Source organism: Streptomyces sp. NPDC017448, assembly GCF_044330565.1.
In the GTDB taxonomy this organism is placed as follows: domain Bacteria; phylum Actinomycetota; class Actinomycetes; order Streptomycetales; family Streptomycetaceae; genus Streptomyces.
In genome coordinates, this window is record NZ_JBIRLM010000001.1 from 340,307 (window position 1) to 395,749 (window position 55,443).

The window sequence follows — 55,443 nt, forward strand, 5'->3', positions numbered from 1 at the left end:
CCCCGAGCGGCAAGGGGAGCGTACCCCGCTTGGTCTAGACCAAGCTAGGGTGCGCGAGGGAAGTGGGAGCGGGGAGCGGGGAGCGGCGGCGGCTCAGCCGAACAGCCGCTCCAGGACCACCGCCACCCCGTCCTCCGCGTTCGACAGGGTCACCTCGTCGGCCGCCGCGCGCAGCTCCGGATGGCCGTTGCCCATGGCGACCCGGAGACCCGAACCGGCGAACATCGGCAGGTCGTTGGGCATGTCCCCGAAGGCCACCGTCCGCTCGCCCCCGATGGCCAGCAGGGCGTGGGCCGCCGCCAGCCCCGTGCCCTTGTCCACCCCGTACGGGGCCAGTTCCACCGTGCCGGGCCCCGCCATCGTGACCGACGCCAGATCGCCCACGGCCCCGCGCGCGACGGCGGCCAACGCGTCGTCGCCCAGCTCCGGGTGGCGCACCAGGACCTTGATCACGGGCCGCGCCCACAACGCGTCGCGGGAGTCCACGCGGTGGGCGGGGAGCGTCGGGTTCGGCATGCGGTAGCCGGCCTCGATCAGGGTCACCCCGTCCACGCCGTCCTGGTCCACGGCGGCGAACACGGCCCCGACCTCCGCCTCGATCTTGCCGAGCGCGGTGTCGGCGGCCTCGCGGTCCAGGGTGACGGAGTGCAGCAGCCGGCCCGCGTCGGCGTCGTAGAGCTGGGCCCCCTGGCCGCAGACGACGGGCCCGGTGTACGCCAGGTCGGCGAGCAGCGCCCGCACCCCGGGGACCGGCCGCCCGGTCACGATCAGATGCCGGGCTCCGGCGGCGGCGGCGCGTCCGAGCGCCGCACGGGACCGGGCGCTGACGGTGTCGTCGGGGCGCAGCAGGGTGCCGTCCAGATCCGTGGCGACGAGGGCATATGCGGGGGGCGTGGGCATGGACCCCACCCTAGAAGGCCCCGGACGGCCGCTTGCCCGGCAGAGCGGAATCGGCTATAGGCAGGGGCGGGCGATGGACGGGGCCGACTGGGCGACGGTGGCGGACGCGTGCGGCGGCGTTGTGCGCGGCGGAAATGCGAGCGGCGGGGCCTCGTGCGCAAGCGGACCCGAGCTTCTGCGGATGCTGCTGGTCGCCCCGCAGTGGCCCCGGATTCCTCGGGGCTGTCCCGCAATGACGCGGAGCCCGAGTCGAGGCTCGAAAAGAGGTGATGCCGTGCACGCGGCGTGTGTACGGTGCCGGAGTGATCGACTTCGATGGTGCTCGGTTGGGTGCGGAGGCCGCGCGGCGGTTGGTGGAGGCGGACTGCTGTGAGATAGCTCCAGGGCTCACGGAGGAAGAGTTCAGCCGGATCGAGGCGACCTATGAGTTCGAGTTCTCCCCGGAGCATCGTGCCTTCCTGGCGGCGGGGCTGCCGGTCGCTTCGCCCCCCGAGGAAGGCGCGACGTGGCAGCAGGCATGGCCCGACCGGCGTCACGCTGATGAGGACGACCTGCGCTATCGGCTGGAGTGGCCGGTACGAGAAGTGCTGGGTCGCGTAGCTCAGGGCAGCTGGCATCCGGCCCTGGGAGCGCGTCCCCTCTCCGAGGAAGAAGCTCGGGAGGTGGCCCGAGCGGTACTCGCACGAGCGCCACGGCTCGTTCCCGTCTACGCGCACCGCTTCCTGCCCGCAGGTCATGACAGTCCGGGGCATCCGGTCCTGTCGGTGTGGGGGACCGACATCATCTGCTACGGCTGCGATCTGGCCGACTACATCGACCGCGAGTTCGGCGAGATTGACGAGGACACGCCCTGGAACCCGCAGGCATCCGTCCCGCTCTGGAAGGACTTCCTCGGCTGAGACAGCCCCGGCTGACTCGTTGTGACTGACTTTGGGCAACTTGAGCAAGGGCGGAGGGCACATGGCCGGATTGAACAGGCTCGACGGCAAACGGATTCTGGTGATCGGGGGTGGCGGGGCCGGGATCGGCCGAACCATCGTCCGGTCCTGTGCGGCGGCGGGGGCGGCGGTGGCGGTGGCCGACGTGGACCCTGCGCGGGCGACCGAGGCGGCGGACGAGTTGCGTGCGGCCGGGCACGTCTCCTGTGCGCTGAGCGGCGACGTCCGCTCCGGCGAGCAGCTCGAAAGCGTGATCGTCGGCGCGGCCGATCAACTCGGTGGACTGGACACCCTGATCACCGTGGTCGGCGGGCAAGTCGCATTCGTACCCGCGGTCAGGCTGCATGAGATGACCGACGACGACTGGGACACCGTCTACGACGTGAACCTGCGCTACGTGGCTCGCGCGGTGCGGCGCGTGCTGCGGCTGTTCCTGGAACAGGGCACCGGTGGGAACATCGTCAGCATCGGCTCTGTCACCGGGTTCATGGCCGCTCCGAAGCAGGCCGGTTACGGCGCTGCCAAGGCCGGCCTGTACAGCCTGGCCCGGACCGTCGCCGCCGAGTACGCGGCCGACGGCATCCGGATGAACGTCGTCGCAGGCGGGGCGATCAGTACTGCTGTCAACACCGGCCCTTCCGACACCTGGGTTCCAGAGATCCCGGCAGGCCGCTACGGCACGTCGGAGGAGATGGCTGCTGCGGCCGTCTACCTGTCCTCGGACGAGGCCCGCTACATCACGGGCCAGCAGATCGTGCTGGACGGCGGAGTCTCGGTCCGCGGCCCCTTCCCCGAATAGCCGGGCACGAAGACGACCCGGGCCTCACCCACCCGGCTCTTCCGCGCTTCCGGCCGGGGGCCCCTGCACCGACACCCCTGCCGCCCCTGGTGCCCAGGGCGCCCGGGGCACCCCCGCCACCCCTGCCGCCCCTCCTTCCGCACGGCGAAGCCCCACCGCGTGGGTCGGAGGCGGTGGGGCTTCGCCGGTGTACGCGTGCGGCGTACGGGGTGGACCGTACGGAGGACGGTCGGCGGCTCAGACGGCGCCGAGGTCTCCGGCCCGGACGCCCGCCACGAAGGTGCTGAACGCGGCGGCGGCCACGGTGAGGACCGGCCCGGCCACGTCCTTGGAGTCGCGGACGGGGACGATGCCGTGCGGGGCGGCGAGGTTGGTGGCGACCTCGACGCACGCACCGCCGTTGTCGCTGTAGGAGGACGTGAACCAACGGGGGGTCTCGGTTGTCACTGGAAGCCCTTTCGCAACTGCCTGAACATGTCAACGGACGCCGCCTGCGAGGGCGCTTCCGCCTGCATCTGATGGTAGGCCGTCAGATGCGTTACCACCGAGCCGCTTTCACGCTCCAGGTACCCCTGCTGTGCGGACTCCGCGTACGACATGAGCGAGCGGTCGGGCATGGTCAGGATGTAGATCGGCAGGTTGAACGGGCGGAGTTCACCCATGTCGAAGGTCGCCACCTGGATCACCGTGTTGGGCTGCTCGGCGAACTCGATCAGGCGGTCCATCTGCGCCCGCATGACCGCCGGCCCGCCGACCGGCCTGCGGATGCAGCTCTCGTCCAGCATCGCGAAGACGAGCGGGGGGTTGTCCCGGGCCAGTGCCGCCTGGCGTTCCGCGACCAGCGCGACGCGCTCCTCCGCCTGGGCGGGCGTGATGGCCTTCCGCTTGACCGCGCTGTCGGCCAGGACCCCGGCGTACTCCGGGGTCTGGAGCAGGCCCGGCATCACGCCGACCTCGTACAGCCGGATCTCCGCCGCCCGAGCCTCGTAGATGAGGAACTCCGGGAAGCCCTCCAGCAGGCTGCCGTGTTTGATCCGGCTCAGCTCGCGCTCGAACGACGCCTCGGTCCCGACCAGCCCGAGCGCGCGGTCCGTACTGCGCGAAAAGCGCAAGGTAGCAAGTTTGCGTCCGGTTTCCACGGACGAGATGTGCGTGCTGGAGTAGCCGATCTCGATGCCCAGCCCCTCCTGCGTCCAGCCCCGCTCGATGCGGAGGCCGCGCAGACGTGCGCCGTAGGCGGCCTTCGCGGAACTCTCCGGATTTAACTGCTTGATGTTCATGGGCCCGAACCCGATCTTCCGTGCCGAACAGGCAAGTTGAATGCCCTCTCACGGTAGGTCACGCTGAATCGCCCCGGTAGTCGTTCGGCTACAGAGAGGAGCGATAGGTGTACGGCGAGAACGTTTGCCCGAACGCGCAGGAACCTTCCGGCCCCCCGGCCCCGACCTCGGCCGGCCCCCTGTCCCCGCCGCCGACCCCGTCCCCGCCACCGACCCCGTCCCCGCCACCGGCCCCCCTTTCGTCGGCGCCTCCCGCCCTGCCGCCCCTCGGTGCGCTCGTGGTGGACACGGGCCGGGGGGACCGTGTGGGGGAGTTCCGGGGGGCCGCCGGCCCCTACTGGTCGCTGCGGCCCGTGGGCGGCGGGATCGAGTGGGAGGCCGAGCCGCACCGGGTCCGCCCCGCGCTCCTCATAGAGCAACTGCGGGCCCGGACCGCCCGCCTCAACGCCCGCAGCCGGGGCGAGGTCCTGTGAACGCGGCCCCCGGACGGGCGCGGCGGTACGTCGCCCGCCGGCCGTTCCCCGCACGTGCCCACCCGTAACCGGCACGTGCCCACCCGTAACCGGCAAGGATGAGAGCCATGTTGCAGTGCACCGCCTTCAGTGAACTCCCTGAGATGGGCGCGCGCGTCGCGCTGATGGGGCTTGAGGACCTGCCCGGCCAGGAGGTGGAAGCGCCGGACCTGGACACCTTCCTGCTCTGTGAACTCGGTGAGCACGACGAGGCGACCGAGCACGCCGCCCAGCTCTGGTCGGCGGCGCCCCGGGCGGGCCGGGACCTGTGGATGTTCTGGCTCGACGGCGACGGGCGCCGGACGTTCCGGTTCGCCGAACTGCTGCCGTGCCCGGCCGTCGTCCACCGGCTGTCCGTCGAGGACGGCGAAGCGTGCGTGCTGTACGACCGGCACCCGGGCGCACACTCCTGGGACGTCAAGGACCCGCTCGCCGACCTGATGGCCGAGCGCATCCGGGACGAGGTGCGGCATGACCGGGAGGGCGGTGACGGTGGCAGGGCCGGGGGCGACCGGGGCGGGAGCGGTGGGGCCGGGGGCGACCGGGGCGGGCGTGAGCGCGGCAGGAACGGCGAAGAGGGCGTCCAAGGGGAGGAATCGTAGGGTGGTTCGGGGCCCGGCCGGAGAGTCGGCGGAGCCGCGGAAATGCCGTGACCTCCTCAGCCGTACGGATTACAGTGGCGGCACGACTTCTTGCACCTCCCGGTGCGCAGGGCAACCTCGGCTACTTCTTCTCATGAATCACGCCGAACCGCCCACCTTGATCTCGGGAGGCACAGCATCGAGGGCGCCCGGTGCCCGGTGCGCAGGCGATCCTTGCTTCTTCTGTGAAGGGAGAGGCGGGTTCGGACCCCGTCCAGCCTGTTCGGGCCGGTGGCTCAGCGATCCAGAGCGCCCTGGCGGGATCACCGCTTCGATCCCGGGCTCCCCCTTGCTGGACCTCCCCTCCACGTGAGGGGTTTTCCATGTCCCGCTTCAACCGGCGCGGTGCGCGGCCTGCCACCGGCTCGCCCGTGGCCACGACCGGGGAGCGCGCCACCACCCACGAGGGCGGCGCCGGCCACCTCCGCGACACCCGGTCCGAACTCTTCCTGCTCGCCGTCGGCAACTTCGTCGGCACCGACGCCTTTTACGAGCGGGGCGAGCAGCGCGACGACCGTTACGCCCAGCTCATCCGCAGGCTCGCCGTCACCGACCCCGACTGGTGCACCGGCTTCCTGCGGTGGCTCCGTACCGGCGCCCACATGCGTACCGCGTCCCTGGTCGGCGCGGCCGAGTTCACGAAGGCCCGCCTCGAAGCCGGTGCGGCCGGCCACTCCCGGCAGGTCGTCGACTCCGTCCTCCAGCGGGCCGACGAGCCGGGCGAGTTCCTCGGCTACTGGATGTCGACCTACGGGCGGAAGCTGCCGAAGCCGGTGAAGCGCGGTGTCGCCGACGCCGTACAGCGCCTCTACGACGAGCGGTCGCTCCTCAGGTACGACACCGACTCCAAGGGCTACCGGTTCGGCGACGTCCTCAACCTCGTCCACCCCAGCCCCGCCGCCGACAAGCCGTGGCAGGGCGACCTGTTCCAGCACGCCCTCGACCGCAGGATGAAGCGCGACGAATCCATCCCCGCCACCCTTCCGGTTCTCCGGGCGAGCCGCATGCTCACCTCTCTGCCCGTCCAGGAGCGACGCGCCTACGTGCGGGACCCCACGCTGGTCACCTCGCCCGGCGGGCTCGCGGGCGCCGGTTTCACGTGGGAGCGGCTGGCCGGCTGGCTCCAGGGGCCGATGGACGCGGCGGCGTGGGAGGCCGTCATCCCCTCCATGGGCCTGATGGCACTGGCCCGGAACCTGCGGAACTTCGACGAAGCCGGTGTCTCCGACGCGGTCGCCGCCCGTATCTGCGCCCGGTTCGCCGACCCCGAGCAGGTCGCCCGGTCCCGCATGTTCCCGTTCCGCTGGTGGGCGGCGTACAAGCACGCCCCGTCGCTGCGCTGGGGCCACGCACTGGAGCAGGCCCTCGGCCACTCCCTGGCCAACGTGCCGCGGCTCACGGGCAGCACCCTCATCCTCGTGGACCGGTCGCCGTCGATGTTCCCCGGTTTCGGCTTCTCGACCCCGAACCGGTCGGACATCACCCTGGCCGAGCAGGCCGCCGTCTTCGGGTCCGCGCTCGCGCTGCGGGCCGAGAAGCCGACGCTGGTCGAGTTCGGCGGCGACTCCAGGGAGATCGACGTCCCCCGGGGCGGAAGCGTCCTCCGGCTCATCGAGCGGTACGGGCAGATCGGCGGCACCGACATCCCCACCGCCGTCAAGAAGCACGGGGCCGCCCACGACCGCATCGTCATCGTCACCGACGAACAGAGCCGTCCCGGCTGGCTGCCCTCCAACATGTCGGGCCACGGCGGGATGCGCGAGACGGAGATCGACGCCCTCGTCCCGAAGGACGTTCCCGTCTACCTGTGGAACATGGCCGGCTACAAGGCCGGCGCGATGCCCAGCGGAACCGGCAACCGGCACGCCATGGGCGGCCTGACCGACCAGGCGTTCCGCGCGGTCCCCCTCCTGGAGGCGGGCCGCGACGCGACCTGGCCGTGGGAGGACCGGCGCGCCTGAACGAACGCGACCGCACTCCGAGCCCATCGGCGCATTCCGGGGGTGCCTTTCACGGAAGCCGGCCCCTGGGCCTCGTCCCGCCGAGCGGGGGGGCCTGGTCCCGTGAGACCTGGAACCGGCTGACCGCCCTCCTCACCCGGTACAGCCCTGCGGGTCCCGACACCCGCTGCCCGGCCTACTACAGCCCGCTGACGCTCGGAGCCGCCGACTTCGACAGCCTTCACGTGCGTGAGGGCCGGCTCGGCGATGCCGGGGTCCTGTACGACCAGTCCGAGGCAGACTTCAGTCCGGCCAACTTCTGGGCCGGCGATCACTCGTGGGTCCTCTGTACTGACTGCGGCCTCTGGGCCACCAAGGTCGCCGGTTCACCGGCCCTCATCGAGGCATTGCCGAACGACTCGGACATCGAGGCGGTTCGGCTGCCCTGGGCGCACTGAGTGGACGTCAAGTCCGTTTCCGATAGCGGCCCACCACGCCACGAACTCGTACAACCATTCGGCCACTGCTCTTGTCTGTATGGAGATGAGTGAAGAAGCTTCCCTCTCCGAGAGGGTCGTCAGCAGCGGTTCCGTATGTGTCGTGTACCGATCCGGCGCGGGGCACATTCACTGGGCCGACGGCGAGAAGACGCTCCGCGTCCCGGTGGCCTCTGTCGAGGAGGTCCGTGCTTTGGGAAACCGTCTCGAAGTCGTGGTGACTCCCCACCTCATGCGCCCCCCGTCCCTGGTGTATGCGGTGGACGGCGCCGATGCGGAGAGCGTGAAGTCGTTCGTCGAAGCCGTCCGGCGGGATGTGGGCCGGCTCAGCTTTCGTCGCTCGACTGGGGTATGGCGGCGGAGGCCCCCCTGGGCAGTGTTCGCTGCTGTCATGTCGGTCGTCTTGGTGGCTGTCGACGTGACCGTGGCGGTGCGGGGCACAGAGCTGCCCTTACCGCTGCCCTGGGCGCAGATCTTCGGCAGTCTGGGCGCACCACTGCTGATAGCCCTTGGAATCGTGTACCGGGATGAGTGGGTGCTGCGAAGGAGAGGTGTCACCACGACCGCGGTGCTCGTCGGCTACACCCATCAGGTCGCTCTGTACCGGTACACCGACAGTCAGGGACAATCCCACCAGTATCGGTCCCATGACAGGGGGGGACGGGTCGAGCTGCGCTACGACCCGCGCCGTCCGAGCCGGGCGAGCGCCGGAATGCGACCGTTGGAGCGGTACGGCCTGCTGATCCCCCTGCTCGCCGGGGCAGGCATGGTGGGCGCAACGCTGGCGTACACCGCATACGGGTTGCTCATCTCCCTGACCAGCGGCTGAGTAGGCGCTGAGAGGGTGTCTCCCGTGGCAAGTTTCGCGAGCTTTTTGTAGCAGGTCAGGGCGGCGGCCAGGCCGAGGAAGGCGAGGAAGTGCGAGCCTTTTCGCTCGTATCGGACGGTGGGGCGGCGGTAGCCGAACAGCCAGGCGATCGTCCTCTTGATCTTCCGGCGGTGCCGGCCGAACCGTTCGCTCGGCTCGATGCCCGGGCGGGCGATACGCGGGATGATTCCGCGTTCACGCAGCCAGGCGAGGTGGTCGGCGGAGAAGTACGCCTTGTCGGCGCGGAGCTTGACCGGTCGGCCCCGGCGGGGTCCGCGGCGGGATCGGATGGCGGTTATGCCGCGGATCAGCGGCTTGAGGGGCTGGCTGTCGTGGGTGTTCGCGACGGACACGGCGACGGCCAGGGGGATGCCTCGCACCTCGGACAGTACGTGCAGTTTGCTGCCCTTCTTACCGCGATCGACCGGGTTCGGCCCGGTCAGCGCACCCCCCTTTCGCCCGCACCGAGGCGGTGTCGACGATCGCGGAGGTCCAGTCGAGCTCGCCCCGGGCGCTGAGCCCGTCCAGGACCGCCCGGTGCAGACGACGCCACAGCCCCGCTTTCGTCCACGCGGTGAACCTGCGGTGCGCGGTGGCGGGTGAGACACCGAACGTCCCCGGCAGGTGCCACCATGCGCACCCGCTGGTCAGGACGTACACCACTGCCGTGAACACGGCCCGCTCGTCGCGCGGAGCGGTCCCACCGCCCTGCGGACGGGACTTGAACGACGGCGGCAACGGGGCGACCAGCTCCCACAGATCATCGGGAACCAACCGCTGCGACAGATCAGCACCCACGACCAGCGACATGCCGCACCGGCGTCACACCGCGTCAGACACCCTCTCGATCGGCAGCCTTCCTGTCACCTGTCGAGCGATGCTCAGTCGGTCGGCTACAGAGCTGCCTTGCGGAAGAGGGACAGCAGGGTCCGGGCCGGCAGGGTGCCCGGGTCGAAGAACTGCTTGGCCAGAGCGGGCGGCACCGCCGTTCCCTGCATGCGGGCCTCGTGGCAGGTAAAGCAGAACGCCGCCTCGAACAGCGCCAGATCGAGGGAGTCCTCGTATGCCCGGATGCTCCAGCCCGGTGAGAAGCCGCAGCGTTGTTGTTCACTGCCGGACAGGCTGTCGATCAGGGCCAGGGCGGCGGCGGCCTCGCTCCCGGCCCAGTGGGCAACTGCAGTGCCGGGGTACGGGGCGTTCCGCGTGGCGGGAAGGGCGGAGATCCGTACGACCTCGATCAGCGCCGTGGCGGTGAAGGTTTCGGTGGGGAGCTGCATGAACGCAGTCTGCCCGCCCGGTCAGCGGCCCGGGCGAAGGGTACGGACGCCTTCGGCAGGCACAGGCAGGTGTCATTCGATCGACCCGATGCCACCCACCGCGGAAGTCGCACCGAAGCAGCCACGGACGCGAAGTGACACCCCGCCTGCCTTGGTGACAACCATCGTGCTTCGGCTCGTCCTTCCGGTTGCGGCTGCCGGTGGGAGGTCCTTTGCAGTGAGCTTTTTCAGAGTGGCCACTGATCGAGTGACCCTGGCCGAGTCAGGATGAGGACCGCAACGCACAGAGCTCCCGTGCCGCTGAGGGAGGTGTTCCAAGTATCAACCCATCGGCACAGGAGACATGTTGGTTCCCTAACCTGCCGCACTCAACCTGCCTCACGCCCTGGTCGAGTGGGTGTCCATGCTCATCGTCACCCGTGAGGGTGACCGCCGCTGCAAGCTCCCGCCCCACCAAAGGGCCCTCGTCGACCTGGTCCACCTCCGCCGGCACGACACGCTCGCGCAGATCGCGGTCGGCTTCGGCATATCCGTCGGTACTGCCCGCGCCTACGTCACGGCCGGCGTCGAGCATCTGTCCCAGAAGGCACCCGGCCTGCTGCGGGCCCTGCGCGAGACGGACCCTGGCCCCGTCCTGCTCGACAGGACGCTCGCCGAGTGCGACCGTGTCGGCGACAGCCGGGCCGACTTCTCGCAGAAGCATCGCCGTCACGGCGTGAACGTGCCAGGTCATCGCCGATCCCGCGGGCAAGCTGAGGGGCCGATCCCGACCCACCCGAGGTGAGCACGGCCTACCAGACCATCGTGAACGTCTTCAACCAGCCTCCCGACCAGGAATTTCGAGCCCGTGACCTGCGCGAACTCCTCGGCATGCCCACCGACGAGGAATGCGTCAACATCACCCGCAGCCGACTGGGCCGCCTCACCCGACAAGGCTTCCTCATCCAGCCCGGACGGGGCCGCTATCGGAAACGGACTTAACGTCCACTGAGGACGGGCCGTCTCACCTCCTGCCCGGCTCTGCAACGCGAGCGCGTTCCCCGCTCCGGCCCGCTGGGACCGGGCGGCAGGCGTGCGCAGCGCGGGCGCAGGGCGGCAGGACGGGCGCAGGTCGGGCAGGACGGGTGCCGGGCTGCGCCGGGTTGTCCGGCTCACCCGACGCACCGCTCGCCGGGGGCGGGGGCGGGGGCGGGGAGGCCGGGCTAATGCCTCCTTTGACATACGTATTTCTGGATAGCTAAAGTCCGGTTATGCCCCCGTCCAGCGCGTCCCCCCAGGACATCGACCGCCTGGCCCTCGGCCTCGTGGCGTGCCTGCCCGCGCTGACCAGGGCCTTCGAGCGGCATGTCGACCAGCACTACCCGCACCCCAAGCCCTCCGACGCCCAGCTCACGCTGCTGCGGTACGTCGAGACCCACGGCGGAACCACGGTCCGCGAGGCCGCCGACGCGGTGCGGATGAAGCCGAACAACGTCAGCGCGCTGGTCACCCAGCTCACCGAGCAGGGGCTCCTCGAACGCCGCCAGGACGGCGCCGACAAGCGGATCGCCCACCTGCACCTCACCCCGGCCGCGCAGCAGCGGCTCGTCGAGGTCACGCGGCTCATGGGAGACCGTGCCGCGCAGGTCCTGCGGGCGATGACCGACGGCGAACTCGACGCCCTCGGCTCCGCCCTGGGCTCTCTCCAGTCGCTCAGCGAGCACCTGCACACCGCGCGCTGAACCTTTCCGGCGCGCGGTGTGCTCGCGGGGCCGCCGTGGTGCGCCCTGTCAACACGCCGTGGGCCGACGCGCCCCTCTTCCCCTCTCCTCTCTCCCCCCTCGCCCGTCGCAGCCGGCCGCCCCCATGGCGCCGTGCGCCGACTCGGCGTTCCGTCCCGACGAAAGAACACCTCTCCATGGCCTCCGCCGGCACCCTGGCCGAACCGTCCCACTCCCCGCCCGCCGCAACGGCGCACGGACGGCGCTCCAACCCGTGGCTGACCTTGATCGCCGTCGCCTTCGGCCTGTTCATGGTCGGCCTCGACGGATCCGTCGTCTCGATCGCCAACCCCGAGATCGGCCGCGACCTCGACGCCTCCACCTCCGACCTGCAGTGGGTCACCAACTCCTACCTGCTCGCCCTCGCCGGAGCCCTCATCCTCGGCGGCAAACTCGGCGACCGCTTCGGCGGCCGCACCTTCTACCTGGTGGGAGTCGTCGGCTTCACCCTCGCCTCCGTCGCCATCGGCCTGGCCGGCTCCATCGAGGGCGTCATCGCCTTCCGGTCCCTCCAGGGCCTCTTCGGGGCCCTGCTGATGCCCAACACCCTCGGCCTCCTCCGCGCCGTCTTCCCCCCGAAGAAGTTCGGCATGGCCGTCGGCATCTGGGCCATGGTCTCCTCGGTCTCCACCGCCCTCGGCCCCATCGTCGGCGGCTTCCTCGTCCAGCACGTCAGCTGGGAGTCCGTCTTCTACATCAACGCCCCGATCGGCGTCGCCGCCCTCGCCTTCAGCGCGGCCGTCCTGCCGCAGAGCCGGAACGAGCACGCCGCGCAGGAGAAGTTCGACGTCCTCGGCGTCGTCCTGCTCGCCGTCGGACTCCTCGCGCTCGTCTTCGGCGTGGTGAAGGGGGAGACCTGGGGCTGGACCTCCGGCGGAACCCTCGGCGCCATCGCAGCCGGACTCCTGGTCCTGGCGGTCTTCGGGTGGTGGCAGACACGGGTCGCCTCACCGCTGCTGCCGATGCGTCTGTTCCGCAACCCGGCGCTGACCATCGGCACGATCATCACCGCCCTGAACTTCTTCGTCCTGCTCGGCGTGATCTTCTTCGTCATGATCTACCTCCAGAACGTCCGGGGCTTCACCCCTGTGGAGGCGGGTGTCCGGACCCTCCCCCTCAGCCTCGCCTCCGTCGTCGCCTCCCCGCTCGGCGCCGCGCTCACGGACCGGTTCGGGCCGCGCCTCACCATGCCCCTCGGCATGGTCCTCCAGGCCGTCGCCTGCTTCGCCATGCTCACCTGGGACGCCCACAGCGCCTACAGCCTCATGTGGCCGCCGTTCATCGCGCTCGGCCTCGGCGTCGGCATGGTGATGGCCTCCTCGTCCGACGCCATCGTCGGCAACGCCCCCGTCCGGGACGCCGGTGTCGCCGGGGGACTCCAGGCCACGGCCCTCCAGGTCGGAGGCGCCCTGGGCACCTCCGTCCTGGTCTCCCTCATCGCCGGCCGCGTCGGCGCCACCCTCACCGGCGAACTCACCTCGGCAGGCGTCCCCGCTCCCGCCGCCACCGCGCTCCTGGAGGCGAAGGACGCGGTGTCCATGGGCGTCGCCCCCGTCGCCCCCGGCACGCCCGCGCAGCTCGGGGCGGCCATCGTCGAGGGCAGCCACCACGCCTTCATGAACGGCGTCCACACGGCCGTCCTGACCGCCGGAGTCCTCTGCGTGGCCGGCGCCGTCCTGGCCGTCGTGGGCGTCCGGCGAGCCCCTGGCCACGCCCACCAGCACTGACGACGGGAGTCGGGGACGCGTCGCCACGGACGGGTTCTGTCCCTCGCGCTTGCCGGTGGGGATGATCAGGTCGGGCTGGATCTGCTCGACGGACTCGCCGCCCGCGCGGCCGCGGGAGCGGCAGGGTGAGCCGGGCTGTGCGTCGCACTTCGGACAGGTGTGCCGTTCGACGTCGTCCGCGTCCTGCCGGTCGGCCGAGGAAGGGCGCTGAGTTTCCGTCATGGGCCCGGGTTTTCGCACCATGCAAGTCTCAGAACGGGGTGGCTCCCACCGTTGAGTGAGAACGGGTTCTGAGAACGAATCCGGGATCCGCGTGGGTCCGGCGGCTCGTCATCGATCTTGCTCGCGCAAAGGACCGTTTCTGAGAAACGATCACCGCCGCACACGCGGACGGGGCCCGCTCGCCCAGCCCAAGAACAGCCCGGGAATGTCGAAACTTCTGACGGCAGGACCGGGACTTTCCTTTGCCCGGTTGGGGTTACCCCTTCGGTAGGATACCCAAGGGGGTATACGTGAGGAGTGTGGGTTGTGGAACTGGCGATGGCGGCTGAGGAACTGAAGACGGTGGTCAACCGGCTGCGCCGGGCGCAGGGCCAGATCGCCGGTGTGATCAAGATGATTGAGGAGGGGCGGGACTGCGAGGACGTGGTCACCCAGCTCGCCGCGGCGTCCAGGGCTCTGGACAAGGCCGGTTTCGCGATCATCGCCACCGGTTTGCAGCACTGCCTGACCGATGCGGACATGGCTGCTTCAGGTGACCGGGAGCAGATGCGTACCCGGCTGGAGAAGCTGTTCCTTTCGCTTGCCTGAGCTGTGGTGCCGCGACGCCGGACCACCCGCCCGGTTCGGGCGGTTGGCCCCATGGTCTGGCACACGACGAAGGGGAGGGATCCGGCTCCGGATCCCTCCCCTTCGTCGTGTGGTTCACCGGTTGCGCAGTGCGGCCAGCGTGTTGTCGAGGTCGGCGGTGCGGGGACGGTTGTGGGGGAGCTTGGCGAGGATGGCGGCCATGCCGCAGGTGTTGGTCAGGGCCGAGAAGACCAGACCGGCCGCGACGCCGGCGGAGATGAGCTGGAAGGCGGGGTGGGCGACGAGCCCGAGCAGCAGGCCGAGCAGCACGATCACTCCTGCGGTGAGCCTCACCTGCCGCTCCATGCCCCAGGTGGCGCGGGAGGCGCCCTGGGGCCGGTGGAGCTCGTGGCCGTCGGCCGCCCAGGCGCCGGTGCCTCCCGACAGGGTGGCGGCGGTGATGCCGTTCTCCGCGAGGATCTTGCAGGCGTTCTCGGAGCGTGCGCCGGAGGCGCAGACGACCAGGACGTCGCCGCGGTCGGTGGCGTGACGGATGTCGGGCAGCGCGCGCTGGAGCTGGTCGAGGGGGACGTTGAGCGCGCCGGGGAGGTGGCCGCCGGCGTACTCGCCCGGGGTGCGCACGTCGATGACGGTCAGTTCGTGCAGGCGGGTGCGCGCCTCGTCGGTGGCAAGGGCCGCGGGGGTGGTCATGGCAATGTCCTTACGGTTCGGAAGTGGTGGGGAGCTTGATCTGACGAAAGCGGGCTGGAGGCGGTCCTGGGATGCGCGGTGGGCTGGAGGAGTTCTCCTGGTCCCTGGTCCCTGGCCTGAGCCGGTGGCGGCCGTCGTGTTCAGGCGATCACGTCGACGAGCATGAAGGCCGCCACCGCCAACAGGACACCGGCGAAGATTTTCTGAAGGGTGGTGCCGGAGATCTTCGTCGCGAGGCGTTTGCCATCCCAGGCGCCGAGGATCGCGGCTCCGGTGAAGGGGCCGATGACCTCCCAGTGGAGCCCGCCGGTGGTGCCGGTGCGAGCGGCGAGCGCGGCGAGGGAGTTCACCGTGATGACGAGCAGGCTGGTGCCCACCGCCCGCCGCATGGTCAGTCCCAGGACGCTCACCAGAGCGGGCACGGCGAGGAATCCCCCGCCGACCCCGAGAAAGCCCGTCACGGCGCCGAGTCCGGCACCGGCGCCGGCCGCCTTGCCGGGACGGATCCGGTCCGGCGGCTCGGACGCGGACGGCCGCAGCATACGCAGGGCCGCCAGCGCGGCGATGAGCGCAAACGCCGCCGTCAGTACCGCTTCGGGCAGACGTCCGGCGACAGCGCCGGCGAGGAAGGCGGGGACGATGCCCGCCGCGGCGAACAGGACCCCTGTCTTCCCTGCCACGTTCCCGTCGCGGGTGTGGGCGTACAGGGCGGTGGCGGAGGTGGCGGTGACGATGATCAGGCTTGCGGTGGTGGCGGCGGCCGGAGTGAAGCCGAGCAGGTAGATCAGTGCCGGCACGGCCAGGACGCTGCCACCGCCGCCGAGGGCTCCCAGGGCGAGACCGATGACGGCCCCGGCGATGAGGGCGAGAACGAGTGCGGTCACGCTATCTGACCGCTGTTCCCACGTTCGTCGACGACCGGGTGCCCGGCGGCGGCCCACGCGTTCATGCCGCCCTCGACGTCCACCGCCTGCGCTCCGCGCTGGGTGAGGAGCTTCGCGGCCTGCTGGGAGCGGTGACCGCTGCGGCAGATCACCACCAGCGGACGGCCCTCAGTTTCGGCGGGCAGGGCGGCGCCGGTCACCAGTTTCGTCAGCGGTACGTGGACGGCGCCCGGGGCGTGGCCCGAGTTCCATTCAGGCGTTTCACGGACGTCCAGCAGGACCGCGTCGGGCCGGTCGCCGCTGGTACGGCTGCGTGCCTCGTCGACCGTGACACGGGGCCCGTTTCGGCGAAAGAGGAACATCACACGTTTCCTTCCTTGCGAGAGGGGACGGCCGGAATTCAGCCGGAGGTCTGGGACAGCCCGGCCTCCGCCGCGGCGTCGAAGCCGTCGTCGACGGCGACCACGTCGCGGCCGGCGGCATCGAGCAGGGAGGCGGCGATCGCCGCGCGCATCCCGCCGGCGCAGTGCACCCACACCGTGCCGTGCGGCACCTCGCCGATACGGCCGTGCAGTTCGTGGATCGGGATGTGGACCGAGCCGTCGATGTAGCCGCCCGCCCGCTCGGAGTCCCGGCGCACGTCCAGGACGACCACGTCATCGCCGCGCTCGCGCGCCTGGGCGAGGTCGGCGAAGCGGGCCCGCGGGAACGAAGCGAGCTGCTCCCCCTCACCGACCCAGGAGGCCGGGTCGCCGGTGGCGGCGGCGGCCGGGCGGTCGATGCCGACCCGGGCCAGCTCCCGCTGCGCGTCGGCGATCTGCGCGGGGGTGTCGGCGAGCAGGGTGACGGGCTTCCCCCACGGGATCAGCCAGGCCAGGTAGGTGGCGAGTTTGCCTTCGCCCTCGAAGTTGAACGACCCGGCCACATGCCCCTCGGCGAAGGCCATGCGGCTGCGCAGGTCCACCACCCACTCACCCGCCGCCAGCCGGGAGGCGATCTCGTCTGCGTCCGCACGCCTCGGCGGGGTCAGGTCGACGGGGGCAGGGCCGGCGGCGTTGGCCGGGCCCATGTGCGCGTAGTAGGCGGGCACGTCCTCCAACCCGTCAAGCATCCGCTGAACGAAGGTGTCCACGTCCAGGGTGAGCGCGTCGTTGCTGGTGCGTTCCTTGCCGATCGTGGTCGCGTCCCCCTCGGACTGGGCGGAGGAGCAGAAGCTGCCGAACCCGTGGGTGGGCAGTACCGGCACCTCGTCGTCCAGCTGGGCGGCCAAGCGGTGGGCGGAGGCGTGCTGGGCCCGTGCCAGCTGCTCGGTCAGCCGCGGCTCGACCAGGTCGGGGCGGCCCACCGTGCCGATCAGCAGCGATCCGCCGGTGAACGCCGCCACGTCACGCCCGTCCTCTTCCAGGACGTAGGAGGTGTGGTGCGGGGTGTGCCCGGGGGTCGCAATCGCCCGCAGCACCAGATTCTCGTCCACGTCCACGGTGTCGCCGTCGGCGACCGGGGTGCGGACGAAGGAGACGTGCGCCGCGGCCGGGACCAGGTAGGAGGCGCCGGTGACGCGGGCCAGCTCCAGGCCGCCGGTGACGTAGTCGTTGTGCACGTGGGTCTCCGCCACGTACGCGATGCGGACCCCGCGCCGGGCGGCGGCGGAGATCACCTGGTCGATGTCGCGCGGCGGGTCTACGACCACCGCGGCCGCGGCCCCGCCGGCCAGGTAGCTGCGATTGCCAAGCCCCTCGAACTCCAGGGTGTCAACGAAGAACACGACTACGACTCCTCTCTAACGATGTACCCCGGGGGGTATCTGGTACTTACCCTAACAGGGGTACCCCCGGGGGTATTCCTGTGGTTCTGGGCGCCCCCGAAATCTGTTCGCCGGGGTGTCAGGGAATCCGGCTTTCCGCCTCACCGAAGGAGCAGCGCACTGTGTCCTACGACCGCACCGTCTCCTACGACCGCACCGTCCGCCTGGCCGGCACCGACTTCGACGCCGCCACCACCGCAGTCCGCCAGGCCCTGGCCGATCAGGGGTTCGGCATCCTCACCGAGATCGACGTCAAGGCCACGCTGAAGGCCGAGCACGGCCACGACCTATGAGGACTACCTGCTCCTGGGCGCCTGCAACCCGCCGCTCGCCCACCGGGCGCTGGAGGCCGACCGCTCCATCGGCCTGCTGCTTCCCTGCAACGTCGTCGTGCGCCGCGACGGCGGCCACACGCTCGTCCACGCCCTCGACCCGGGCGCCATGGCCACCCTCACCGGCCTGAACGCCCTCAACCCCGTCGCCGACGAAGCCGCCGCCCGGCTCGACGCCGCGCTGACCGCCCTGGCCGCCACCCGACCTTCCCCGGTCCGGCGTCCGCTGGCCGTTGCACGCGGTGCGGCATCCACCAGCCGACCGTGACCCGTGCGGTGCCCACCGAGCCAGGAGCCGATCGGGAGCGTCAGCGTCGGGCAGGCACCCGGACAACGCCACGCCGCCCTCCGCCCCGGCCGCCACGCCTACGTCGGCCCCCTGCCCCGCAAGGACGCCTACGGCAGGTGAGCCGGCTGAACACGATGAGGTCCGTCAACCGGCAACGCCGCGGCGAGGCCGGGCTGCCTCCGTCTCGGGCGCGGTGCGAGGGCTGGGTGCCATGGCCACTGGCCCGGCGAGGTCGAGACGGGAGTTCATGTCCGGCTCGAACCGACCGTAGGGGTTCACGTGCGTCCAGAACAGCGGTGACAGGGCCTCCGGGAACCGGGCCTCCACCTCGAAGAACTTCAGCAACAGCGCGAACCCGAGCCGGGTCGCTCGGACTTGTTCCGCACCCGCTTCATGTCGTCTTCGAGCAGCGTCCAGACCTCGATCAGGTCCTCCGGCTCCCAGCCCTGCCGCACCCCGCCCCCTCCACCCCACCCCCTCCACCCCACCCCCTCCACCCGCCCGAGATCACTCGTTCAGCTCAGCGAGGCGCCCAGCCAGGAGAAACGAGGACCAGAGCAAGCACACCGCGCTCCATGTCCGTTCGCCGTAGCTATACGAGAACAGGGCCACGATGCCCGTGGGTTCAAGGAAACCGAAGGTCCTTCAGCCTGAACCCACGGGTCCACCGGTCTGCTTCAGGTCGGTAGATCCGTGGGTTCGGTTGGAACACGAGGGTGCTGTGCAAGCCGAAGAGCTTCGGCCGTGACATCGGCGTCGATCTGCGCCTGTGTTTTGTCGGCGTATTCAAGGACGTCGTAGTCGTCGTCCAGGTTGGCGAGTCGCTCGGCCAGAGGCAGCTCGTGCCCGAAACGCTGATGGATCCTGAAGGCCAGCTCGCGTGGCGTCAGTTCGCCGGCCAGCATCCGGGCGGCAAGTGCTCGCGCCGCGGCTTCCTGTCCGGCAATGCTGCCCGCTGGGTGGAAGGTGAGGCCCAGTTCGTCGAGTGCCGGGGGAAGGAGGTCGGGGACGTCGTAATCCGCCTCCGCGCGCGTGCACGCGGCCAGGATTCGCAGGGCAGGACTGTCGAGGCCGGCAACGAGTGCATCGCAGGCAGCAGTGACGACGTCGGCTGCGCGGATCTCGCCCATGCTCCAGAGAACGGCATGGTCCTGAAGCTGGCGGGCTGCTGGTTCGGTCGACGGCATCCATCCATGATCTCCTCAGTGGGATGGGCGGGTCGAGTGGGTTTCATTGCGATGTCTGCTCGGCAGCTTCTCCCAGAAGCGCGCGTGCTGAGTCCGCGTAGCGGATGGCGGTCTTCTCGTCGATGCCGAAAACGAGGGCGAGGTGGAGCGGGTCGGCGCCGTGGGTGAGCGCCTCTTCGAGCTGACGGTCGACGCGGAGCCGTTCGAGGGTCGCGGTGAGGTTGCGGGTGGCCCGGGTGGTCCAGAGCTTGCCCGCCGGCCCGAGTTCGACGGCCGTCTTCTGGGTGATCAGCAGGTGTGGGTTGGCGGTGTTCGGCCAGTGGGCTCGGCGGTGTTCGAGCCAGTTCAGGACGGCCTGGCGGGTGAGGTCGTCGAGCGGGCGGACGTGACCGGCGACGGTAATTCGCCCGTTGCCGAGATCCACGTCGTCCAACTGCATCGTTCGGATCATCTTCGGCCGTGCCGCGTGGACGGCGGCGAGGGCAGTGATCAGCTTGATGTCCGGGGTGGTCGCGCTGGCGACCGCCTGGTCGATGTCCGCTTGCTCCAAGGGCTGGGCGACGCCGCCAGCCTGCCGGTGGACACGGATTTGGTGGGTGGGGTTGCGGAAGACCTGACCGTTCCCCTTTGCGTGACGGAACAACGACCGCAGTGCGACGACCCGGTTTTCCCGCTGCTTGCCGCTGGCGGCATCCCGGGCGGCGATGATGTCCTCCCGGGTGACCTCCCGCAGATGGTCGTAGAGGCTGGACCACTCCAGCAGAACCGCTTGGATCTCGTTGAGGTAGGTCCAGGCGGTCTGCCGTGCGCGGGGCTCGGACCGCGGGCCGCCGTCGAATAGGGTCCGGGCCCAGGATTCGACCTCGCCGCGGATGCCCGGCGCGACGGCGCCGAGCTTGCGGTCCAACCACCGATCGACCGCTGGCGTGCGGTCGTCAGTGAACAGGCCCAGTTGGTCGAGAACTTCGGCGGTCCGACCCACCGGGAGTCCCCGGCCACGCAGGGCCGGGAAGATCTCGGTGTAGCGGATCGACTCGCCCTCGGCATGGCCGGACAGCACGATGACCAGGGCCCGGTCGACGTCGCTGGCGACCCAGCGGGTCCACCCGCGCGCTTCACCCAGAGCGCGCGCTGCCCGGCGGGCCCGGATCAGCCACGGGTTGGCCAGGTCGGCGTGCCGTTCACGTTCGAAGGTGCGGTAGTCCCGAGTGGTGGTGAACAGAGGCGGCTGGATCCAGCCCGTCATCACGACCGCTGGGGCTGGTCCTGGTGCGCGTTTAAGGACGCGGCGCCCCTGTTTGCCGACGGGCGGTCCGCCGTTGCGGGGCCGCTGCAGGTTCGCGAAGAAGAGCTGTTGGTACTTCACGCGCCGTAGGAAGGTCGCCAGTGCGGCGGCCTCGCCGTTGACGCCCGCTGCCTTGACGAGAATCCCGAAGTTACGTCACACGACCACAGAGCACTCGAAGGAGGAGGAACCCCCTGGCCACAGGGGCAGAGACTCAGCGAGGCTCAGAAGAACTCACGGGATGTCGCACAGTGGGACCGGGACGCGGACGCCGCCGAGGAGGCCAAGGCCGCGCTGCTGCAGGAGATCGAGGACGTCGCCGCCGGCGGGACCACACCGGGACGGATCGAGGTCGCGCCGATCTACGCGGTGCTGGACCAGGCCGACGAGCACCTGGTCGTCGCGCGCATCGAGCAGGCCCGGGAGAAGGCGGCCGCCGAAGCCGCCGCGACCGCCGACGAGCACCTGCGCCACCAGGCCCTGTCCGACGACAAGGGCCGCCTGGCCCTGCGGATGGCGGGCGCCTTCCGCAAGGAGCACCGCGAGCTGAAGAAACAGGCCGAGGCGGACCGGGCCGCCGGGTACCGCGAGGCCGCCGACGCACAGATGGCCGCCCGGCGGGCAGCGGCGGACGCCTGGAAGACCGTACGGGACAGCCCGTACGCCTCCGTCCTCGGCGCCACCGAGCACCGGGTCCCGGACATCGACACCCTCGCGGCCCAGCTCACCGAGATGCGCCAGACCAAGGTGCCCGCCCGCGCCCAGCAGAAGGACGCCGGCGACCAGAAGCGCATCGCCCGCTTCAACGCCACGGCGTCCAAGGCGAGGGAGAACGCCTCGATGTATCGGGCCGTCGCCGACGACGCCCGCGCCGAGATGCAACTGCGCGAGCGGATCGCCCAGCAGCACCCGGACCTCCACCGCGCAGAGACCCGGGCGCGGGCAGAGGTCCAGCAAGCGCAGCAGGTGCAGGCCGCCCGCATCGAGCAGCAGTCCCGGCGGTACCAGCTGCCCGCCCCGAGCCGTTCCAGACCCAAGCTCGGGCGTTGGTGAGGAGCCCCTGGTACAGCACCGGGGCTCCGGCCGTGGCAGGAGCCAACAAAGCGCTCGGTCGTGGGATTCTCACAGCCGAGCACTCGTGTTTGATTCCATCTGGCCGAGAGAGAATTCGGCGGAGGATTCTGCATTTCAGCGCACGGGCCGGTCCCGACCATGCCGGAAATAAACCTGCGCGACGGTGAATTAGGCGTACCAGTTGCTCGTGCCGTTGACGCTCAGCCGCACGTTGATGGTTCCACCGCCCGACGAGGGGACGTTGACCGTCGGTGCATAGCAGCCGCGGGTGAATCCCGGGTTGAGGGTCGAGCTGTTGCACAACGTGTTGCTGCCAAAACTCGATACGACCTCACCAGCGATGACGGCAGCGGCAGTCCCTGAGTGCTGGACGACAAGAACGACCTGCGTGTCGTTGTTAGCGTTGGTGACAACACACGGCTTGAACTTGATGTTCGCGGAGATGGAGTGTGTCTTGTAAGGGAGGCAGTCCCAGTTGCTGTTCGTGTTCACTTGCTGCCAGTTCGCCGCAGCGCTGGCAGGGGAGGCGGCGAACGCGAGGGCTGCCGCTGCTGCGGCAGCAACTGTCAGAGCTTTGAAGCGCACAGAAAATCCATCTCCTCGATCGATCTCCCACTGCATGATTGCGAAGCGGGGTGCCTATCTCCGGACTAATTCCATTTCTCCGGAGTGAGCTCGTTGATCTTATAAACGCCCGACTTGGCGCGAGAAGAAACAAATCAGCCAGGAAATATTCACACATGGCTGAGAGTTGAGGTCAACAGCTCCCCGAACCCCGCCACGACGTTGCGCATCTACGCCCCTCTCGTACTGAGCAGTCAGGAACGGGGGTTGAGGAACATCGACGTCAGATGATCAGGGGGACCATCCGCTCGCGCGGGCCCGAGCCCCGGGCTCCCTTGCCGTGGCGGACGTGGAGCTTGCCGAAGCGGCCCAGATTCCACTTGATGTCCGCCAGGTCGAGCTTGCACGCCTCGCTGACCCGCAGCCCGACCTGGAACATCAGCTTGGAGGCGGTGTAGTTCCGGGCGGTCGGGGTGAACTTCCGGCAGGTCGCCAGCTCGCCGCCCCACCCGGCGAACAGCGTCTTGACCTCCGGCCCGGACGGTGGAATCCGCAGCGCCGCATCCTTCGACCCGCGCGGCCGGTTCATCTCGTCGATCGGGCACTCGATCACCCGACCGGTCATCCGGTGGATCTCGACCTTGTGCCGCAGCTCCAGGAACAGGAAGTACGTGGTCAGCGCCTGAGAGCGCCCCAGCCGGGTGCCGCTCGGCGAAGCCCGCAGCACCTTCCCGAAGTGCGCGTCGGCGTCCGGCGGCTCCATCTCCCACAGCGGCCGCCCGAACCAGGACCGCATCTGCTCCAGGTGCCCGACGTCCCCGCAGATCGTGCCGTCCGCCAGCCTCGCCGAGGCCCGCGCCAGCACGAACCCCGCCAGCACATCGGTCTCGAACTGCTCCAGTTCGTCCGCCGTGGCTGGCGGCCGGACATCGCGCGGGTCCCGTACGACAGCCAGTGCCAGCCCGAGCCCCCTCACCTTCAGCCAGATCGCGAACCGATCGGACACGGTGAGAACGCTTCAGGAATCCCGAAGTTACGTCAGCCCGCGAACAACTGCCAGGGAGAAGACGAACCCGCTGGCCACGAGGTCGTGGACTCAGCAGCCTTCAGAGCAACCCACGGGATGTCGCACAAGAAACAGCGCCGGGCCGAGAGCGGCGCGCGGCCTTCAGTCGAAGACCGTGAGCAGGAGTACGGCGACGGCGACCAGGACCGCCGGCGCCGCCTGGAAGGCGTAGCCGAACTGTGTCTGGCGGGAGGCCATGTACGGGGCGGAGGCCGCTTCCTTCGGCCGCTGCGGATCGAAGACGACTCTGAAGGACTCGCCCACCTGAGGGACCGGACGGGGGCTGTTGATCCGCGTGACCATGGGCCGTCCGTCCGTCTGCTGGTAAGAGCACCGGATGAAGTGGACGAGAACTCCGTTGCGCCTGATGAGCTCGCGGCACACGGCTTCCGTCTCGACCCCCCGCCGTTTCAGCCGGTTGTCACGGAGCTGCGTCGGCGGGGAGAGCAGGACGAGTGCGGTGAGCGGCACGCAAACGAACCCTATCGCCGCAACGGCGACGGAAGTGCCTGACATCGCCCCGCTCATACGTCCCCCTGAAATCCCCGGCCCCCGCTGGAACAGTGAGTACTTTACGAAGCGGTCCGACGTGCCGGCGGGCACGGGCGGCGGGGGGCTCGGGTGGCGGGGGGCTCGGGCGGCGGTGGAGTCGACCGGTACCGGCCCGTCGATGCCGCCGGCCGTATCCGTCCCGACCCAGGCCGCCCCGGACGCGCCCTCGAACGCGCCGTCCGTCGCCCACCGGCGGAACCGGGCGGGGAGCCTGCTCCGCCTCCGCCCTGTGAAGACGCTGCCCGGCGCGAAGGCGCTGCCTGACATGAGAGCGCTGCCCGGCGTGAAGACGCCGTCCGGCGTGAGGACGCTGCCTAGCGGCGCTTGCGGCCGACCGAGTTCCGCACGCCGTTGGTCAGCGTGCCGACGCCGGTGCGCAGAGCGAGGTAGTCGAGGGCGCTGCCCACACCGCGAGCGGCCCACCTGAACGCCCTGACCAGCTGTTCATCCATCGCGTCGATCTCTCTCTCGGCTGTACGTCGTCTTCCTGTATGACGCACCTACCGTAAGGCAGGTTGCTCTGGCCGAGTACGGCGCGGTGGCCCGGGGTTCCATCGCACGGCAGAGGCGCGCGTCCGCCCCCGCGCGGCGGCCTGAATCACCCGAGGGGCGATGTTGTTGCGCGGACGGACGGACGTGACGTTCCCCGCGAAGTCGGGACGGTTCGCAGAGTCAGGAGGGTTTGCCGAGTCAGGAGGGTTCGCGACGTCAGGACAGGCAGAACTCGTTGCCCTCGGGGTCCGTCATGACGATCCAACTCCCGCCCTGCTCGTCGAACGTACGCCCCGCCCGCGCGCCCAGCGCCACCAGCCGCTCCGCCTCCGCCTCGCGCTGTCCGGGCGCGGAGTGCACGTCGATGTGCAGCCGGTTCTTCCCCGTCTTCGGCTCCGGCACCCGCTGGAACAGCAGCCTCCGCCCCTTCCCCGTACCGCTGACCTCGTCGTAGGGGTCGTCCGGGTGCCGGGCCGCCGCGAGGTCGAGCCACGCCCTGCGGCCGTGGGCATGGGTCGTGGCGGCCTCGGGCACCGCGCCGGCCGCGAGCAGCCGCTCGATCAACGGACTGTTGTCCTCGACGAGATAGCCCAGGGCCTCCGCCCAGAACCCGGCCTGTGCGTGCGGGTCGGCGCTGTCGATCACGAGCTTCCAGGACAGTGTCTGTGTCATGACACCGTTTATAGTGGTTACATGAGCGAGAAGGCAACAGGCACACCGGAATGGTCCGAGCGGCGACCCCGGCAAGACGGTCGGCAGGGAGGCCCGGGGCGGCCTGAGCCGCTTGGTCGGCCGGGACGGCCCGAGCCCTCCGGGCTGCTGTTGCGGCACCCGGACGGAAGCTCGTTCCGGTTCGATCCGGGGGCGCTCTGTCTGGAGCTGCTGCCCACCGGCGGGCCAGGGCCCCTGGCGTACTTCGAGGTGTTGCGCGAGCCGGCCGACCTCGTGCGCTGGGCGGAGGAGAGCCGGCTGCCCGGAGGGCTCGGCCCGGAGGCCGGTCCCGCTTCCGGGGCGGGGGCCGCGCTGACGGTGAGCGCGGCGGAGGTGGCGGACGCGCGTACGTTGCGCGATGCGCTGTGGCGGCTGGTGGAAGCGCGGGTGCGGGACGCGTCACCCGGCCCGGACGACCTCGCCACCCTCAACGACGCGGCGGCGCACCCGCCCCTGACGCCTCGGCTGACGGCGGACGGCACGTGGGCGTGGGCCCCCGGCGGGACCGGGGCCGGGTTGCTGTCCACCGTGGCTCGCGACGCGGTGGACCTGTTCACCGGGGGGTACGCCCATCGCATCCGCGTCTGCGGTGCGCACGACTGCCGCCTGTTGTTCGTCGACACCTCCCGGCCCGGGAGGCGCCGCTGGTGCTCGATGGAGCGGTGCGGCAACCGTCACAAGGTCCGGGCCCACCGTGCCCGGCTCACCGCCGCCGACGAGTGACGGGACGGCGGCGGACAGGACGCGGTTGGGCGGCGCACTGCGGCCGGACGCGTCCTACGCCTCGTGCGGAAGAAGGGCGGGGCAGGCCGGGCAGGCGTGCCGGTCGATCGCGGCCAGCAGACGCCCCGCGGCGGCACGCACGGCCTGCGCGGGGGTTTCGGCCCCGGCGGGCGCGGCGGCCGTGCGGGCCGGGGCCCCGGCCAGGTGCGCGGCCGTCTCCCGGCGCGCCGCCACCGCGTCGTGGGCCGCGCGGGTCCACGCGGGGTGGTCGGTGCTCCCGGCGGCCAGAATCCTGGCCAACAGGTCCAGGACGCCCGCCCGGTCCCGGACCGTGTCCGTTCCCGCCAGCTCCCAGAGGAACGGCACCGTCGCCGCCGTCGAATCGAAGACGGGCGGGGTGCCGATCCAGCGCTCCAGATCGCTCAGGGCCTCGTCCGCGTTCGGCGCGTCCCCCCAGGCGATGCGCGACAGCACCACGGGAACCTGGGAGGCGGAGCCGTACGCGTGCTGCAACTCGTGCCACCGCACGTTCCTCATGGCCCCCAGGACAGTCCCCATCCGGGCACTCAATCAGCCTTTACCGCGCGGCGTCCACCATGTCCGGGGACCGGTCCGCGAACCGCTCGGCGGAGCGGCCCGTTCCGTACAGGCGGCGCAGGTACCCCCGTACGGAGGAGGCGTCGTCCGCCGGGACGAGAAGGCCCACGTGGTGGTCGGGGCGGACGACCACGACGGTGCCCGGACCCGCCCCCGCAGCCGTGCCCGCACCGGCGGTCGCATCCGTGCCGAGAGCCGCACCGGTAGCCGCATCCGCACCGGTAGCCGCATCCGTACCGGTAGTCGCGTCCGCACCGGCAGGGGCCCCCGCGCCCGTGGCCGGGCCCGGCCCTCCGGGGGCTCCCGTTCCGTACGCGGCTGCCGCATGGCCCCCGTCGTCGACCACCGCGCACGGTGCCGCCGCGGCTCCCCCGCCGCCCCGCCGGCCGTCCGGCCGGGCCTCGTGCACCGCGTACACCCGGCAGGTGCGTACACCCGCCTCGCCGTACGCCTCCGCCACCTCGCGCAGCACCGCCGCGCTTCCGGGCCCGAAACCGAGGACCGTGCTGCGGGGCCCTGCGAAGACGCGGTGCAGGCGGGTGCGCGCCCCCGTCGCGGCGTCCGTGCACGGGGCGTCCGGTGCCCGGTCGCCGGGCAGCGGGCGCCGCCCTTCGGTCCGTTCCCCGGCGCCTTCCCCGCCCCGCCCTCCGGCATGCGGAACGGCGACGGCCAGGCTGCTCCAGCGGTAGCCGACGCCCAGGCCGGTGGTGTCCGGGGTGATCGCCGCGTCCAGGCCTCCACCGGGCCGGCGGATCGCCTCCAGCGTGGCCCGCAGCCGTTCCGAGGTGAGGTCCAGCGTCCGGGCCGCCACCGGAAGGCGTTCTTCCTCATAGGTGTCCAGCAGCAGGGGGTCCGCGTGGCCGGCGAGCACCAGGCCCAGCTTCCACCCCAGGTTGAACGCGTCCTGGATGCCGGTGTTCATCCCGAGGCCGCCCGCGACGGCGTGCACGTGCGCCGCGTCGCCGGCGAGGAAGACCCGCCCCGCACGGAAACGGTCCGCCATGCGCACGTTGACCCGGTACGTCGACAGCAGCTCGGCCCGCACGAGGGCCCCGCCGGGCAGCCCGGTGTGGCAGGCGAGCAGCCGCCGGAACCCGTCGGCGGTCGGCGCGAGCGGCCGGCCCCGCCCGTCCCGCTCGGGACCGGCCTGGAACCACCAGCCCGTCCGCGTACCGGGGACGGGGCAGAGCATCACCGCACCGTCCTCGTCGAACCACTGGTGCCAGACGCCGCGGTCCAGGGCGCCCTCGGCCAGGTCGACATCGCCGCAGACCATCACCTGGTCCTCCTGGGTGGTCCCCTCGAACCCGATTCCGAGCAGCTTCCGTACGGAGCTGTGCGCGCCGTCGCAGCCGACGACGTACCGCGCCCGCACGCCCGCCTCCTCCCCCGCCCCTTCGCCCTGCCCCGCACCTTGCCCCGCGCCCCGCCCCGCACCCTGCCCCGTCCCTTGCTCGGAGCTCCGCCCGGCGAGCGTGACGTCGACGCGGCCCCCGCCGTCCGCGTCGTCCGGGCCCTGCGTCAGCCCCACCACCTCACGGCCGAGTTCGACCCGGACGCCGTACCCGGCCAGCCGCTCACGCAGGATCTCCTCCAGCCGCCACTGGGCGATCAGCCACGGCCGGTCGTAGGGGACGCCCGGGGACGGCGAGAGGCCCGCCCACGGATCGGCCTTCTCGACGGGGGCCCGGCCGCGGTACTTGAGCATCGGCGGCGGGGGCGAACCGGCGGCGAGCACCTCCTCCGCCACCCCCAGGTCGTCCAGGATCTCCAGCGACCGGGGGTTGGGGCCCTTGGCGCGCGAGGTGCGCGGGGGGACGGGGGAGCGGTCCACGATCCGTACGGCGACGCCCCGCCGGGCCAGATCGCAGGCCAATACCAGTCCGGTGGGCCCCGCTCCCACGATGAGTACGTCGGTCATGCCCATGCCTCTCCTTCGGTCGCGCTCTCCCCATGCCCGTGCGACACCAGGAAAACTTAACCAAGTAAGAAAAGCAATTGGGTAACCTTTTATGGGGCGAGGTCCGGGGCCCCGGCCGTGGAACCGGCCGTGGAACCGGCCGGGGAGCCGGTCGTGGAGGATGCGGCAGCCGAAGTCCCGGTCGGCGTGGAGTCCGCAACTGCCGTCGGGCTCCCGCCGGGTGTCGAGGCGGTGGTCGGGGCCGGACGCGCGGCCGTCGCCGGGGTCGCGGCAGCCGGGGCGGCGGCCGCCGTCGCCAGCAGCTTCACCGCCAGCGCCCGGTTGCGCCGGGCGGTCCGCAACGCGTCCCAGGTCAGCAGCGACAGCGCCAGCCAGACCAGCGCGAACCCGGCCCACCGCTCGGGCGGCATCGACTCCTTGAAGTAGAGGACGCCCAGCCCGAACTGGAAGACCGGGGCCAGGTACTGGAGCAGCCCCAGGGTGGACAGCGGCACCCGGACCGCCGCCGCGCCGAAGCAGATCAGCGGCACCGCCGTGACGATGCCGGTCGCGGCGAGCAGGAACCCGTGCCCCGTCCCACCCGCCGTGAACGTGGACTTCCCGGTGGCGGCGAGCCAGAGCAGGAAGCCGAGCGCGGGCACGAAGAGCACGGCGGTCTCGGCGGCCAGGGACTCCAGGCCGCCCATGTTCACCTTCTTCTTCACCAGGCCGTACGTCGCGAAGGAGAACGCCAGCACCAGGGAGACCCAGGGCGGCCTGCCGTACCCGATCGCCAGGACGAGGACCGCTGCCAGGCCCGTGGCGACGGCGACCCACTGGACGGGCCGCAGCCGTTCGCCCAGCAGCAGGACGCCCATGGCGATGGTGACCAGCGGGTTGATGAAGTAGCCGAGCGACGCCTCGACGACCTGCCCGTTGATCACGGCCCAGATGTAGAGGCCCCAGTTGACCGTGATCGTCGCCGCCGCGACCGTTATCAGGCCGAGTCTGCGCCGGTCCCGGGCCAGTTCGCCGATCCAGGCCCAGCGGCGTACGGCCAGCAGGGCGACGGCGACGAAGCCCAGCGACCAGACCATCCGGTGGGCGAGGATCTCGATCGCCCCGGACGGGTCGAGCAGCGGCCAGAAGAGGGGGACCAGCCCCCACATCACGTACGCGCCGATTCCGTACAGCAGACCTGCCCGCTGTTCGTTCTTCCCCTCCACCGTGTGCCCTCCCGGCCCGCCCGCGCCGGCCGATCCGCCGACGGGACGACGGTAGCGCCGGAAGGGCTCCGTGTCATAGCCGTCTCAGAGAAACGCTCATGACAGTAGCGAGGGGCGAGGTGCGTGCGGCCTGCGGTCGGGACGGCGGTGCGGTTCTCCGTGTACCAGCCGTTGCACAGGCACAGGCACAGGCGCAGGCACGGGCACGGCGGCCCGGAGTCGGGGGTCGGCCGGTGCTCGGCCGGATACGACGAGGCCCGGACCTGATCCCTCCGGGGGACCGGGCCCGGGCCTCGGCCGGGTGGTCGGGCGGTCGCCGCCCGGGCCTCAGCCGACGACCGTCCAGGTGTCGGCGCCCGCGAGGAGGGAGGCGAGGTCGCCCTTGCCGTTCTGCTCGACGGCGGCGTCCAGCTGGTCCGCCATCAGGGTGTCGTAGACCGGTCGCTCGACACTGCGCAGCACCCCGATCGGGGTGTGGTGCAGGGTGTCCGCGTCGGCGAGCCGGGACAGCGCGAACGCCGTCGTGGGCGATTCCGCGTGGGCGTCGTGGACGAGCACCTGTGAGCGGTTCTCCTCCGTGACGGCCACGACCTCCAGGTCGCCGGTGGCCGGATTGCGGACGACGCCCTTGGGCTCCGCGGAGCCGAAGAGGATCGGCTGCCCGTGTTCGAGGCGGATGACCGCCTCGGCGGCCTGCTCCTTGTCCTTGAGCACCTCGAACGCGCCGTCGTTGAAGATGTTGCAGTTCTGGTAGATCTCCACCAGCGCCGTGCCCGGGTGCTCGGCTGCGGCCCGCAGCACGCCGGTGAGGTGCTTGCGGTCGGAGTCGACGGTCCGGGCCACGAACGTCGCCTCCGCGCCGAGCGCGAGGGAGACCGGGTTGAAGGGCGCGTCGAGCGACCCCATCGGCGTCGACTTGGTGATCTTGCCCAGCTCGGAGGTGGGGCTGTACTGGCCCTTCGTCAGCCCGTAGATCCGGTTGTTGAACAGCAGGATCTTCAGGTTGACGTTCCGTCGCAGGGCGTGGATGAGGTGGTTGCCGCCGATGGAGAGCGCGTCGCCGTCCCCCGTGACCACCCACACCGACAGGTCGCGGCGGGAGGTGGCGAGCCCGGTCGCGATGGACGGGGCGCGGCCGTGGATGGAGTGCATCCCGTAGGTGTTCATGTAGTACGGGAAACGGGAGGAGCAGCCGATGCCCGAGACGAAGGTGATGTTCTCCTTCGCGAGGCCCAGCTCCGGCATGAAGCCCTGGACGGCGGCGAGCACCGCGTAGTCACCGCAGCCGGGGCACCAGCGCACTTCCTGATCGGACTTGAAGTCCTTCATGGACTGCTTCGCCTCGGCCTTGGGCACCAGCTGCAGCAGTTCGTTGTGCCGCAGTTCGTCGGTGTCAGCCATCGATGGCCTCCTTGAGGGCCGTGGCGAGCTGCTCGGCCTTGAACGGCATTCCGTTGACCTGGTTGTAGCTGTGGGCGTCGACCAGGTACTTCGCCCTCAGCAGCATCGCGAGCTGTCCGAGGTTCATCTCCGGGACGACGACCTTGTCGTACCGCTTCAGCACCTCGCCGAGGTTCTTCGGGAAGGGGTTGAGATGGCGCAGATGGGCTTGGGCGATCGGAGCCCCGGCGGCGCGCAGACGGCGTACGGCGGCGGTGATCGGCCCGTACGTCGAGCCCCAGCCGAGCACCAGCGTGCGGGCCTCGCCCGGGTCGTCGACCTCCAGGTCGGGGACCTCGATGCCGTCGATCTTGGCCTGCCGGGTGCGGACCATGAAGTCGTGGTTGGCCGGGTCGTAGGAGATGTTTCCGGTGCCGTCCTGCTTCTCGATCCCGCCGATACGGTGTTCGAGGCCGGCCGTCCCCGGCACGGCCCAGGGGCGGGCCAGGGTCTGCGGGTCGCGCTTGTAGGGCCAGAAGACCTCGGTGCCGTCGGCGGCGGTGTGGTTCGGGCCGGTGGCGAACGGGGTCTTCAGATCGGGCAACGTGTCCGTCTCCGGGATGCGCCAGGGCTCGGAGCCGTTGGCGAGGTAACCGTCGGAGAGCAGGAAGACCGGCGTCCGGTACGTCAGGGCGATCCGGGCCGCGTCGATCGCCGCGTCGAAGCAGTCCGCCGGAGTGCGCGGCGCCACCACCGGGACCGGGGCCTCGCCGTTGCGCCCGTACATCGCCTGGAGCAGATCGGCCTGCTCGGTCTTGGTCGGCAGCCCGGTCGAGGGACCGCCGCGCTGGATGTCGACGATCAGCAGGGGCAGCTCCAGGGAGACCGCCAGGCCGATCGTCTCCGACTTCAGCGCCACCCCCGGCCCGGACGTGGTCGTCACCGCCAGCGACCCGCCGAACGCGGCGCCGAGCGCCGCACCGATCCCGGCGATCTCGTCCTCCGCCTGGAAGGTCCGCACGCCGAAGTTCTTGTGCCGGGACAGCTCGTGCAGGATGTCCGAGGCCGGAGTGATCGGGTACGACCCCAGGTAGAGCGGCAGGTCCGCCAACTGCCCGGCGGCGATCAGACCGTAGGACAGTGCCAGGTTCCCCGAGATGTTGCGGTAGGTGCCGGTGGGGAACGCCTGGGAGGCCGGGGCGACCTCGTAGGAGACCGCGAAGTCCTCGGTGGTCTCGCCGAAGTTCCACCCCGCCCGGAACGCGGCCACGTTCGCCTCCGCGATCTGCGGCTTCTTCGCGAACTTGGCCCGCAGGAACGCCTCCGTCCCCTCGGTCGGGCGGTGGTACATCCACGACAGCAGCCCCAGCGCGAACATGTTCTTGGAGCGCTCGGCCTCCTTCCGGGGGAGCCCGAACTCCTTCAACGCCTCCAGCGTCAGCGTCGTCAACGGCACCGGGTGGACGTTGTACGCCTCCAGAGAGCCGTCCTCCAGCGGACTGGTCGCGTACCCGACCTTCGCCATCGGCCGTTTCGTGAACTCGTCCGTGTTCACGATGACCTCCGCGCCACGCGGCACATCCGCGATGTTCGCCTTCAGGGCGGCGGGGTTCATCGCGACCAGCACGTTCGGGGCGTCACCCGGAGTGAGGATGTCGTGGTCCGCGAAGTGGAGCTGGAAGGAGGAGACGCCCGGCAGCGTGCCGGCGGGGGCGCGGATCTCGGCGGGGAAGTTCGGCAGGGTGGACAGATCGTTGCCGAACGACGCCGTCTCCGACGTGAACCGGTCACCCGTGAGCTGCATGCCGTCACCCGAGTCACCCGCGAAGCGGATGATCACCCGGTCCAGGCGGCGGACCTCCTTCCCATCGCCGCCCGTGGTGCCCGTCGTACCTGACAGGGGGGCTCGCTGGCCCCCGAGGACGGCGTCGTTGGCCCCATCGGCCTTCTCCGCCGCTCTACTGACCTGGCTCGTCACTGAACTGGACCTCCCTTGGGGCGGCTGTTCGGAACCGTCCGGCCAGCCGGCGATCCCCGAGGCCACCCTACGTCCGCGTAGGTGGACTCCCAGGGATCGATCATATGGTGGACGCTGTTTTGAGACACCCTTTTCGTTGGTTTGGGCACCTTTTGTCAGCCTCTTCAGCGCACGATGGGACACGATGGAAGGGGTCGCACCCTGCGTCTTTAGCCCTAGGTCCTTCCCGACCCGCCCCCTCCGGCCTTGTCGATCCCTTCCCGCGGGCCCCTCCCCGGACCTCCTCGATCAAGGAGTGCCCGCGGGACGGACGGCGGACACCTCGGGGCCCCCGCAGTACCCCCGAAGCGCTCCCGCAACGCCACCGCACCCCCGCGGCGCGCGCCCGGTGCATGCGGGAAGCCTGCACGTCCGGCCGGTACGGAGAGCCTGCACGTCCGGTCGGTGCGGGAAGCCTGCGCGTCCGGTCGGTACGGGGAGCTGCGCGTCCGGTCGGTACGGGGAGCTGCGCGTCCGGTTCGTGCAGGAGGCGTCCGGACGCTGTCGTCCGGCGTCCGCACAGGCCCCGCCCCTCCCCGGCAGGCTGCCGACTCCCCAGGAAGTTCCGTTGGGTCGGTCGGTCGTTGGTCCGGTTGTGCCGTTGACCGATACGCAGTGGGCGCGGATCGAGCCGTTGCTCCCCGACCGGACGCCGAAGCGGGGTGGCCGCCGGCGAGGCGCCACCCCTCCCGCTACGAGAAGACAGCCACCGTCCACCTGGCCGGGCTCCCCATCGCGGGCCTCTTCCTCACCCCCTGTGGGCAGTCGGAAGGCCGGCAGGCGGCTGCTCTATCGCACGTGAACGCCGGGCCCTCATAATGGCGCTCTGGTTTCCGGGTGGGGGAGGCTTGGGTGTCGTCGGAGCGTCATGCCGTACGGATCCCGCACGCGTTACGGGCCGCAGCGCAGGAGCACGGGTTGGGGGCCCGCAAGGGGCTGGTGCGGAACGAGCCGAAGCGCTTCCCCTGGGGCGCCGTGCTGACGATCGGCGCGCCCGGAGTGCTCCTGGGGTGGCTGGCCGTGTCGACCGCGATCGAGGACCAGCGGGAGCAGGGGGCCTGGTACTACTCGCTTCCGCTGCTCGTTCTCGCGGCGATCCCGCTGGGGCTCGTGGGATTCTTGCTCCTCACCCGGCTCCTGCGCCCCCCGCCGCCCCAGGTCTGGGTGGCCTGGTACGAGCGCGGTGTCCTGTGGCACTTCGAGGGCGGGGAGACGCCGGCGTACACCTGGGCCGAGCTCGCCTCCGTCACCCGGCAGGACGTCAAGGTGTCCAACGGGGTCACCAGCGCCACCACGCACCGGATGACCATCAGGTCCGAAGAGGGCGCCGAGATCGTCCTGGGGGACGACTTCGGCGGGATGGTCCCGTTTGCCGAGGGGCTCGACGAGGCGTTCAGCCGCGCACGGGTGTCGCGGGACGCCGCCCGACTGGAGGCAGGCGAACGGGTCGGTTTCGGCGTGGTCGACCTGGACATCTCCGGCATCGGGCAGGGCGGCCGCCGCATCGGCTGGCCGGAGGTGGAACGGGTCGATGTGAAGCGGGGCCTCGTGGAGATCCACCGTCGCGGGGAGCGCAAGCCGTGGCTGACGCTCCCGGCTCCCGGCTTCCCCAACCTGTCCGCCTTCCTGACCCTCGCCGACGCGCTGCGGCGCCGGCACGAGTCCTGAGGAACTTCCGGGCCCCCCGGGTCGTGCCGCCGTGCACCGCTGCACGGCTCTCCCGAAGGCACGGACCTCCGCCACGACGGCCTCGCGGATGCGACCGGTCCCGGCAGCGGCGCCGCGCGCCTCACCGTGGCCGGTGACCCCTTTGGCACCCTGCGGTCGTTCTGCCGGCTGTGCCGGAGTCCGGAGCCCCCCTCTCAGCACGCCCTCTCGCCCTGCGGAAGGAGGAGCGCCGGAATCCGACCAGGCCGCCAACCGGAAGAAGCGAGGCCGGCCCGGCGGCCGTCCGCCGGTCTTCGACCGCGAGGCATACAAACAGCGCAACACCGTCGAACGCTGCATCAACAGATTCAAGCAGGGCCGCGGCCTTGCCACCCGCTACGAGAAGACAGCCACCATCTACCTGGCCGGACTCCACATCGCGGGCATCTTCCTCTGGTCCGCCGATGATCCGAACGAAACCGCCTAAGTGTTCAGGTAAGTCAGCACGGCGAGGACGCGCCGGTGGTCCCCGACGCTGGGCGAGAGGCCCAGCTTCAGGAAGATGTTGCTGACATGCTTCTCGACCGCCCCGGCGCTCACCACGAGCTGCCGGGCGATGGCGGAGTTCGTCCGGCCCTCGGCCATCAGACCGAGGACCTCCCGCTCGCGCGGGGTCAACCCGGCCAGCACGTCCTGCTTGCGGCTGCGGCCCAGCAGCTGTGCCACCACTTCCGGGTCCAGCGCCGTCCCGCCCCGCGCCACCCGGACGACGGCGTCCACGAACTCACGGACCTCGGCCACCCGGTCCTTCAGCAGATAGCCCACCCCGTTGCTGCTGCCCGCCAGCAACTCGGTCGCGTACTGCTCCTCCACGTACTGGGAGAGGACCAGCACGCCGATGTCCGGGTAGTCCTTCCGCAACCGCACCGCCGCGCGCACCCCCTCGTCGGTGTGCGTCGGCGGCATCCGTACATCGGCGACCACCACATCGGGAAGTGCCTGCTGGGCATCGAGCTCCGCCACCTTCTTGAGCAGCGCCTCCGCGTCCGCCACCCCGGCGACCACGTCGTGCCCGAGATCGGTGAGCAGACGGGTGAGTCCCTCCCGTAGCAGGACCGAATCCTCGGCGATGACCACACGCACTCTGTTCTCCACGTTCTCCACGACTGAGCGTCCCCACTGTTCCGAATGTGCCGCGCTCCCCGCGACCCCTTACGCACTACGCCCGACCGCTGCGCACCACGCCCCGACCGCCCCAGCATCCCAGGCCAGGAGGACGGTCGGACGGGCCTGTGGATAACCCATGGCCGCCGGGTGCGCGCGGCTGCCGCACCTCCCGGAGACCGGCAGCCGTACACCCCGCCGCACCCGAGCCGGGAGAGGGCCAGGTGCGGCGGGGCGTACGTACACCGAGAGGGAGAGAGGGGGGAGGCGAGGTGAGGCGAGGACGAGGTGAGGCGGCCGAGAGGGGAGGGGCCGAGAGGTGAGGGACCGGGGGGCGGGGGGACGGGGAGGCCGGGGGGACGGGGAGGCTGGGGGGGGGCGGGGGAGCCGAGGCGCAGTGGTGCGTCCGCGGGTCAGCCTCGCCAGGGCAGCTCGGCCGTGACCGTCGTCGGGCCGCCGGCCGGGGAGTCGACCACCAGGACTCCGTCCACGGCGTCCAACCGCTCCGCCAGTCCGGCCAGGCCGCCACCGGCCTCCGGCGACGCCCCACCCCTGCCGTTGTCCGTGACCTGGAGCATCAGCCGGTCGGCCGTCCTCCACACGTCGACCGTGGCCCTGGTCGCCCGGGCGTGCTTGCTGATGTTCTGGAGCAACTCCGAGACGGTGAAGTACGCGATGCCCTCGATCGCCTGCGCCGGCCGCGCGTCCAGGTCCACCTCGACCTGCACCGGCACCGTGCAGCGGGAGGCTATGGAGGAGAGTGCGGCGTCCAGGCCCCGGTCGGTGAGGACGGCGGGGTGGATGCCCCGGGCCAGGTCGCGCAGCTCCTGGAGGGCCACCTTCACCTCGCCGTGCGCCTCCTCCACCATGCGGGCGGCGGCTTCGGGGTCGTCGGTGAGCTTCTCCTTCGCCAGCCCCAGGTCCATGGCGAGGGCGACCAGCCGGGCCTGGGCCCCGTCGTGCAGGTCGCGCTCGATACGGCGCAGGTCGGCGGCGGCCGTGTCCACGACCACGCCCCGGTCCGACTCCAGCTCGGTGACCCGGGTGGCCAGCCGGGACGGGCCCAGCAGGCTGGTGACCATCAGCCGGTCCACCGACAGCAGCCCGCGCACGATCCACGGCGTAGCCATCACCAGCACCAGCCCGAGCCCTCCGGCCAACGCCAGCTCGAAGGGCGAGTCCAGATACTCCCGGTGGGCGTTGTCCCCGTACAGCTGGATGCCGCCCTGCCCCCCGAACACGGGGAACAGCCAGAACCACAGTGGATACGTCAACGCCGTCAGGCCGGTCGACCAGAGCGTGATCGCCACGACGAAGGTGAACGTGGACCATGGGAAGTGCAGCAGCGTGTACAGCAGATGCCGCCAGGAGGCACCGCTCTTGAGGATCGCGCCCATCCAGGACATCGGGCCGCCGGTCTTGCCCTGTACCCGCTCCGGATCCCCCACCTCCACCCCCAGCAGACCGCGCGCCCGGTGCCGCTCCAGCACACCGAAGCCGCGGCAGACGGCGAGTCCGGCCGCGAGGACCGGTATCCCGATGAAGGTGACCAGCAGACCCGCGCCCATCGACACCATGGTGATCGCGAAGGAGAACATCACCATGCTGAGCGGAAAGCTCAGCAGCGTGTACAGGAGCTCGCGCCAGGCACGGGCCTCCAGGGGGGCACGCAGCGGTGCCGGGAGGAAGTGCGGTGCCGGGGCTTTCGCCCCGAAGCCGGTGCCGGGACCGTGACGCTCCCGGTCCCGCGTGTCCGGTCCGTATGCCGTGGCCATGAGTCCCGTCCGTTCTGTCTCTGTCTTCGTGGTCCGTGCGTAGGGATTGCTCACCGTTCCTCCTCAAGGGTGCTGGCCGGCGGCCTTCCGCACCATGAGGCCCTTCTCCGTATCCGGCCGGGGGTTTTCCCCACCCCTGGCGCTCGGGCGGTCAGGAGGTCCTGAGGCCGGAGGGCCCCGTGGGCGTGCGGTCGGGGGACCGGACGCGCCAGGGCAGCTCGGCGGTGACGGTCGTCGGGCCGCCCACCGGCGAGTCCAGGACGAGCACCCCGTCGACCGCGTCCAAGCGCTCGGCGAGCCCCGCCAGCCCCGTGCCGCCGCCGTCCAGCCGGGCGCCGCCGCAGCCGTCGTCCTTGACCTGGAGCATCAGCCGGTCCGCCGAACGCCACACCTCGGCGGAGGCCGACCGTGCGCCGCTGTGCTTGCTGATGTTCTGCAGCAGCTCCGACACCGTGAAGTACGCGATGCCCTCGATCGCCTCCGCCGGGCGCTCCCGCAGCCCCACCGACACGGTGACCGGGACCGTGCAGCGGGAGGCTATGGAGGAGAGCGCGGCGTCCAGGCCCCGGTCGGTGAGGACGGCGGGGTGGATGCCCCGGGCCAGGTCGCGCAGCTCCTTGAGGGTGGCCTTGATCTCCCCGTGTGCTTCCTCCACCATGCGGGCGGCGGCTTCGGGGTCGTCGGCGAGCTTCTCCTTCGCCAGCCCGAGCCCCATGGCGAGGGCGACCAGCCGGGCCTGGGCGCCGTCGTGCAGGTCGCGCTCGATACGGCGCAGGTCGGCGGCGGCCGTGTCCACGACCACGCCCCGGTCCGACTCCAGCTCGGCGATCCGCCGCTCCAACTCGTCCGAGGGCGAGAGCAGTCCGCGCACCATCGCCCGGTCCACCGTCGTCAGCCCCCGCGCGATGAACGGCAGCACCGGCCACAGGACGAGCAGGCCCACCAGCGTCACCGCGAACGTCAGCACCCCCCACGGCAGCCGGACGAACCCGTACAGCAACGCCCGCCAGCCCACCGGGTCCTTCAGCCCCGCCCACAGTCGGGCGAAGACGCCCTCCCCCCGGTGGCCGCGCCCCAGCGGACTCGGCTCCTCCACCCGTACGCCGAGCATCCGCCTCGCCCGCCATCGCTCCAGACGGCCCAGCAGCCGGCCGCCCTGGAGCCCGCCGACCAGCAGCGGCAGACCGACCACGGTGACGGACAGCCCGGCGCCGACGCCGATCACGAGGACCGTGTACACGAACCCGACGACGGCCACCGGCAGATCGGTGAGGAGGTACGCGACCTCGCGCCAGGTCCACCGGTCGAGGGCGAAGCGGGCGGGCGGGAACCGGTCGGAGGCCGGCGGGGGAGGGCTCATGGTCATACCCCCAGCCTGCCGGGCCGTCCTCGCGCGCACCATGGGGCTCGTGGGTGGGGGCGAAGTAGGGATAACCCCACCCGATGCCCGACGCGGCTGCTTACGCCCCGTTTGGCAGGCCCTAGACTCCCGTGTCGTACGGAACAGGTGCGGGACAGCACGGGTATGCGGGACAGACGCGGACGACGAGGGAGCGAGGGGCGGACGTGGCCGACGTTACGGACGTGACCGGCATGGGGGACGGGTTCACCGCACTCGCCGCCTCGGAGTACTTCCGGAGCTATTCCGTCATCGGGCTGCTGGCCGTGGTGGGCGTCCTGTTCGTCGCCGTGGCCTTCGGGGCCGGGCGACTGCTGCGCCCCGTCGTCCCCACCCCGGAGAAGCTGCTCACCTACGAGTGCGGCGTCGATCCGGTGGGCGAGGGCTGGGCGCACACTCAGGTCCGTTACTACGTCTACGCGTTCCTGTACGTGATCTTCGCCGTCGACTCCATCTTCCTGTTCCCGTGGGCCACGGTGTTCGCGGCGCCCGGATACGGGGCGACGACCCTGGTCGAAATGTTCATCTTCCTCGGCTTCCTCGCCGTGGGACTGCTCTACGCATGGAAGAAGGGCGTCCTCGCATGGGCCTGACGAGTCGGCCGACCTCCGCGTCGCAGGAGCCCCCGACCCCCTCTCCGGCCCCGGCCCCGTCCGAGGCGGTCCCGCTCCCCGAGCCCAAGCGGCTCGGCGTGCTCTCCCGGCTCGCACCGGAGCCGATGAAGGTCGTCCTCAACTGGGGCCGCCGCTACAGCCTCTGGGTCTTCAACTTCGGACTCGCCTGCTGCGCCATCGAGTTCATCGCCGCGTCCATGGCACGCCACGACTTCATCCGCCTCGGCGTGATCCCGTTCGCCCCCGGCCCCCGTCAGGCCGACCTCATGATCGTGTCCGGCACGGTGACGGACAAGATGGCCCCGGCGGTGAAGCGGTTGTACGAGCAGATGCCCGAACCGAAGTACGTCATCTCCTTCGGCGCCTGCTCCAACTGCGGCGGCCCTTACTGGGACTCGTACTCCGTGACCAAGGGCGTCGACCAGATCATCCCCGTCGACGTCTACGTACCCGGCTGCCCGCCCCGGCCCGAGGCGCTGCTCCAGGGCATCCTCAAACTCCAGGAGAAGATCGCCCGCGAATCGCTCGCCGAGCGGTACGCCCCCGGTGAGCCCGGCGGCGGGCCGTCCACCGCGGCCCTGCGCAGCAGCCTGATCACTGCGCCGAAGCCGTCGGCCGACACAGCTGCCGCGGACCCGAGGCCGGACGAGTCCGTCGCGGGCCCGAGGCCGGACAGAACCCCGGACGAGACGCCGGACGAGACTCCGGACGAGGAGGGGCCGCGATGAGCGACCGTGACCGCCGCGCGGCATCCGCGGCCGAGGCGGCCGAGGCGTACGACCGGTTGCCGGGCGCGGCCACCGACCTGTTCGGCGACGAGGCCGCGGCGGAGTCGGCGTACGACCTGCTGACGGTCGACGTCCCCGCCGCAGCCTGGATCACCGCGCTGCGGACCGCACGCGACGAACTCGGGTGCAGCTACTTCGACTGGCTCAGCGCCGTGGACGAACCGGGCGTCGGCTTCCGCGTCTGCGCCCATGTCGCTGCTCTGGGGACGGGGAGGGTGCGGCGGCTGATGGTACGGACGACGGTGCCGCACGACGCGGCCGTCCTGCCCAGCGCCGTCGACGTGTACGCGGGGGCCGCGTGGCACGAGCGCGAGACGCACGAGATGTTCGGCGTCGCCTTCGACGGCCACCCCCACCTCGTACCGCTGCTCCTGCCGGAGGGCTTCGAGGGCCACCCGTTGCGCAAGGACTTCGTTCTGGCCGCGCGCGTCGCCAAGGCGTGGCCGGGAGCGAAGGAGCCGGGGGAGCCGGCGGACGGCCACACCGGACCCAAGCGTCGCGCGATGCTTCCCCCCGGGGTTCCCGACCCGAACGAATGGGGCCCCCTGAAGGGGCAGCTCCCCCCGGCGGCGGCCCGTCCGGCCCGTGCCGCCCGCCCCGCGGCCGACCGCCCGCCGCGCCGCACCCGCAGCGCGAGCGAGGGATCGGCGGCCCAACGCCCCGCGACGACGGGCGCGGAGACGCGGACGGAGTCCGACACGGAGGCACGTACGGCGGCCGGAGCGGGCACCCCCGCGGCCACCCGCGCCACGACGCGTACGGAGACCGGAGCCGAGGCCCCCACGACCCCGGAAGTGGCCTCTCCGGCCTCGGAGGCGACCTCCCCGGCCTCGGAAGCACCCCCGGCGGCCCGGCCGCGTCGTTCCCGCTCCGCTGCGGAGGGCTCGGCCAGCCAGAACCGGGGCCCGGACGCCTCGACACCGCCCCCGGCGGGCCGGCCCCGCCGCTCCCGCTCCGCTGCGGACGGCTCGGCCAGCCAGCAGCCCACCGGCCGCCCGGTCCCGGGCGCGCCCGGGGGAGAGCAGAGTCCCGCCTCGGGCGCGCCCGACAGAGCTCCGCGGCCCCCGCGCCGGGTGCGCAGCACGGACGCCCCGTGGCACGACGCCCGCCCGGCGTTCGACGAGCCCGCCCCGCAACACCCCGAACCGGAAGACGGCCGACCGGGACAGCCTTCTCCCGGGCGCCCCGAACCGGAACACCGTGAGCCGGAACACCGTGAGCCGGAACACCGTGAACCGGAACGCCCCGAACCGGAACACCGTGAACCGGAATCCGTCGCCCCGCCGCAGCCCTCCCCAGGGCCGCCCGACCCGCAGCGCCCTGACCCCCAGCACCCCCGACCGCAACACCCCGAACCGGAGCGCCGCGCCCCGGAGCGTTCCCAGCCGGACCACCCCGCCGGAGGCGATCCCGAGTGAACGACGTACTCGACGTCGCCCTCCGTCTGGCCATCGTCTTCGTCGTGTTCCTGGTCGCCCCTCTCCTCGTGGGCCAGACGGAACACAAGGTGATGGCCCACATGCAGGGCCGGCTCGGCCCCATGTACGCGGGCGGTTTCCACGGCTGGGCCCAGCTCGTCGCGGACGGCGTGAAGTTCGCGCAGAAGGAGGACGTGGTCCCGGCCGCCGCCGACCGCCGTGTCTTCCAGCTCGCCCCCGCCGTCGCCCTCCTTCCGTACCTTCTCGTCCTCGCGGTCATCCCGGTCGGCCCCGGGGCGGCGGGCCAGGTCGTCGACGCGGGCATCTTCTTCGTGCTCGCCGTCATGGGCATCGGGGTCCTCGGGTCGCTCATGGGCGGCTGGGCCTCCGCCAACAAGTTCTCCCTCCTCGGCGGCCTCCGTACCGCCGCGCAACTCCTCTCCTACGAGCTGCCGATGCTCCTGGCCGCGGCCTCCGTGGCCATGGCCGCCGGTACGGTCTCGCTCACCGGCATCCTCGACGCGTTCGCGTGGTGGTGGCTGCCCTGGCAGATCGTCGGCGCGCTGGTCTTCTTCGTGGCCGGCCTCGCCGAACTCCAGCGCCCCCCGTTCGACATGCCGGTGGCCGACTCCGAGATCATCTTCGGGGCGTACACCGAGTACACCGGTCTCCGCTTCGCCCTGTTCCTCCTCGCCGAGTACGCGGGCATCGTCGTCCTGTGCGCCCTCACCGCCGTTCTCTTCCTGGGCGGCTGGCACGGTCCGTTCGGCGCCGACGGACTCGGCTGGCTCTGGACGCTGCTCAAGGCCGCCGTTCTCGCGTTCGTCGTCATCTGGCTGCGCGTCAGCTACCCGCGTCTGCGTGAGGACCAGTTGCAGAAGCTCGCCTGGACCGTTCTCGTCCCGCTCGCCCTCGCGCAGATCGCGCTGACCGGCATCGTGAAGGTGGCGATCGTCTGATGCCCCCGCTCCCCGGCTCCGGCCTGGCCAAAGGCCTCGCCGTCACCCTGCGCACGATGACGAAGAAGACCGTCACCGCGCAGTACCCGGACACCCAGCCCGAACTTCCCCCCCGCTCCCGGGGCGTCATCGGGCTGTTCGAGGAGAACTGCACGGTCTGCATGCTCTGCGCCCGTGAGTGCCCCGACTGGTGCATCTACATCGACTCCCACAAGGAGACCACCCCGCCCGCCGCTCCCGGCGGCCGCGAGCGCAGCCGGAACGTCCTCGACCGCTTCGCCATCGACTTCTCCCTCTGCATGTACTGCGGCATCTGCATCGAGGTGTGCCCCTTCGACGCGCTGTTCTGGTCGCCCGAGTTCGAGTACGCGGAGACGGACATCCACGAACTCACCCACGAGCGCGACAAGCTCCGCGCCTGGATGTGGACCGTGCCGGAGCCCCCTGCCCTCGACCCCGCCGCCGAGGAGCCGAAGGAGCTCGCCGCCGCCCGCAAGGCGGCGGACAAACTCGCCGCCCAGCTCGCCCAGGAACAGCAGCAGCAGAAGCAGCAGGTAGAACCGGCACAGCAGGAACAGCAGGAACAGCAGGAACAGCAGGACGAGAAGGGAGGGAGGGCCCCGTGACACCGCTCCGCACCGCCTCCGCAGCCACCGCCGACGCCGCCGCGCTCGCCACCGGGGCCGCGGGCGGCCACCCCGGTTTCCTCTCCCCGTCCGGCGTCGAGATCGCGTTCCTCCTCGTCGGCCTCGTCACCCTCGGCGCCGCCGTCATCACCGTCACGACCAAGCAACTCGTGCACGCGGCGCTCTGGCTCGTCGTCGCGCTCGGCGGACTGGCCGTCGAGTACCTGCTCCTCACGGCGGAGTTCATCGCCTGGGTACAGGTACTGATCTATGTCGGCTCCATCGTCGTCCTCCTCCTCTTCGGCCTGATGCTCACCCGGGCCCCCATCGGCCGTTCCCCGGACGCCGACTCGGGCAACCGCTGGGTCGCCCTCGGCGTGGCCGCCGCCGCTGCGGTGGCCCTGGTCTGGGTCGTGACCGACGCCTTCCGCACCACGTGGATCGAGCTCGACGGGCCGGCCCGAGGCTCCACCGAGGTCACCGGCGCCTTCCTCTTCCGCAACTGGGTCCTGCCCTTCGAAGCGCTCTCCGTACTGCTGCTCGCCGCCCTCGTCGGAGCGATCGTCCTGTCCCGCAAACGCGACACGGACACGGGTGCCGACACCGGTACGGACACCACGGCCCGCCCCCGCACGCCCGGCCCGTCCGGTGCTTCCCGGGCATCCGGTGCTTCCCGGGCGTCCGGCGCACCCCGCGCCGGAGCCCCCCGCCCCTCCGGCGCGTCCGGTCAGGAGGAGCGGAGCTGATGCACCTCGCCTATCCCGCCGTGCTCGCCGCCCTCCTCTTCTGCGTCGGCCTCTACGGCGTGCTCGCCCGCCGCAACGCGATCCTGGTCCTGATGTCCGTCGAGCTGATGCTCAACGCCGTCAACCTCAATCTCGTCGCCTTCGACGTCTGGCTGCGCGACACCCTCCACTCCGGTCAGGCCCTCACCCTCTTCACCATCGCCATCGCCGCCGCCGAGATCGGCATCGGCCTCGCGATCGTCCTGGCCGTCCACCGCAACCGGGGCACCTCCGACATCGACCGGCTCCGCGACACCGCCGAGACCGACGACGCCGAAACGCTCCCCGAGACCGCCGGGGCCGACGACGCCGGAGACGGCGGCAGCGGTACGGACGCCCTCGCGACACCCCCCGGCCGGGCCGGCGGGACCACCGGCACGACGAAGAAGGCAGGGGCCACCGCGTGACCACCACGACCCTCGCCGCCCTCGTCCCCCTCCTCCCGTTCCTCGGCGCGCTCGCCGGGCTCGCCCTCGGCCGCACCGCCCCCGGCTTCGTCCGCCCGCTGGCGCTCCTCCCGACCCTCACCGCCGCCGTACTCGCGGTGCTCGTCGCGATCCGCCAGGGCGGCGGCCGGGCCGTGGACGCCGCCACCCAGCTCACCCCCACCGGATCGGTCCCGATCGACCTGGCGCTGCACCTCGACGGCTTCGCCGTCCTGGTCGCCGTCCTCGTCACCGCCGTCGCCACCTGCGTCCAGCTCTACTCCACGGCCTACCTCCGCGACGACGCCCGCTACCCCTCCTACGCCGCCCTCGTCTCCCTCTTCACCGCCGCGATGCTCCTGGTCGTCTACTCCGGCGACCTGATGGTGCTCCTGGTCGGCTGGGAGATCATGGGCATCTGCTCGTACTTCCTCGTCGGCCACTACTGGGAGACGCCCGAGGCCCGCGCCGCCTCCCTCAAGGCGTTCCTGGTCACCAAGCTCGGCGACGTCCCCTTCCTGATCGGCCTGTTCGCCCTCGCCGCCGACACCGGCAGCTTCCGCATCACCAAGATCCTCGCGGCGGTCGGCAACGGCGGACTCGACCACCCCACCCTCATCGCCCTGCTGCTCCTCGCGGGCGTCGCGGGCAAATCGGCCCAGTTCCCCCTGCACATCTGGCTGCCCGACGCGATGGCCGGCCCCACCCCCGTCTCCGCGCTCATCCACGCGGCGACGATGGTCGCCGCCGGCATCTACTTCACGGCCCGCCTGCTGCCCGTCTTCGCGGCCTCCGGGGCGGCCCTCGTCGTCCTCGCCGTGATGGCCGCCGTCACGATGGTCGGGTCCGGGCTGGCCGCCCTCGCCCAGGACGACGTCAAACGCGTCCTCGCCTACTCGACCATCGGCCAGCTCGGCTACATGTCGGGCGCCCTCGCGGTCGGCGACCGCGGCGCGGCCGTCTTCCACCTGATCTCGCACGGCGCGTTCAAGGCGGTCCTCTTCCTCGCCGCGGGCGTCGTCATCCACGCGGCGGGCACCAACTCCCTGGCCGCCCTCTCCCGGATGGGCGGTCTCGCCCGCCGTATCCCGGACACCTACTGGACGATGACCGTCGCCCTCCTCGCGCTGGCGGCCATCCCGCCGTTCGCCGGCTTCTTCTCCAAGGAAGCCGTCCTCGTCGCCGCCGAGCACACCGCGCTGGGGGACCGGACCGTCGCCCCGGCCGCCGCGGGCTGGACGATCCTGGTCGCCGGTCTCCTCGCCGCCGTCCTGACCGCCGCCTACGCCGTACGCCTCTGGCTCCTCGCCTTCCGGGGCCGCGGGGCCGACGTCCCCGACCATGGCAAGCAGCCCCTCGCCATGACCTCCGTCCTGTGGATCCTGGCCGTCCCCACCATCGGGTTCGGCCTCACCGCCGGCCTGCTCGGCGACTGGTTCGACGGCCACGGCCTCACGCCGTCCCTCACCACCGCCGTCCTGTCCACCGGCGTCACGCTCGTCGGCGGCCTCGTCACCTACGGCGCCTGGCGGCACACCACCGCCCTCGCCTCCCGCACCCCCCTCGGCGCGGTGGCCGCCCACCCCGGCGCGGAGCCCGCCCTCGTCGAAGCCGAGGCCATGACGTCCCACACCGCGGCCTACGGCACCATCGGGGCCGCCCCCGACCCGGCCGACCCCGCCAGGCTCCTCCTCGGGCCCCTCCACCGCCACGCCGCCGCCGGATTCCACCTCGACGCGCTCTTCACCGCGCTGTTCGTCCGGCCCGTCCAGGGGGCCGCCCGACTCGTCCGCTTCCTGGACCGCGAGGTCGTCGACGCCTACGTCAACAGCACGGGCGCCGTCACCCGCCTTCTGGGGGTCGCCGTCCGCCGGGCCCAGACCGGCAACGTGCAGACCTACGTCAGCGCGCTGCTCGCCGGATCCCTCGTCCTGACGATCGCCGCCGTCGTCTTCGCCAACGTCAACGCGGGGTCGTGACCGTGATCGATATCAGCCCGTCCGTGATGCAGTTCCTTCTGGCGTTCATCGTGGTCGCCCCGCTCCTCGGCGCCGCCGCGGCCCTGCTCCCCGCCCCACCCGGCCTCAAGGGCAAGAACCCCGACCAGGCCGTGCTCCGCCACGGCGTGACCGTCACCGGGGCCGTCCTCATCGCCGCGATCGTCCTGGCCGCCGGCTTCGACCACGGCCGGCCCGCCACGATGCAGGCGACCACCGACATCAGCTGGATCCCGGCGCTCGACGTCCGCATCCACCTCGGTGTCGACGGCATCTCGCTCCCCCTCCTCGTCCTGACCGCGCTGCTGACCTTCCTCTGCGCGCTGTACAGCTACTTCAAGCTGCCCGCGGGCCCCTCGCCGAAAGGGTTCGTCGCCCTCGTCCTCGTCCTGGAGTCCGGCACCCTCGCCACCTTCGCCGTCCTTGACCTGCTGCTCTTCTTCCTCGCCTTCGAGATGGTCCTCATCCCGATGTACTTCCTCATCGCCCGCTGGGGCGGCGACCGGCGGCAGGCGGCCGCCTGGAAGTTCATCCTCTACACGCTGCTCGGCTCGGTCGTCATGCTGCTGGGGCTCCTCCTCATCGGACTGAAGAGCGGCACCTTCGACATGGTGGCACTCGCCACTGACAACGGCCGCGGCCTCACCACGTCCGTGCAGGTCACCGCCGTGCTCGCGATCGGTCTCGGCCTCGCCGTGAAGACCCCGATGTGGCCCCTGCACAGCTGGCTGCCCGACGCCCACACCGCCGCCCCCACGGTCGGATCGGTGCTCCTGGCGGGCGTCCTGCTGAAGATGGGAACGTACGGGTTCGTCCGGATCCTGCTCCCCGTCGCGCCGGACGGCATGCGGACCTTCGCGCCCTACCTCGCCGCGTTCGCCGTCGTCGGCATCGTCTACGGCTCCCTCGCCTGCCTGGCCCTGGCCCGTACCGGCGCCCGGGGCGACCTCAAGCGGCTCATCGCCTACTCGTCCGTCGGCCATATGGGCTTCGTCCTGCTCGGCATCGCCACCATGACCCCCACCGGGGTCAACGGAGCGCTCTTCGCCAACATCGCCCACGGCCTCATCACCGGCCTGCTGTTCTTCCTGGTCGGCGCGGTCAAGGACCGCTACGGCACCGCCGACCTCGACACGCTGGCGGGAGCGACCGGGGCCGCCCTCTACGGCCGCGCACCCCGCCTCGGCGCGCTGCTCGCCTTCGCCGCCATCGCCTCGCTCGGCCTGCCCGGCCTGGCCGGTTTCTGGGGCGAGATGCTCACCCTGTTCGGCGCCTACGACCCGGCGGAAGGGCTCAGCCGCCCCGCGTTCCGCACCTTCATGGCCATCGGCGCGTTCGGCACCCTGCTCACCGCCGCGTACATGCTCATCGTCGTCCGCCGCGTCTGCATGGGCGCGTACACGCCCCCGCCCCGGCCGGTCCCCGAGGGGCAGTCCCCGGACGCGCCGGGCACCCGACCCACCTCGGCCGCCTCGGAAACGCCGCAGGCCCCCACCGCCTCACCAGCCCCGCCGGCTCCCGCCACCACCCCCCAGCTCGCCGACATCCAGCCGTACGAAGCCGCCGCCTGGACCCCGCTCGTCGCGCTCACCGTCCTCGCCGGCCTCTGGCCCGCCGTCCTCCTCGGCCTCACCGACCCGGCCGTGCAGCAGCTCCTCTCGGGAGGCAAGTCGTGACCGCGGACCCCGGCGCCACCGCCGCCGCCCTCCTCGCCCAGGCCCCGGCCCCGACCGCCCCCGGCACTCTCCTCGCACAGGCCCCGGCCACGTCCGACACCGGCGCCACCGCCGGGAGTCTCGCCGCGGCCGACGTTCCCAGCCTCGTCCAGTCCATCGACTGGCTCGCCATCGCGCCGCCCACCCTCGTCGCCCTGGCCGCCGTGGCCGTCCTCGTCGCCGACCTGTTCCTGCCGGCCCCCCGTAAACGGCTCCTCGGCCACGGGGCCCTCACCGCCCTCGCCGCCGCCCTGGCCCTCCTGCTCCCCCTGCGCACCGGTGACCGGTCCACCTTCTGCGTCACCACCGGCGCCCAGGCGTGCAGCTACACCGTCGACCACTTCACCGTCGTCATCCAGGCCCTCGTCCTCGGCGGCGCCTTCCTGACCGTCCTGCTCTCGCTCGACGACACCCGCAAGCTGCCGGCGGGAGAGTACTGGTTCCTGCTCCTGGCCTCCGCCTCCGGAGCGGCCCTGCTGCCCGCCGCACGCGACCTCGCCACCCTTGTCGTCGCCCTGGAAGTCGCCTCCCTGCCCGCGTTCGCCCTCGTCGGCATCAAACGCGGCGACCGGCGCTCCTCCGAGGCCGCGCTGAAGTTCTTCCTCTCCTCCGTCGTCGCGACCGCCGTCATGCTGCTCGGCGTCAGCTTCGTGTACGCCTCCACCGGCACCCTGCACCTCACCGAGCTCGCCGCCCGCCTCGACGACGTCGCCCCGGTGCTCGACACCCTCGCCAAGACCGGGGTGGCCCTCACCCTCGTCGGCTTCGCCTTCAAGACGGCCGCCGCGCCCTTCCACTTCTGGGTTCCCGACACCTACGTCGGCGCGCCCCTCCCGATCGCCGCCTACCTCTCCGTCGTCGGGAAGGCCGTCGGGTTCTCGGGCCTCATCCTGGTGACCGTCGTCGCGTTTCCCTCCTACGCCGACGTCTGGGGGCCCGCCCTCGCCGTCCTCGCCGCGCTGACCATGACCGTGGGCAACGTCGCGGCCGTCCGCCAGGGGGCCGACCGCGCCCGGAGCGCCGTGCGCCTCCTCGCCTGGTCCTCCGTCGCCCAGGCCGGCTACCTCCTCGTCCCGATCGCCGCCGCCGCGTACTCCAGCGACGAGCAGATCGGCTCCACCGTGGCGTACGCCCTCATGTACGCCGTCGTGAACCTGGGCGCGTTCGCGGTCGCCGCCCTCGTCTCCCGTACCCACCCCGGCAATCGGCTCTCCGACTACCGGGGCCTGTACGCCACCCGCCCCCTGGCCGCCCTGGCGCTCGGGTTCTTCCTGCTCTGCCTGGCCGGACTGCCGCCCGGCGTCATCGGGCTCTTCGCGAAGGCGACCGTCTTCTCGGCGGCGGTCGACGCGGGCCTCGGCTGGCTCGCCGTCATCATGGCCGTCAACGTGGTGATCGCTCTGTATTACTACCTTCAGTGGACCGCGAGCCTCTTCCGGACCCCGGACGGAGCCCCGGGAACGGTCGCGGCGGATCCCGGGGAACCGGCCGCCGCCCGGCCGCGCCGCTTCCGCGCCCCCACCCCTCTCACCACCGCGATCGTCCTCACCAGCGCCGCCGGAATCCTGCTCTCCGGCGCCCCGCAGGCGGTCCTGCGCTTCGCCGCCGTCAACCTCTTCTGAGCCCTCCCGTGCCCGCGGGACCGGTTTGCCCGCCCCCCTCGCCACAGGGCATGGTCTTGGCTGCATACGTCACGTATTCGACGCCGACACGTCGGGGACAAGAGGAGAGAGCTGTGCTGAACGGGTTCAAGGACTTCATCCTGCGCGGGAACGTCATCTCGATGGCGATCGGTCTCGCCATCGGGGCCGCCTTCACCGCGGTCGTCACGGGGTTCAGCAACGCCTTCATCACCCCGCTGATCGGTCTCGCCACCCGCGGCACCGGGGACTTCAGCAAGGCCACCTTCACGGTCGACGGCGTCAAGTTCCCCTTCGGCCTCTTCGTCAGCGCCGCCATCGCCTTCCTGATCACCGCCGCGGTCCTCTACTTCTGCGTCGTGGTCCCCATGGCCAAGGTGCAGAACCGCTTCGCCAAGGAAGAGGCCCCCGACATCAAGGCCGCCCTCCGCGACTGCCCGCGCTGCTTCAGCGAGATCCCCTCCGTCGCCTCCCGCTGCGGACACTGCACCAGCGAGGTCGAGCCCGACCCCGAGGCGCTCGCCCTCGCCAAGCTCCCCGTCCAGCAGCACTGACCACCCGGCGGCACTGACCACCCGGCGGCGCCGACCACCCGGCGGCGCCGACCACCCGGCGGCGCCGACTGCACGGCGGCGCCCTTCGCGGCGCCCGCCGCCCCGGCGCACCGGAACGCCCCCCCCGAGGCGCACCGCCACCCGTACGGCCCAGCGCCCCTCTGTACGGGGCCGGGGGCCCGACCCGGCGCGAACACGCGGCACGGCCCCGCCCTCCGGCCGCACGCACAAGGGAACTAGCTCCTCCCGCCTGGCGTTGACCAGTACAGGAGGCTCCACTGGGGAGTGGAGCACCACCATGCAAAGGGTTCCCCTGCTGCACCACTTGGAGGGCGTACCGTGCACCGCCGGCACAACGGGCTGAAGACCGCCGTACTCCTCGGGGGACTGTCCGCACTCATCATCGTCATCGGCAGTTTCTTCGGCCGTACGGGACTCGTCGTCGCGCTCCTGGTAGCCGTCGGCACCAACGCGTACGCCTACTGGAACAGCGACAAGCTCGCCCTGCGGGCCATGCGCGCCCGCCCCGTCAGCGAGTTCGAGGCACCACAGCTCTACCGGATCGTCCGCGAGCTCTCCACGGCGGCCCGCCAGCCCATGCCACGCCTCTACATCTCCCCGACGCAGGCGCCCAACGCGTTCGCCACCGGCCGCAATCCGCGCAACGCCGCGGTCTGCTGCACCGAGGGCATCCTCCAGATCCTCGACGAACGGGAGCTGCGCGGCGTCCTCGGCCACGAGCTGAGCCACGTCTACAACCGGGACATCCTCATCTCGTCCGTCGCCGGGGCCCTGGCCTCCGTCGTGATGTTCCTGGTCAACTTCGCCTGGCTCATCCCGGTGGGCCGCTCCAACGACGACGAGGGGCCCGGTCTCCTCGGCATGCTCCTGATCATGCTCCTGGGACCGCTCGCCGCCTCGATCATCCAGCTCGCCGTCAGCCGCTCCCGCGAGTACGAGGCCGACGCCTCCGGGGCCCAGCTCACCGGCGACCCGCTGGCCCTCGCCGACGCTCTGCGCAAGCTCGACGCCGGGACGAAACAGCTCCCGCTGCCTCCCGAGCCGAAGATCGAGACCGCCAGCCACATGATGATCGCGAACCCTTTCCGTCCCGGGCAGGGCATGGCGAAGATGTTCTCCACCCATCCGCCGATGGCGGAGCGGATCGCCCGACTGGAACAGATGGCAGGTCACCGTCCATGAAAACCGTTCTGAACATCATCTGGTTGATCCTCTGCGGATTCTGGATGTTCCTCGGCTACCTGCTCGCGGGCCTTCTGCTCTGCGTCACCGTCATCGGCATACCCTTCGGGCTCGCCGCCTTCAGGATCGGCTTCTACGCCCTCTGGCCGTTCGGTCAGACCGTGGTCGACCGCCGGGACGCCGGCTCGCCCTCCTGCGTGGGCAACGTCCTCTGGCTGGTCCTCGCCGGCTGGTGGCTCGCCCTGGGCCACATCACCACCGGCATCGCGCTCTGCATCACGATCATCGGCATCCCCCTGGGCATCGCCAACTTCAAGCTGATCCCCGTCTCCCTCATGCCCTTCGGCAAGGAGATCGTCCCCACCGACCAGCCCTTCGCCACCCGCTAGGCGGAGGAGGCCATGACGTTGGTGACGCCGCCCGGTAGCCGTGCTGCCGGTGTTCGGCTTCCGATCGCAGGGTGAGGTCGGCGGTAGTCGTAGTGGGCGTTCCAGCGGTCCAGGAACGGGGTGCGCCGGGCTTCCGATGTCCACGTCCTGGCGTGGAGGAACACTCCGGCCAGGATGCGGTCGTACTGCTCGGCCTTTCCGTTGTGCCGTGGCGTGTACGGGGCGATGCGCTGGTGGCTGGAGCCGAGTAGGGCTCGGGAGAAGCTCTCGACTCGGCAGCAGGCACCGTTCCCCGTCACGATCCGTTCGATGCGCACGCCCGGGAGATCCCCATCTCGGCTGCGACGTGGGCGATGGGCCTCGTGCGGCAGCGCTCGATGAGGCGACGCCGCCCCTCCACGGTGAGGGGCGCGTTCTTGTGCGTCACGCAGGGGAACCGGGCGCAGAGGCTCGCCGTGTGGTGTCCCGCCCGGCGATGGCGTCGGCAACGTCTTGGACGGCGCCACGAAGCAGGTCACCGTAGGGATTCCGAGGAAGGTGGGAGGCGCGCTCTTTGGCCGCGTCGATGTGCTCGGTGGCGGCTTCGAAGGAGCCTAGTCGGCGGTAGTCGTCGGCAAGGTTGAGGTGCAGGGAAGGGTAGAAGCCGGCGATGTGGAGGTCGGCGTGGTGTTCCTGGACGCGCTGCTCGGTCACGGCGTCGGCGGCGTCCAGGGCCCGGACGTTCCAGGCCAGGGACTGGGCGGGATCTCCGTAGAGATCTGCGAGGTAGTGAGCGAGAGAGCAGCGATGGAGCGGGTCGCCGGTGACGCCGATCGCGGACCACAGGTTCAGGAGCTGTTGGCGGGCGGCAGCGATGTCACCAGCCCGGCCTTGGGTGACGGCTCGGCCGATGGCTTCCATGGTCGGGTCGAGGCCGGCGGGTGCGGTGGGCATGGATGTTCCTTGTCGTCGTTCTCAGACGGAGTGGTCGGATGTGATGGGCATGGCCAGGGTGGTGAGATCGCCGCGGTCGGCGGAGCGGATCGTGACGGGCTGGTCGTTTCCCCGCAGGTCGAGCATCACGTCGGGGCCGATCGCGGTGCTCACCGCGGGATAGAGCGTGGTCAGCTCGAACCAGATCTGGAGGGCCTGACCCGTCGCGGTAGCCGGCAGCGGGATGTCGGGGTGTTCGTCATCCGCTGACGCGACGTTCACTCCGTGGTCGGCAACGTGCAGCGCGATGCGCTCGCCGGGATGTTCTTCCAGGGCGCGCAGGAGCAGATCCTTCGAGACCGTCACACGGGTGGTGACCTCACCCAGTGACGCGAGCATGAGGCGGTAGTCGGGGAATTCCTCGGGCAGCAACCGGCAATGCCGGTCCTCCCGGTCGGCCACGCGGAGCCAGATCCCGTGCGGCACCGCTTCGAGTCTCACCAGTGCGCTGCGGCGGATCTCGGCGACCGCGGCCCGCAGTTCGTCGCCGTTGACCGTGCCGGCCCAGGTCTGCCTCGGTGGTTGCGTCGGCACCAGGGTTCGGGTGGAGAGCCGGTAACGGTCAGTCGCGGTCAGGGTGACCGCCTCATGGCTTGCCTCGATGCGCAGGCCGGCGAGGACCGGCATCCCGGGCTCGTGTGCGGTCGCGGTCAGGACCTGCTCGACCGCATCCGCCAGTACCGGGCCCTTGAGCGCCGTAATCGGAAGACCTGGCTCACTGCCGAGCGCGGACTTGATGACAGCAGCCTTCTGCTGTGCCGCCGCCGCGTCTCCCACCACCTTCGACACATGCTCGTCGAGCAGCCGGGAGGCCTCGTCAGCCCCGGAACTCAGTACCGCCTCGACACCGGAGAGGGGCATAGCGATCTCACGGAGCTGACGCAGCGCGGTCGCCCGCGCCACCTGGCCAGCGCTGTAGTAGCGGTAGCCCGAGACCGGGTCGACTTCGGCAGGGGGCAGCAGCCCGGAGTCGGCGTAGAACCGCAACGCGCTGGAGGTGAGACCACTGCGCTGGGCAAAGACGCCGATCGGCATCAGCTCAGAATTCGGCACCTCGCCATCATTGAGCTTCGACCAACTCGAAGGTCAACACCGACGAGCGGTGCCGCCGACCTCGTCGTCAGCAACAGCTGGGGCGCGTCCGAGCCTCCCCGCCCACCGGCTCCCAGCAGGCCCCGGGCAACCGAACACCTGCTCACCGCGTCTTTGCCGACACGACACACGCAAAGGGTGGGTGCAGCGACATGGGCATCATCAGTTGGATCGTTCTCGGCCTGCTTGCCGGGCTCATAGCCAAGATCCTCCTTCCGGGGCGCGACCCGGGCGGCATCATCGGCACCACCCTCATCGGGGTCGCCGGGGCCTTCGTCGGCGGCTGGCTCTCCAGCCGGTTCCTGGACCGGCCCATCAGCAACGACTTCTACGACACCGCGACCTGGATCGCCGCCATCGCCGGCTCCCTGGTCCTGCTGATCGCCTACCGGCTGCTGTTCGGCCACTCCCGCGACCGCCGCTGACCAGGAGGCCACCGCAGACCGGGGGACCGGCCGCCGAGGCCCGCGGACGCCGAGTGCGTACCGCCGTCAGCCCGCCATCCCGGTCTCCCGCAGCGTCAGGTTCAACCGGCCGGTCCGCAGCCCCGCCGCCGGGTCGGCCGTTCCCGTGTACACCTTCGGCACCCCGTGGAACGCGAACCGCGACGGCCCGCCGAAGACGAACAAGTCCCCGGACGCCAGCTCCACATCGGTGTACGGCCGACCGCGTCCCTCCGTGTTCCCGAAGCGGAACACGCACCGCGCCCCGATGCTCAACGACACCACAGGAGCGCCCGACCGCTCCTCCTTGTCCTGATGCATGCCCATCCGCGCCGCGTCGTCGTAGAAGTTGATCAGCGCGGTGTCCGGCGCGTACGCCCGCGCCGCAGCCTCGTCCCCGTACGCCTCGGCCACCGCCGCCCGCCCCAGCTCACCCAGCCACTCCGGGAACGGGGCCACCCGGGCGCCGTTCACATCGTCGGCCGTACGCGCGTACCGGTACGGCTGCCAGTGCCACCCCAGGCACACCGTCCGCACCGACATCGCGCCGCCACCCGGCAACACCGTGTGCCGCAACGGGACCGGCCCCCGCGCCCACCGGCGGCACGCCGCCACCAACTCCGCGCGCTGCCCCGGCGACAGCCACTCGGGCACGTGCACGGCCCCCGGTGCGACCACCTGCCGAGGCCGCCGGAACAGCCCGTCGAGAGAGGGGGCGCCCGGGGGCGGATCCCCGGGGAACGGGCCCTCGGAGGACGGTCCGTCCGCAGACGGATCGTCCGCGGACGGGCCGCCCACGGACGATCCGCCCACGGACGGGCCGTTCGACGAAGGGCCGTCCGAGGGGGAGCCGGCGGAACGCGGGGGGTGCGCGGGCGTCACGGTCAGCCCGCCCCGCCTTCGAGCCCCAGCAGCAGCTTTTTGCGCTCCAGGCCGCCCGCGTACCCCCGCAGCGCCCCGTCCGCCCCGATCACCCGGTGGCACGGCCGTACGACCAGCAGCGGATTGCGCCCGATCGCCGTCCCCACCGCCCGGACCCCCGCGCCCGAGGCCCCGACCCGCGCGGCGACCTCTCCGTACGACACCGTGCTCCCGTACGGGATCGTCTCCAGCGCC

Annotated in this window: 54 protein-coding genes and 7 pseudogenes (1 of these 61 running past the window's edge); 30 read left to right on the forward strand and 31 right to left on the reverse strand. The window is 71.3% G+C overall.

Annotated elements, in window-relative coordinates:
* Positions 1–93: 93 nt before the first annotated feature.
* Positions 94–900 carry an HAD-IIB family hydrolase gene (locus ACH4K1_RS01440; protein ID WP_398085326.1) on the reverse strand — a complete coding sequence of 269 codons (807 nt, stop codon included), beginning with the start codon at positions 898–900 and terminating at the stop codon, positions 94–96.
* Positions 901–1,202: 302 nt separating this feature from the next.
* On the opposite strand from ACH4K1_RS01440, the gene ACH4K1_RS01445 reads away from it, so the two are divergent.
* Positions 1,203–1,799, forward strand: a complete 597-nt coding sequence (locus tag ACH4K1_RS01445) for a hypothetical protein (protein WP_398085329.1) — start codon at positions 1,203–1,205, stop codon at positions 1,797–1,799.
* Positions 1,800–1,860: 61 nt separating this feature from the next.
* Positions 1,861–2,637 carry an SDR family NAD(P)-dependent oxidoreductase gene (locus ACH4K1_RS01450; protein WP_398085332.1) on the forward strand — a complete coding sequence of 259 codons (777 nt, stop codon included), beginning with the start codon at positions 1,861–1,863 and terminating at the stop codon, positions 2,635–2,637.
* A gap of 237 nt (positions 2,638–2,874) precedes the next feature.
* On the opposite strand, the gene ACH4K1_RS01455 is transcribed toward ACH4K1_RS01450, so the two are convergent.
* Positions 2,875–3,084, reverse strand: a complete 210-nt coding sequence (locus ACH4K1_RS01455; RefSeq protein WP_398085335.1) for a DUF397 domain-containing protein — start codon at positions 3,082–3,084, stop codon at positions 2,875–2,877.
* Positions 3,081–3,917 carry a helix-turn-helix domain-containing protein gene (locus ACH4K1_RS01460; RefSeq protein WP_398085337.1) on the reverse strand — a complete coding sequence of 279 codons (837 nt, stop codon included), beginning with the start codon at positions 3,915–3,917 and terminating at the stop codon, positions 3,081–3,083. Before ACH4K1_RS01460 ends, ACH4K1_RS01455 begins: the two co-directional genes overlap by 4 nt.
* A gap of 257 nt (positions 3,918–4,174) precedes the next feature.
* Here ACH4K1_RS01460 and ACH4K1_RS01465 point away from each other — a divergent pair, with 257 nt between their 5' ends.
* From ACH4K1_RS01465 to ACH4K1_RS01480, 4 genes and pseudogenes are all read left to right on the forward strand, one after another.
* The gene (locus tag ACH4K1_RS01465) at positions 4,175–4,390 is read left to right on the forward strand and encodes a hypothetical protein (protein ID WP_398086546.1); all 216 of its coding nucleotides are present in this window, start codon (positions 4,175–4,177) and stop codon (positions 4,388–4,390) included.
* 107 nt (positions 4,391–4,497) lie between these two features.
* Positions 4,498–4,923, forward strand: a pseudogene (locus ACH4K1_RS01470) (hypothetical protein); the annotation flags it as partial.
* Between the two features lie 470 nt (positions 4,924–5,393).
* On the forward strand, positions 5,394–7,031 hold the full coding sequence (locus ACH4K1_RS01475) for a TROVE domain-containing protein (protein WP_398085339.1): 1,638 nt from the start codon (positions 5,394–5,396) through the stop codon (positions 7,029–7,031).
* Between the two features lie 224 nt (positions 7,032–7,255).
* Positions 7,256–7,468: a hypothetical protein gene (locus tag ACH4K1_RS01480; RefSeq protein WP_398085342.1), complete on the forward strand. Its 213-nt coding sequence runs from the start codon at positions 7,256–7,258 to the stop codon at positions 7,466–7,468.
* Between the two features lie 891 nt (positions 7,469–8,359).
* Here ACH4K1_RS01480 and ACH4K1_RS01485 read toward each other — a convergent pair.
* A pseudogene (locus tag ACH4K1_RS01485) lies at positions 8,360–9,173 on the reverse strand (IS5 family transposase); the annotation flags it as partial.
* Between the two features lie 95 nt (positions 9,174–9,268).
* The gene (locus ACH4K1_RS01490) at positions 9,269–9,652 is read right to left on the reverse strand and encodes a hypothetical protein (RefSeq protein WP_398085344.1); all 384 of its coding nucleotides are present in this window, start codon (positions 9,650–9,652) and stop codon (positions 9,269–9,271) included.
* 403 nt (positions 9,653–10,055) lie between these two features.
* Here ACH4K1_RS01490 and ACH4K1_RS01495 point away from each other — a divergent pair.
* The 5 genes and pseudogenes from ACH4K1_RS01495 to ACH4K1_RS01515 all read left to right on the forward strand — a co-directional run.
* Positions 10,056–10,407: pseudogene (locus ACH4K1_RS01495) on the forward strand (transposase family protein); the annotation flags it as partial.
* A gap of 25 nt (positions 10,408–10,432) precedes the next feature.
* Entirely contained in the window at positions 10,433–10,633 is a 201-nt protein-coding gene (locus tag ACH4K1_RS01500) for a hypothetical protein (RefSeq protein ID WP_398085346.1), read from the forward strand.
* 269 nt (positions 10,634–10,902) lie between these two features.
* Positions 10,903–11,373 carry a MarR family winged helix-turn-helix transcriptional regulator gene (locus ACH4K1_RS01505; protein WP_398085348.1) on the forward strand — a complete coding sequence of 157 codons (471 nt, stop codon included), beginning with the start codon at positions 10,903–10,905 and terminating at the stop codon, positions 11,371–11,373.
* Positions 11,374–11,549: 176 nt separating this feature from the next.
* The gene (locus tag ACH4K1_RS01510) at positions 11,550–13,139 is read left to right on the forward strand and encodes an MFS transporter (protein WP_398085351.1); all 1,590 of its coding nucleotides are present in this window, start codon (positions 11,550–11,552) and stop codon (positions 13,137–13,139) included.
* 528 nt (positions 13,140–13,667) lie between these two features.
* Positions 13,668–13,949 carry a metal-sensitive transcriptional regulator gene (locus ACH4K1_RS01515; RefSeq protein WP_010358257.1) on the forward strand — a complete coding sequence of 94 codons (282 nt, stop codon included), beginning with the start codon at positions 13,668–13,670 and terminating at the stop codon, positions 13,947–13,949.
* A gap of 114 nt (positions 13,950–14,063) precedes the next feature.
* Here the strand turns inward: ACH4K1_RS01515 and ACH4K1_RS01520 are convergent, their stop codons facing one another.
* The 4 genes from ACH4K1_RS01520 to ACH4K1_RS01535 form a co-directional block, all read right to left on the reverse strand.
* Entirely contained in the window at positions 14,064–14,639 is a 576-nt protein-coding gene (locus ACH4K1_RS01520) for a rhodanese-like domain-containing protein (protein ID WP_398085353.1), read from the reverse strand.
* A 140-nt stretch (positions 14,640–14,779) separates the two neighbouring features.
* The gene (locus ACH4K1_RS01525) at positions 14,780–15,523 is read right to left on the reverse strand and encodes a sulfite exporter TauE/SafE family protein (RefSeq protein ID WP_398085356.1); all 744 of its coding nucleotides are present in this window, start codon (positions 15,521–15,523) and stop codon (positions 14,780–14,782) included.
* A complete protein-coding gene (locus ACH4K1_RS01530) occupies positions 15,520–15,885 on the reverse strand; it encodes a rhodanese-like domain-containing protein (RefSeq protein ID WP_398085359.1) in 366 nt (121 codons plus the stop codon). Before ACH4K1_RS01530 ends, ACH4K1_RS01525 begins: the two co-directional genes overlap by 4 nt.
* Positions 15,886–15,923: 38 nt before the next feature.
* The gene (locus ACH4K1_RS01535; RefSeq protein ID WP_398085362.1) at positions 15,924–17,288 is read right to left on the reverse strand and encodes a rhodanese-like domain-containing protein; all 1,365 of its coding nucleotides are present in this window, start codon (positions 17,286–17,288) and stop codon (positions 15,924–15,926) included.
* A gap of 161 nt (positions 17,289–17,449) precedes the next feature.
* On the opposite strand from ACH4K1_RS01535, the pseudogene ACH4K1_RS01540 reads away from it, so the two are divergent.
* A pseudogene (locus ACH4K1_RS01540) lies at positions 17,450–17,927 on the forward strand (DUF302 domain-containing protein).
* 165 nt (positions 17,928–18,092) lie between these two features.
* Here the strand turns inward: ACH4K1_RS01540 and ACH4K1_RS01545 are convergent.
* The 3 genes from ACH4K1_RS01545 to ACH4K1_RS01555 form a co-directional block, all read right to left on the reverse strand.
* Complete coding sequence (locus ACH4K1_RS01545) at positions 18,093–18,293, reverse strand: hypothetical protein (protein WP_398085365.1); 201 nt, start codon at positions 18,291–18,293, stop codon at positions 18,093–18,095.
* Positions 18,294–18,625: 332 nt separating this feature from the next.
* Positions 18,626–19,135: a hypothetical protein gene (locus tag ACH4K1_RS01550; RefSeq protein WP_398085368.1), complete on the reverse strand. Its 510-nt coding sequence runs from the start codon at positions 19,133–19,135 to the stop codon at positions 18,626–18,628.
* Between the two features lie 43 nt (positions 19,136–19,178).
* Positions 19,179–20,501 (reverse strand): hypothetical protein, encoded by a 1,323-nt coding sequence (locus tag ACH4K1_RS01555; protein WP_398085371.1) that lies wholly within the window; start codon positions 20,499–20,501, stop codon positions 19,179–19,181.
* 288 nt (positions 20,502–20,789) lie between these two features.
* On the opposite strand from ACH4K1_RS01555, the gene ACH4K1_RS01560 reads away from it, so the two are divergent.
* Positions 20,790–21,473, forward strand: coding sequence for a hypothetical protein (locus ACH4K1_RS01560; RefSeq protein WP_398085373.1), 684 nt, complete (start codon positions 20,790–20,792; stop codon positions 21,471–21,473).
* A 189-nt stretch (positions 21,474–21,662) separates the two neighbouring features.
* Here the strand turns inward: ACH4K1_RS01560 and ACH4K1_RS01565 are convergent, their stop codons facing one another.
* The 5 genes from ACH4K1_RS01565 to ACH4K1_RS01585 form a co-directional block, all read right to left on the reverse strand.
* The gene (locus ACH4K1_RS01565; RefSeq protein WP_398085376.1) at positions 21,663–22,115 is read right to left on the reverse strand and encodes a hypothetical protein; all 453 of its coding nucleotides are present in this window, start codon (positions 22,113–22,115) and stop codon (positions 21,663–21,665) included.
* 226 nt (positions 22,116–22,341) lie between these two features.
* Positions 22,342–23,064: a hypothetical protein gene (locus ACH4K1_RS01570; RefSeq protein ID WP_398085379.1), complete on the reverse strand. Its 723-nt coding sequence runs from the start codon at positions 23,062–23,064 to the stop codon at positions 22,342–22,344.
* Between the two features lie 162 nt (positions 23,065–23,226).
* On the reverse strand, positions 23,227–23,595 hold the full coding sequence (locus ACH4K1_RS01575) for a hypothetical protein (RefSeq protein WP_398085382.1): 369 nt from the start codon (positions 23,593–23,595) through the stop codon (positions 23,227–23,229).
* Between the two features lie 395 nt (positions 23,596–23,990).
* Positions 23,991–24,128 (reverse strand): hypothetical protein, encoded by a 138-nt coding sequence (locus tag ACH4K1_RS01580; protein ID WP_398085384.1) that lies wholly within the window; start codon positions 24,126–24,128, stop codon positions 23,991–23,993.
* A gap of 256 nt (positions 24,129–24,384) precedes the next feature.
* Positions 24,385–24,840, reverse strand: coding sequence for a VOC family protein (locus ACH4K1_RS01585; RefSeq protein ID WP_398085387.1), 456 nt, complete (start codon positions 24,838–24,840; stop codon positions 24,385–24,387).
* Positions 24,841–24,987: 147 nt separating this feature from the next.
* On the opposite strand from ACH4K1_RS01585, the gene ACH4K1_RS01590 reads away from it, so the two are divergent.
* Positions 24,988–25,602, forward strand: a complete 615-nt coding sequence (locus ACH4K1_RS01590; RefSeq protein ID WP_398086548.1) for a CGNR zinc finger domain-containing protein — start codon at positions 24,988–24,990, stop codon at positions 25,600–25,602.
* Positions 25,603–25,656: 54 nt separating this feature from the next.
* Here ACH4K1_RS01590 and ACH4K1_RS01595 read toward each other — a convergent pair whose 3' ends face one another.
* The 5 genes from ACH4K1_RS01595 to ACH4K1_RS01615 form a co-directional block, all read right to left on the reverse strand.
* Positions 25,657–26,160, reverse strand: a complete 504-nt coding sequence (locus ACH4K1_RS01595; RefSeq protein WP_398085389.1) for a hypothetical protein — start codon at positions 26,158–26,160, stop codon at positions 25,657–25,659.
* A 19-nt stretch (positions 26,161–26,179) separates the two neighbouring features.
* A complete protein-coding gene (locus tag ACH4K1_RS01600) occupies positions 26,180–28,126 on the reverse strand; it encodes an FAD-dependent monooxygenase (protein WP_398085391.1) in 1,947 nt (648 codons plus the stop codon).
* 83 nt (positions 28,127–28,209) lie between these two features.
* Entirely contained in the window at positions 28,210–29,325 is a 1,116-nt protein-coding gene (gene rarD, locus ACH4K1_RS01605; protein WP_398085393.1) for an EamA family transporter RarD, read from the reverse strand.
* Between the two features lie 327 nt (positions 29,326–29,652).
* Positions 29,653–30,726: a 2-oxoacid:ferredoxin oxidoreductase subunit beta gene (locus ACH4K1_RS01610; RefSeq protein ID WP_398085396.1), complete on the reverse strand. Its 1,074-nt coding sequence runs from the start codon at positions 30,724–30,726 to the stop codon at positions 29,653–29,655.
* Complete coding sequence (locus tag ACH4K1_RS01615; RefSeq protein WP_398085399.1) at positions 30,719–32,683, reverse strand: 2-oxoacid:acceptor oxidoreductase subunit alpha; 1,965 nt, start codon at positions 32,681–32,683, stop codon at positions 30,719–30,721. The genes ACH4K1_RS01610 and ACH4K1_RS01615 overlap by 8 nt, the downstream gene beginning before the upstream one ends.
* Before the next feature lie 891 nt (positions 32,684–33,574).
* Between ACH4K1_RS01615 and ACH4K1_RS01620 the strand changes: the two genes are divergently transcribed.
* Both ACH4K1_RS01620 and ACH4K1_RS01625 read left to right on the forward strand, forming a co-directional pair.
* Entirely contained in the window at positions 33,575–34,390 is an 816-nt protein-coding gene (locus ACH4K1_RS01620) for a DUF6585 family protein (RefSeq protein WP_398085402.1), read from the forward strand.
* Between the two features lie 235 nt (positions 34,391–34,625).
* A pseudogene (locus tag ACH4K1_RS01625) lies at positions 34,626–34,856 on the forward strand (IS5/IS1182 family transposase); the annotation flags it as partial.
* Here the strand turns inward: ACH4K1_RS01625 and ACH4K1_RS01630 are convergent.
* The 3 genes from ACH4K1_RS01630 to ACH4K1_RS01640 form a co-directional block, all read right to left on the reverse strand.
* Positions 34,853–35,512 carry a response regulator gene (locus tag ACH4K1_RS01630; protein WP_398086550.1) on the reverse strand — a complete coding sequence of 220 codons (660 nt, stop codon included), beginning with the start codon at positions 35,510–35,512 and terminating at the stop codon, positions 34,853–34,855. The pseudogene ACH4K1_RS01625 and the gene ACH4K1_RS01630 overlap by 4 nt on opposite strands.
* A 434-nt stretch (positions 35,513–35,946) precedes the next feature.
* Positions 35,947–37,308, reverse strand: coding sequence for a sensor histidine kinase (locus ACH4K1_RS01635; RefSeq protein ID WP_398085404.1), 1,362 nt, complete (start codon positions 37,306–37,308; stop codon positions 35,947–35,949).
* 151 nt (positions 37,309–37,459) lie between these two features.
* On the reverse strand, positions 37,460–38,674 hold the full coding sequence (locus tag ACH4K1_RS01640) for a sensor histidine kinase (RefSeq protein ID WP_398085406.1): 1,215 nt from the start codon (positions 38,672–38,674) through the stop codon (positions 37,460–37,462).
* 227 nt (positions 38,675–38,901) lie between these two features.
* Here ACH4K1_RS01640 and ACH4K1_RS01645 point away from each other — a divergent pair, with 227 nt between their 5' ends.
* From ACH4K1_RS01645 to ACH4K1_RS01705, 13 genes are all read left to right on the forward strand, one after another.
* The gene (locus ACH4K1_RS01645; protein ID WP_398086552.1) at positions 38,902–39,300 is read left to right on the forward strand and encodes an NADH-quinone oxidoreductase subunit A; all 399 of its coding nucleotides are present in this window, start codon (positions 38,902–38,904) and stop codon (positions 39,298–39,300) included.
* Complete coding sequence (locus tag ACH4K1_RS01650) at positions 39,291–40,049, forward strand: NADH-quinone oxidoreductase subunit B (RefSeq protein ID WP_398085409.1); 759 nt, start codon at positions 39,291–39,293, stop codon at positions 40,047–40,049. The genes ACH4K1_RS01645 and ACH4K1_RS01650 overlap by 10 nt, the downstream gene beginning before the upstream one ends.
* Positions 40,046–41,527, forward strand: a complete 1,482-nt coding sequence (locus tag ACH4K1_RS01655) for an NADH-quinone oxidoreductase subunit C (RefSeq protein WP_398085412.1) — start codon at positions 40,046–40,048, stop codon at positions 41,525–41,527. The genes ACH4K1_RS01650 and ACH4K1_RS01655 overlap by 4 nt, the downstream gene beginning before the upstream one ends.
* Positions 41,524–42,486 carry an NADH-quinone oxidoreductase subunit H gene (locus ACH4K1_RS01660; protein ID WP_398085414.1) on the forward strand — a complete coding sequence of 321 codons (963 nt, stop codon included), beginning with the start codon at positions 41,524–41,526 and terminating at the stop codon, positions 42,484–42,486. The genes ACH4K1_RS01655 and ACH4K1_RS01660 overlap by 4 nt, the downstream gene beginning before the upstream one ends.
* Positions 42,486–43,112 carry a NuoI/complex I 23 kDa subunit family protein gene (locus tag ACH4K1_RS01665; RefSeq protein WP_398085417.1) on the forward strand — a complete coding sequence of 209 codons (627 nt, stop codon included), beginning with the start codon at positions 42,486–42,488 and terminating at the stop codon, positions 43,110–43,112. Before ACH4K1_RS01660 ends, ACH4K1_RS01665 begins: the two co-directional genes overlap by 1 nt.
* Entirely contained in the window at positions 43,109–43,858 is a 750-nt protein-coding gene (locus ACH4K1_RS01670) for an NADH-quinone oxidoreductase subunit J (protein ID WP_398085419.1), read from the forward strand. The genes ACH4K1_RS01665 and ACH4K1_RS01670 overlap by 4 nt, the downstream gene beginning before the upstream one ends.
* Positions 43,858–44,304, forward strand: coding sequence for an NADH-quinone oxidoreductase subunit NuoK (nuoK, locus tag ACH4K1_RS01675; RefSeq protein ID WP_398085421.1), 447 nt, complete (start codon positions 43,858–43,860; stop codon positions 44,302–44,304). Before ACH4K1_RS01670 ends, nuoK begins: the two co-directional genes overlap by 1 nt.
* Positions 44,301–46,301 (forward strand): NADH-quinone oxidoreductase subunit L, encoded by a 2,001-nt coding sequence (locus tag ACH4K1_RS01680; protein ID WP_398085422.1) that lies wholly within the window; start codon positions 44,301–44,303, stop codon positions 46,299–46,301. Before nuoK ends, ACH4K1_RS01680 begins: the two co-directional genes overlap by 4 nt.
* Positions 46,298–47,995 (forward strand): NADH-quinone oxidoreductase subunit M, encoded by a 1,698-nt coding sequence (locus ACH4K1_RS01685; protein ID WP_398085424.1) that lies wholly within the window; start codon positions 46,298–46,300, stop codon positions 47,993–47,995. The genes ACH4K1_RS01680 and ACH4K1_RS01685 overlap by 4 nt, the downstream gene beginning before the upstream one ends.
* A 155-nt stretch (positions 47,996–48,150) precedes the next feature.
* Positions 48,151–49,656 carry an NADH-quinone oxidoreductase subunit N gene (locus tag ACH4K1_RS01690; RefSeq protein WP_398086554.1) on the forward strand — a complete coding sequence of 502 codons (1,506 nt, stop codon included), beginning with the start codon at positions 48,151–48,153 and terminating at the stop codon, positions 49,654–49,656.
* Between the two features lie 113 nt (positions 49,657–49,769).
* Positions 49,770–50,228, forward strand: coding sequence for a large conductance mechanosensitive channel protein MscL (gene mscL / locus ACH4K1_RS01695; protein ID WP_398085426.1), 459 nt, complete (start codon positions 49,770–49,772; stop codon positions 50,226–50,228).
* A 339-nt stretch (positions 50,229–50,567) separates the two neighbouring features.
* On the forward strand, positions 50,568–51,431 hold the full coding sequence (gene htpX, locus ACH4K1_RS01700) for a zinc metalloprotease HtpX (RefSeq protein WP_228989807.1): 864 nt from the start codon (positions 50,568–50,570) through the stop codon (positions 51,429–51,431).
* A complete protein-coding gene (locus tag ACH4K1_RS01705; RefSeq protein ID WP_398085429.1) occupies positions 51,428–51,820 on the forward strand; it encodes a YccF domain-containing protein in 393 nt (130 codons plus the stop codon). Before htpX ends, ACH4K1_RS01705 begins: the two co-directional genes overlap by 4 nt.
* Here the strand turns inward: ACH4K1_RS01705 and ACH4K1_RS01710 are convergent.
* The 4 genes and pseudogenes from ACH4K1_RS01710 to ACH4K1_RS01725 all read right to left on the reverse strand — a co-directional run.
* Positions 51,817–52,134: pseudogene (locus ACH4K1_RS01710) on the reverse strand (integrase core domain-containing protein); the annotation flags it as partial. The gene ACH4K1_RS01705 and the pseudogene ACH4K1_RS01710 sit on opposite strands and share 4 nt — an antisense overlap.
* A pseudogene (locus ACH4K1_RS01715) lies at positions 52,131–52,247 on the reverse strand (IS481 family transposase); the annotation flags it as partial. The pseudogenes ACH4K1_RS01715 and ACH4K1_RS01710, both read right to left, overlap by 4 nt.
* Positions 52,244–52,753 (reverse strand): hypothetical protein, encoded by a 510-nt coding sequence (locus ACH4K1_RS01720; protein ID WP_398085432.1) that lies wholly within the window; start codon positions 52,751–52,753, stop codon positions 52,244–52,246. The pseudogene ACH4K1_RS01715 and the gene ACH4K1_RS01720, both read right to left, overlap by 4 nt.
* Before the next feature lie 21 nt (positions 52,754–52,774).
* Positions 52,775–53,845 carry a MerR family transcriptional regulator gene (locus ACH4K1_RS01725; RefSeq protein ID WP_398085435.1) on the reverse strand — a complete coding sequence of 357 codons (1,071 nt, stop codon included), beginning with the start codon at positions 53,843–53,845 and terminating at the stop codon, positions 52,775–52,777.
* A gap of 191 nt (positions 53,846–54,036) precedes the next feature.
* Here ACH4K1_RS01725 and ACH4K1_RS01730 point away from each other — a divergent pair, with 191 nt between their 5' ends.
* Entirely contained in the window at positions 54,037–54,309 is a 273-nt protein-coding gene (locus ACH4K1_RS01730) for a GlsB/YeaQ/YmgE family stress response membrane protein (RefSeq protein ID WP_307669257.1), read from the forward strand.
* Positions 54,310–54,375: 66 nt separating this feature from the next.
* On the opposite strand, the gene ACH4K1_RS01735 is transcribed toward ACH4K1_RS01730, so the two are convergent.
* Both ACH4K1_RS01735 and ACH4K1_RS01740 read right to left on the reverse strand, forming a co-directional pair.
* Positions 54,376–55,026 carry an alpha-ketoglutarate-dependent dioxygenase AlkB family protein gene (locus tag ACH4K1_RS01735; protein WP_398086555.1) on the reverse strand — a complete coding sequence of 217 codons (651 nt, stop codon included), beginning with the start codon at positions 55,024–55,026 and terminating at the stop codon, positions 54,376–54,378.
* A 185-nt stretch (positions 55,027–55,211) separates the two neighbouring features.
* Positions 55,212–55,443, reverse strand: partial view of a methylated-DNA--[protein]-cysteine S-methyltransferase gene (locus ACH4K1_RS01740; RefSeq protein ID WP_398085438.1) — the final stretch only. The gene runs 359 nt beyond the window's last position; only the last 232 of its 591 coding nucleotides appear in the window; its start codon lies off the right edge, out of view — the gene reads right to left on this strand; its stop codon occupies positions 55,212–55,214.

Coding starts and splice junctions, on each gene's coding strand:
- ACH4K1_RS01440 (WP_398085326.1), bottom strand. CDS start 900: ATGCCCACGCCCCCCGCATATGCCCTCGTCGCCACGGATCTGGACGGC.
- ACH4K1_RS01450 (WP_398085332.1), top strand. CDS start 1,861: ATGGCCGGATTGAACAGGCTCGACGGCAAACGGATTCTGGTGATCGGG.
- ACH4K1_RS01460 (WP_398085337.1), bottom strand. CDS start 3,917: ATGAACATCAAGCAGTTAAATCCGGAGAGTTCCGCGAAGGCCGCCTAC.
- ACH4K1_RS01475 (WP_398085339.1), top strand. CDS start 5,394: ATGTCCCGCTTCAACCGGCGCGGTGCGCGGCCTGCCACCGGCTCGCCC.
- ACH4K1_RS01490 (WP_398085344.1), bottom strand. CDS start 9,652: ATGCAGCTCCCCACCGAAACCTTCACCGCCACGGCGCTGATCGAGGTC.
- ACH4K1_RS01505 (WP_398085348.1), top strand. CDS start 10,903: ATGCCCCCGTCCAGCGCGTCCCCCCAGGACATCGACCGCCTGGCCCTC.
- ACH4K1_RS01510 (WP_398085351.1), top strand. CDS start 11,550: ATGGCCTCCGCCGGCACCCTGGCCGAACCGTCCCACTCCCCGCCCGCC.
- ACH4K1_RS01520 (WP_398085353.1), bottom strand. CDS start 14,639: ATGACCACCCCCGCGGCCCTTGCCACCGACGAGGCGCGCACCCGCCTG.
- ACH4K1_RS01530 (WP_398085359.1), bottom strand. CDS start 15,885: ATGTTCCTCTTTCGCCGAAACGGGCCCCGTGTCACGGTCGACGAGGCA.
- ACH4K1_RS01550 (WP_398085368.1), bottom strand. CDS start 19,135: ATGCCGTCGACCGAACCAGCAGCCCGCCAGCTTCAGGACCATGCCGTT.
- ACH4K1_RS01565 (WP_398085376.1), bottom strand. CDS start 22,115: ATGCAGTGGGAGATCGATCGAGGAGATGGATTTTCTGTGCGCTTCAAA.
- ACH4K1_RS01580 (WP_398085384.1), bottom strand. CDS start 24,128: ATGGATGAACAGCTGGTCAGGGCGTTCAGGTGGGCCGCTCGCGGTGTG.
- ACH4K1_RS01585 (WP_398085387.1), bottom strand. CDS start 24,840: ATGACACAGACACTGTCCTGGAAGCTCGTGATCGACAGCGCCGACCCG.
- ACH4K1_RS01595 (WP_398085389.1), bottom strand. CDS start 26,160: ATGGGGACTGTCCTGGGGGCCATGAGGAACGTGCGGTGGCACGAGTTG.
- ACH4K1_RS01600 (WP_398085391.1), bottom strand. CDS start 28,126: ATGGGCATGACCGACGTACTCATCGTGGGAGCGGGGCCCACCGGACTG.
- ACH4K1_RS01610 (WP_398085396.1), bottom strand. CDS start 30,726: ATGGCTGACACCGACGAACTGCGGCACAACGAACTGCTGCAGCTGGTG.
- ACH4K1_RS01635 (WP_398085404.1), bottom strand. CDS start 37,308: ATGGCCACGGCATACGGACCGGACACGCGGGACCGGGAGCGTCACGGT.
- ACH4K1_RS01640 (WP_398085406.1), bottom strand. CDS start 38,674: ATGACCATGAGCCCTCCCCCGCCGGCCTCCGACCGGTTCCCGCCCGCC.
- ACH4K1_RS01645 (WP_398086552.1), top strand. CDS start 38,902: ATGGGGGACGGGTTCACCGCACTCGCCGCCTCGGAGTACTTCCGGAGC.
- ACH4K1_RS01650 (WP_398085409.1), top strand. CDS start 39,291: ATGGGCCTGACGAGTCGGCCGACCTCCGCGTCGCAGGAGCCCCCGACC.
- ACH4K1_RS01655 (WP_398085412.1), top strand. CDS start 40,046: ATGAGCGACCGTGACCGCCGCGCGGCATCCGCGGCCGAGGCGGCCGAG.
- ACH4K1_RS01665 (WP_398085417.1), top strand. CDS start 42,486: ATGCCCCCGCTCCCCGGCTCCGGCCTGGCCAAAGGCCTCGCCGTCACC.
- nuoK (WP_398085421.1), top strand. CDS start 43,858: ATGCACCTCGCCTATCCCGCCGTGCTCGCCGCCCTCCTCTTCTGCGTC.
- ACH4K1_RS01705 (WP_398085429.1), top strand. CDS start 51,428: ATGAAAACCGTTCTGAACATCATCTGGTTGATCCTCTGCGGATTCTGG.
- ACH4K1_RS01720 (WP_398085432.1), bottom strand. CDS start 52,753: ATGCCCACCGCACCCGCCGGCCTCGACCCGACCATGGAAGCCATCGGC.
- ACH4K1_RS01730 (WP_307669257.1), top strand. CDS start 54,037: ATGGGCATCATCAGTTGGATCGTTCTCGGCCTGCTTGCCGGGCTCATA.